The 57,671-nt window shown below is 34.0% G+C and carries 55 protein-coding genes and 1 tRNA gene (1 of these 56 running past the window's edge); 34 read left to right on the forward strand and 22 right to left on the reverse strand.

The features are described from left to right. Nucleotides 1-192: 192 nt before the first annotated feature. Together mnmG and ybeY are read right to left on the reverse strand one after the other, a co-directional pair. Entirely contained in the window at nucleotides 193-2,070 is a 1,878-nt protein-coding gene (gene mnmG / locus GOQ24_RS01495) for a tRNA uridine-5-carboxymethylaminomethyl(34) synthesis enzyme MnmG (protein WP_155090594.1), read from the reverse strand. A 16-nt stretch (nucleotides 2,071-2,086) separates the two neighbouring features. Further along, nucleotides 2,087-2,506, reverse strand: a complete 420-nt coding sequence (gene ybeY / locus GOQ24_RS01500) for an rRNA maturation RNase YbeY (RefSeq protein WP_155090595.1) — start codon at nucleotides 2,504-2,506, stop codon at nucleotides 2,087-2,089. A gap of 2,457 nt (nucleotides 2,507-4,963) precedes the next feature. Between ybeY and gltX the strand changes: the two genes are divergently transcribed. From gltX to GOQ24_RS01515, 3 genes are all read left to right on the forward strand, one after another. Next, on the forward strand, nucleotides 4,964-6,478 hold the full coding sequence (gene gltX / locus GOQ24_RS01505) for a glutamate--tRNA ligase (RefSeq protein ID WP_155090596.1): 1,515 nt from the start codon (nucleotides 4,964-4,966) through the stop codon (nucleotides 6,476-6,478). A gap of 124 nt (nucleotides 6,479-6,602) precedes the next feature. Beyond that, nucleotides 6,603-7,124, forward strand: a complete 522-nt coding sequence (locus GOQ24_RS01510) for a hypothetical protein (RefSeq protein ID WP_155090597.1) — start codon at nucleotides 6,603-6,605, stop codon at nucleotides 7,122-7,124. Between the two features lie 50 nt (nucleotides 7,125-7,174). Then, nucleotides 7,175-8,143, forward strand: a complete 969-nt coding sequence (locus GOQ24_RS01515) for an SPFH domain-containing protein (protein ID WP_155090598.1) — start codon at nucleotides 7,175-7,177, stop codon at nucleotides 8,141-8,143. Between the two features lie 72 nt (nucleotides 8,144-8,215). Here the strand turns inward: GOQ24_RS01515 and GOQ24_RS01520 are convergent, their stop codons facing one another. The 4 genes from GOQ24_RS01520 to GOQ24_RS01535 all read right to left on the reverse strand — a co-directional run bounded on the left by GOQ24_RS01520 (nucleotide 8,216) and on the right by GOQ24_RS01535 (nucleotide 10,979). After that, nucleotides 8,216-8,461 (reverse strand): DUF6327 family protein, encoded by a 246-nt coding sequence (locus GOQ24_RS01520; protein WP_155090599.1) that lies wholly within the window; start codon nucleotides 8,459-8,461, stop codon nucleotides 8,216-8,218. Nucleotides 8,462-8,476: 15 nt separating this feature from the next. Beyond that, complete coding sequence (locus tag GOQ24_RS01525; RefSeq protein WP_155090600.1) at nucleotides 8,477-8,827, reverse strand: hypothetical protein; 351 nt, start codon at nucleotides 8,825-8,827, stop codon at nucleotides 8,477-8,479. 14 nt (nucleotides 8,828-8,841) lie between these two features. After that, on the reverse strand, nucleotides 8,842-9,183 hold the full coding sequence (locus GOQ24_RS01530; RefSeq protein ID WP_155090601.1) for a YtxH domain-containing protein: 342 nt from the start codon (nucleotides 9,181-9,183) through the stop codon (nucleotides 8,842-8,844). A 113-nt stretch (nucleotides 9,184-9,296) separates the two neighbouring features. Then, entirely contained in the window at nucleotides 9,297-10,979 is a 1,683-nt protein-coding gene (locus GOQ24_RS01535) for a glutamine--tRNA ligase/YqeY domain fusion protein (protein ID WP_155090602.1), read from the reverse strand. Between the two features lie 132 nt (nucleotides 10,980-11,111). On the opposite strand from GOQ24_RS01535, the gene folB reads away from it, so the two are divergent. Together folB and GOQ24_RS01545 are read left to right on the forward strand one after the other, a co-directional pair. Next, the gene (folB, locus tag GOQ24_RS01540; RefSeq protein WP_155090603.1) at nucleotides 11,112-11,468 is read left to right on the forward strand and encodes a dihydroneopterin aldolase; all 357 of its coding nucleotides are present in this window, start codon (nucleotides 11,112-11,114) and stop codon (nucleotides 11,466-11,468) included. 87 nt (nucleotides 11,469-11,555) lie between these two features. Further along, nucleotides 11,556-11,626 (forward strand) — tRNA-Cys (locus GOQ24_RS01545). Nucleotides 11,627-11,719: 93 nt separating this feature from the next. Here GOQ24_RS01545 and GOQ24_RS01550 read toward each other — a convergent pair. The 5 genes from GOQ24_RS01550 to GOQ24_RS01570 all read right to left on the reverse strand — a co-directional run bounded on the left by GOQ24_RS01550 (nucleotide 11,720) and on the right by GOQ24_RS01570 (nucleotide 17,190). Next, nucleotides 11,720-12,409, reverse strand: a complete 690-nt coding sequence (locus GOQ24_RS01550; RefSeq protein WP_155090604.1) for a LysE family translocator — start codon at nucleotides 12,407-12,409, stop codon at nucleotides 11,720-11,722. An 86-nt stretch (nucleotides 12,410-12,495) separates the two neighbouring features. Next, nucleotides 12,496-13,167, reverse strand: coding sequence for a head GIN domain-containing protein (locus GOQ24_RS01555; RefSeq protein ID WP_155090605.1), 672 nt, complete (start codon nucleotides 13,165-13,167; stop codon nucleotides 12,496-12,498). Between the two features lie 3 nt (nucleotides 13,168-13,170). Then, the gene (gene rnr / locus GOQ24_RS01560; protein WP_155090606.1) at nucleotides 13,171-15,348 is read right to left on the reverse strand and encodes a ribonuclease R; all 2,178 of its coding nucleotides are present in this window, start codon (nucleotides 15,346-15,348) and stop codon (nucleotides 13,171-13,173) included. A 368-nt stretch (nucleotides 15,349-15,716) separates the two neighbouring features. After that, nucleotides 15,717-16,310, reverse strand: coding sequence for a toxin-antitoxin system YwqK family antitoxin (locus GOQ24_RS01565; RefSeq protein WP_155090607.1), 594 nt, complete (start codon nucleotides 16,308-16,310; stop codon nucleotides 15,717-15,719). Then, complete coding sequence (locus GOQ24_RS01570) at nucleotides 16,303-17,190, reverse strand: toxin-antitoxin system YwqK family antitoxin (RefSeq protein ID WP_230381468.1); 888 nt, start codon at nucleotides 17,188-17,190, stop codon at nucleotides 16,303-16,305. The genes GOQ24_RS01565 and GOQ24_RS01570 overlap by 8 nt, the downstream gene beginning before the upstream one ends. Before the next feature lie 305 nt (nucleotides 17,191-17,495). On the opposite strand from GOQ24_RS01570, the gene GOQ24_RS01575 reads away from it, so the two are divergent. Beyond that, nucleotides 17,496-19,109, forward strand: a complete 1,614-nt coding sequence (locus GOQ24_RS01575) for an AMP-binding protein (protein WP_155090608.1) — start codon at nucleotides 17,496-17,498, stop codon at nucleotides 19,107-19,109. A gap of 49 nt (nucleotides 19,110-19,158) precedes the next feature. Next, the gene (gene rpiB, locus GOQ24_RS01580; RefSeq protein ID WP_155090609.1) at nucleotides 19,159-19,590 is read left to right on the forward strand and encodes a ribose 5-phosphate isomerase B; all 432 of its coding nucleotides are present in this window, start codon (nucleotides 19,159-19,161) and stop codon (nucleotides 19,588-19,590) included. 64 nt (nucleotides 19,591-19,654) lie between these two features. Here the strand turns inward: rpiB and GOQ24_RS01585 are convergent, their stop codons facing one another. Beyond that, entirely contained in the window at nucleotides 19,655-20,800 is a 1,146-nt protein-coding gene (locus GOQ24_RS01585) for an Atu1372/SO_1960 family protein (RefSeq protein WP_160338988.1), read from the reverse strand. A gap of 66 nt (nucleotides 20,801-20,866) precedes the next feature. Between GOQ24_RS01585 and GOQ24_RS01590 the strand changes: the two genes are divergently transcribed. The 4 genes from GOQ24_RS01590 (at nucleotide 20,867) to GOQ24_RS01605 (ending at nucleotide 24,020) form a co-directional block, all read left to right on the forward strand. Beyond that, a complete protein-coding gene (locus GOQ24_RS01590; RefSeq protein ID WP_155090611.1) occupies nucleotides 20,867-21,667 on the forward strand; it encodes an AraC family transcriptional regulator in 801 nt (266 codons plus the stop codon). A 73-nt stretch (nucleotides 21,668-21,740) separates the two neighbouring features. Next, entirely contained in the window at nucleotides 21,741-22,370 is a 630-nt protein-coding gene (locus GOQ24_RS01595; RefSeq protein ID WP_155090612.1) for a hypothetical protein, read from the forward strand. A gap of 347 nt (nucleotides 22,371-22,717) precedes the next feature. Continuing rightward, a complete protein-coding gene (locus GOQ24_RS01600; protein ID WP_155090613.1) occupies nucleotides 22,718-23,455 on the forward strand; it encodes a hypothetical protein in 738 nt (245 codons plus the stop codon). Nucleotides 23,456-23,687: 232 nt separating this feature from the next. Further along, nucleotides 23,688-24,020 (forward strand): hypothetical protein, encoded by a 333-nt coding sequence (locus GOQ24_RS01605; RefSeq protein ID WP_155090614.1) that lies wholly within the window; start codon nucleotides 23,688-23,690, stop codon nucleotides 24,018-24,020. A gap of 359 nt (nucleotides 24,021-24,379) precedes the next feature. Here the strand turns inward: GOQ24_RS01605 and GOQ24_RS01610 are convergent, their stop codons facing one another. The 3 genes from GOQ24_RS01610 to GOQ24_RS01620 all read right to left on the reverse strand — a co-directional run bounded on the left by GOQ24_RS01610 (nucleotide 24,380) and on the right by GOQ24_RS01620 (nucleotide 26,409). Continuing rightward, nucleotides 24,380-24,973, reverse strand: a complete 594-nt coding sequence (locus tag GOQ24_RS01610; protein WP_155090615.1) for a hypothetical protein — start codon at nucleotides 24,971-24,973, stop codon at nucleotides 24,380-24,382. 94 nt (nucleotides 24,974-25,067) lie between these two features. Next, complete coding sequence (locus tag GOQ24_RS01615; protein WP_155090616.1) at nucleotides 25,068-25,868, reverse strand: DUF4846 domain-containing protein; 801 nt, start codon at nucleotides 25,866-25,868, stop codon at nucleotides 25,068-25,070. Between the two features lie 277 nt (nucleotides 25,869-26,145). Then, complete coding sequence (locus tag GOQ24_RS01620) at nucleotides 26,146-26,409, reverse strand: DUF1294 domain-containing protein (RefSeq protein ID WP_155090617.1); 264 nt, start codon at nucleotides 26,407-26,409, stop codon at nucleotides 26,146-26,148. 56 nt (nucleotides 26,410-26,465) lie between these two features. On the opposite strand from GOQ24_RS01620, the gene GOQ24_RS01625 reads away from it, so the two are divergent. After that, nucleotides 26,466-28,589: a Tex family protein gene (locus GOQ24_RS01625; protein ID WP_155090618.1), complete on the forward strand. Its 2,124-nt coding sequence runs from the start codon at nucleotides 26,466-26,468 to the stop codon at nucleotides 28,587-28,589. 249 nt (nucleotides 28,590-28,838) lie between these two features. On the opposite strand, the gene GOQ24_RS01630 is transcribed toward GOQ24_RS01625, so the two are convergent. After that, complete coding sequence (locus GOQ24_RS01630) at nucleotides 28,839-29,051, reverse strand: twin-arginine translocase TatA/TatE family subunit (RefSeq protein ID WP_155090619.1); 213 nt, start codon at nucleotides 29,049-29,051, stop codon at nucleotides 28,839-28,841. Nucleotides 29,052-29,243: 192 nt separating this feature from the next. On the opposite strand from GOQ24_RS01630, the gene GOQ24_RS01635 reads away from it, so the two are divergent. From GOQ24_RS01635 to GOQ24_RS01675, 9 genes are all read left to right on the forward strand, one after another. Next, entirely contained in the window at nucleotides 29,244-30,125 is an 882-nt protein-coding gene (locus tag GOQ24_RS01635; RefSeq protein ID WP_155090620.1) for a murein hydrolase activator EnvC family protein, read from the forward strand. A 6-nt stretch (nucleotides 30,126-30,131) separates the two neighbouring features. Next, complete coding sequence (locus GOQ24_RS01640; RefSeq protein WP_155090621.1) at nucleotides 30,132-31,622, forward strand: GH3 auxin-responsive promoter family protein; 1,491 nt, start codon at nucleotides 30,132-30,134, stop codon at nucleotides 31,620-31,622. Nucleotides 31,623-31,644: 22 nt separating this feature from the next. After that, a complete protein-coding gene (locus GOQ24_RS01645) occupies nucleotides 31,645-33,324 on the forward strand; it encodes a DUF6909 family protein (RefSeq protein WP_155090622.1) in 1,680 nt (559 codons plus the stop codon). A gap of 11 nt (nucleotides 33,325-33,335) precedes the next feature. Beyond that, a complete protein-coding gene (locus GOQ24_RS01650; RefSeq protein ID WP_155090623.1) occupies nucleotides 33,336-34,322 on the forward strand; it encodes a hypothetical protein in 987 nt (328 codons plus the stop codon). Between the two features lie 7 nt (nucleotides 34,323-34,329). Continuing rightward, nucleotides 34,330-34,878, forward strand: a complete 549-nt coding sequence (gene rfbC, locus GOQ24_RS01655) for a dTDP-4-dehydrorhamnose 3,5-epimerase (RefSeq protein ID WP_155090624.1) — start codon at nucleotides 34,330-34,332, stop codon at nucleotides 34,876-34,878. Then, nucleotides 34,875-35,651, forward strand: a complete 777-nt coding sequence (gene rfbD, locus GOQ24_RS01660) for a dTDP-4-dehydrorhamnose reductase (protein ID WP_155090625.1) — start codon at nucleotides 34,875-34,877, stop codon at nucleotides 35,649-35,651. The genes rfbC and rfbD overlap by 4 nt, the downstream gene beginning before the upstream one ends. Before the next feature lie 43 nt (nucleotides 35,652-35,694). Continuing rightward, the gene (locus tag GOQ24_RS01665) at nucleotides 35,695-36,717 is read left to right on the forward strand and encodes a hypothetical protein (protein WP_155090626.1); all 1,023 of its coding nucleotides are present in this window, start codon (nucleotides 35,695-35,697) and stop codon (nucleotides 36,715-36,717) included. 2 nt (nucleotides 36,718-36,719) lie between these two features. Continuing rightward, a complete protein-coding gene (locus GOQ24_RS01670; protein WP_155090627.1) occupies nucleotides 36,720-37,775 on the forward strand; it encodes a hypothetical protein in 1,056 nt (351 codons plus the stop codon). A gap of 229 nt (nucleotides 37,776-38,004) precedes the next feature. Then, nucleotides 38,005-39,057, forward strand: a complete 1,053-nt coding sequence (locus tag GOQ24_RS01675) for an O-antigen ligase family protein (RefSeq protein ID WP_230381469.1) — start codon at nucleotides 38,005-38,007, stop codon at nucleotides 39,055-39,057. Here the strand turns inward: GOQ24_RS01675 and GOQ24_RS01680 are convergent. After that, a complete protein-coding gene (locus GOQ24_RS01680) occupies nucleotides 39,043-40,131 on the reverse strand; it encodes a glycosyltransferase (RefSeq protein WP_155090629.1) in 1,089 nt (362 codons plus the stop codon). The two genes, GOQ24_RS01675 and GOQ24_RS01680, sit on opposite strands and share 15 nt — an antisense overlap. A 110-nt stretch (nucleotides 40,132-40,241) precedes the next feature. Between GOQ24_RS01680 and GOQ24_RS01685 the strand changes: the two genes are divergently transcribed. The 3 genes from GOQ24_RS01685 (at nucleotide 40,242) to purD (ending at nucleotide 43,939) form a co-directional block, all read left to right on the forward strand. Then, nucleotides 40,242-41,225: a UDP-glucuronic acid decarboxylase family protein gene (locus tag GOQ24_RS01685; RefSeq protein ID WP_155090630.1), complete on the forward strand. Its 984-nt coding sequence runs from the start codon at nucleotides 40,242-40,244 to the stop codon at nucleotides 41,223-41,225. Beyond that, nucleotides 41,225-42,571: an exopolysaccharide biosynthesis polyprenyl glycosylphosphotransferase gene (locus GOQ24_RS01690; RefSeq protein ID WP_160338989.1), complete on the forward strand. Its 1,347-nt coding sequence runs from the start codon at nucleotides 41,225-41,227 to the stop codon at nucleotides 42,569-42,571. The genes GOQ24_RS01685 and GOQ24_RS01690 overlap by 1 nt, the downstream gene beginning before the upstream one ends. Before the next feature lie 96 nt (nucleotides 42,572-42,667). Further along, a complete protein-coding gene (purD, locus tag GOQ24_RS01695; protein WP_155090631.1) occupies nucleotides 42,668-43,939 on the forward strand; it encodes a phosphoribosylamine--glycine ligase in 1,272 nt (423 codons plus the stop codon). 7 nt (nucleotides 43,940-43,946) lie between these two features. Here purD and GOQ24_RS01700 read toward each other — a convergent pair whose 3' ends face one another. Beyond that, nucleotides 43,947-44,177 carry a DUF6341 family protein gene (locus GOQ24_RS01700; RefSeq protein WP_155090632.1) on the reverse strand — a complete coding sequence of 77 codons (231 nt, stop codon included), beginning with the start codon at nucleotides 44,175-44,177 and terminating at the stop codon, nucleotides 43,947-43,949. A 112-nt stretch (nucleotides 44,178-44,289) separates the two neighbouring features. Between GOQ24_RS01700 and GOQ24_RS01705 the strand changes: the two genes are divergently transcribed. Further along, nucleotides 44,290-45,228: a DUF6427 family protein gene (locus GOQ24_RS01705; RefSeq protein ID WP_155090633.1), complete on the forward strand. Its 939-nt coding sequence runs from the start codon at nucleotides 44,290-44,292 to the stop codon at nucleotides 45,226-45,228. Here the strand turns inward: GOQ24_RS01705 and upp are convergent. After that, entirely contained in the window at nucleotides 45,223-45,876 is a 654-nt protein-coding gene (gene upp, locus GOQ24_RS01710; RefSeq protein WP_155090634.1) for a uracil phosphoribosyltransferase, read from the reverse strand. The genes GOQ24_RS01705 and upp overlap by 6 nt on opposite strands. 59 nt (nucleotides 45,877-45,935) lie before the next feature. On the opposite strand from upp, the gene GOQ24_RS01715 reads away from it, so the two are divergent. From GOQ24_RS01715 to GOQ24_RS01755, 9 genes are all read left to right on the forward strand, one after another. Then, on the forward strand, nucleotides 45,936-46,541 hold the full coding sequence (locus GOQ24_RS01715) for a DUF4254 domain-containing protein (RefSeq protein WP_155090635.1): 606 nt from the start codon (nucleotides 45,936-45,938) through the stop codon (nucleotides 46,539-46,541). A gap of 85 nt (nucleotides 46,542-46,626) precedes the next feature. Then, nucleotides 46,627-47,673, forward strand: a complete 1,047-nt coding sequence (locus tag GOQ24_RS01720; protein ID WP_160338990.1) for a glycosyltransferase family 9 protein — start codon at nucleotides 46,627-46,629, stop codon at nucleotides 47,671-47,673. A gap of 20 nt (nucleotides 47,674-47,693) precedes the next feature. After that, nucleotides 47,694-48,212, forward strand: coding sequence for an adenine phosphoribosyltransferase (locus GOQ24_RS01725; RefSeq protein ID WP_155090636.1), 519 nt, complete (start codon nucleotides 47,694-47,696; stop codon nucleotides 48,210-48,212). Between the two features lie 1,162 nt (nucleotides 48,213-49,374). Beyond that, nucleotides 49,375-50,223, forward strand: coding sequence for a YicC/YloC family endoribonuclease (locus tag GOQ24_RS01730; RefSeq protein WP_155090846.1), 849 nt, complete (start codon nucleotides 49,375-49,377; stop codon nucleotides 50,221-50,223). Nucleotides 50,224-50,251: 28 nt separating this feature from the next. After that, on the forward strand, nucleotides 50,252-50,821 hold the full coding sequence (gene gmk / locus GOQ24_RS01735; protein WP_155090637.1) for a guanylate kinase: 570 nt from the start codon (nucleotides 50,252-50,254) through the stop codon (nucleotides 50,819-50,821). A 12-nt stretch (nucleotides 50,822-50,833) separates the two neighbouring features. Further along, on the forward strand, nucleotides 50,834-51,421 hold the full coding sequence (gene nadD / locus GOQ24_RS01740) for a nicotinate (nicotinamide) nucleotide adenylyltransferase (protein ID WP_155090638.1): 588 nt from the start codon (nucleotides 50,834-50,836) through the stop codon (nucleotides 51,419-51,421). An 87-nt stretch (nucleotides 51,422-51,508) separates the two neighbouring features. Further along, nucleotides 51,509-52,669: an iron-containing alcohol dehydrogenase gene (locus GOQ24_RS01745; RefSeq protein WP_155090639.1), complete on the forward strand. Its 1,161-nt coding sequence runs from the start codon at nucleotides 51,509-51,511 to the stop codon at nucleotides 52,667-52,669. Between the two features lie 307 nt (nucleotides 52,670-52,976). Then, nucleotides 52,977-53,972, forward strand: coding sequence for an NAD(P)H-dependent glycerol-3-phosphate dehydrogenase (locus GOQ24_RS01750; protein ID WP_155090640.1), 996 nt, complete (start codon nucleotides 52,977-52,979; stop codon nucleotides 53,970-53,972). A gap of 201 nt (nucleotides 53,973-54,173) precedes the next feature. Next, nucleotides 54,174-55,160: a TerC/Alx family metal homeostasis membrane protein gene (locus tag GOQ24_RS01755; RefSeq protein ID WP_155090641.1), complete on the forward strand. Its 987-nt coding sequence runs from the start codon at nucleotides 54,174-54,176 to the stop codon at nucleotides 55,158-55,160. A 53-nt stretch (nucleotides 55,161-55,213) separates the two neighbouring features. Here GOQ24_RS01755 and GOQ24_RS01760 read toward each other — a convergent pair whose 3' ends face one another. The 3 genes from GOQ24_RS01760 to GOQ24_RS01770 form a co-directional block, all read right to left on the reverse strand. After that, nucleotides 55,214-56,911, reverse strand: a complete 1,698-nt coding sequence (locus GOQ24_RS01760) for a glycoside hydrolase family 32 protein (protein ID WP_155090642.1) — start codon at nucleotides 56,909-56,911, stop codon at nucleotides 55,214-55,216. 213 nt (nucleotides 56,912-57,124) lie between these two features. After that, nucleotides 57,125-57,550, reverse strand: a complete 426-nt coding sequence (locus GOQ24_RS01765; protein ID WP_155090643.1) for a c-type cytochrome — start codon at nucleotides 57,548-57,550, stop codon at nucleotides 57,125-57,127. Nucleotides 57,551-57,651: 101 nt separating this feature from the next. Next, nucleotides 57,652-57,671 carry the 3' portion of a hypothetical protein gene (locus tag GOQ24_RS01770; RefSeq protein WP_155090644.1) on the reverse strand. The gene runs 385 nt beyond the window's last position, so only the last 20 of its 405 coding nucleotides appear in the window; the start codon falls outside the window, past its right edge; its stop codon occupies nucleotides 57,652-57,654.

Raw genomic sequence — 57,671 nt, forward strand, 5'->3', positions numbered from 1 at the left:
AGCCTAACCAATAAACATATTAATAATTTAATAGTAAAAAACATCTCCTACTCTTTTAGAATTATCAATTAAAATAAACACCTAAACCACCTTAAAAATCCATAATGTTTCACGTGGAACAAAAGAAAAAGGATATAAAAAGGGATTGTTCCACGTGAAACAATCCCTTTTTATATTATAGCTATACTTTAACTATCTTCCCATATGTATCAGTAAAATAGAGATATCCGTAGGAGTAACTCCGCTAATACGAGAAGCTTGAGATATCGTGATAGGTCTAATATTCTTTAGCTTCTCACGTGATTCAAATGATAGTGACACTATCTTATCATAATCAAAATTCTCAGGTATACGCACATCCTCCAACCTATTCAACTTATCAGCATTATTCTTTTCTTTCTCAATATACCCAGAGTATTTTACTTGGATCTCGGCCTGCTCAATAATCTCTTGATCTAAATTATGATCTTCTACATAAGCCTTTACTTTCTCAAATTTAAGAATGTCTTCCAGTTCAATTTGTGGACGAGAAAAGACCTTAAACATCTTATCAGGTTGAGTCATTAGAGATGAACCTTTGTCCTCCAAGATAGGGTTAGCTTCCTCTGTTTTTACACTTGTTTCCTTAAAGAATTGAACGAAGTTTTCAGCTTCTGTCTGCTTATGTTCCATTCTTCTCATACGTTCTTCGGTAGCTAAACCTAGTTCAAAAGACTTCGGTGTTAATCTAAAGTCTGCATTATCTTGACGTAATAAGGTACGGTATTCCGCACGAGATGTAAACATTCTATAAGGCTCTTCTGTCCCCTTCGTAATTAGGTCATCTATTAATACTCCTATATATGCTTCATCCCTTCTAAGGATTAACTCTCCTTCTTCTTTCACTTTCAAAGCCGCATTCATACCAGCCATTAATCCTTGTGCAGCTGCTTCTTCGTAACCAGTAGTTCCATTGATCTGTCCAGCAAAATACAATCCATCTACAAGTTTAGTTTCAAGCGAATGCTTTAACTGTGTAGGTGGAAAATAATCATATTCGATAGCATATCCAGGTCTAAATATCTTAGCATTCTCAAACCCAGCTACCGAACGAAGAGCCTTAAACTGAACCTCCTCCGGTAGTGAAGTAGAGAATCCATTTACATAGATTTCACAAGTATTCCACCCCTCAGGTTCTACAAATATTTGATGTCTATCTTTATCAGCAAAACGATTAATCTTATCTTCAATAGAAGGACAATAACGTGGTCCAATACTCTTAATTCGACCAGTAAACATAGGAGAACGATCAAAACCTTCTCTTAATAAATCGTGTACTTCAGGAGAAGTATACGTCATGTAACAGTCTCTTTGTTGAACTAATGGCTGCGTCACATCTAAGTACGAGAACTTAGAAGGGTTAATATCTCCCCCTTGCACTTCCATCTTACTATAATCTAATGATCGACCATCCACTCTTGGAGGTGTACCTGTCTTCATTCTTCCAGAAGTAAAACCAGCTTTCACAAGATCTTCTGTTATACCGTAAGCAGCACCCTCACCGGCTCTACCACCACCGAACTGTTTTTCTCCGATGTGGATAAGCCCATTTAAGAATGTACCATTCGTTAAAATAACTGTCTTAGCTTTTATCTCTAACCCAAGATTAGTTACTACACCTTCGATCTTATGATTCTTAATAATCAAAGATTTCACCATATCTTGATAAAAATCAAGGTTAGGTGTACCCTCTAACATAAGTCTCCAAGTCTCAGAAAAACGCATACGGTCAGACTGAACACGTGGAGACCACATAGCTGGTCCTTTAGACTTATTAAGCATCTTAAACTGGATCGCAGTCTTATCTGATACAATACCGGAATACCCTCCTAAAGCATCAATCTCTCTTACGATTTGCCCTTTTGCGATACCACCCATTGCAGGATTACATGACATCTGAGCGATGTTCTGCAAACTCATTGTAATCAATAAAGTTTTAGAACCCATATTTGCAGCGGCAGCAGCAGCCTCCGAACCAGCGTGCCCTCCACCTACTACTATTACATCATATTTATCTTGAAAAATACTCATTCATTAAATTTTAAAATTATTGTTCCACGTGGAACAAAGTCATCTTTTCATCTTCTTTACGACGCATTAAATCACTTTCTTCTTTAGTCTTATCCTTATATCCACAGTAATGTAATACACCATGAGCCATAACTCTTAGTAGTTCAGTATCAAAATCAACACCAAACTCTAATGCATTCTCTCTAACTCTATCAATGGACAAAAAAATATCACCTGAAATAATACTACCTTCCGTATAGTCAAAACTAATAATATCAGTCAAAGTGTCGTGATCAAGATACTTTACATTAATTTCATGTAAAAAATCATCAGTACAAAAAATATAGCTAATATCACCTAAGTAAAAATCTTCTGACTCTACAATATGTTCAATCCAATTTTCATACTTTTCTTCGTTATCTAACTGAAAATCAGTTTCATAATTAAAAATAACCATACTTATTTTCTATAAAAAATTTGAGTGCCAAAGGTACAATGAAAAATAAAAAACTTAGAAAATAAAAGCATAAATATTTCTTTACAAACAAATTAGCCCAGGATCAAAGAATAAAATAAGTAGATAAGTAAAATTAAGAAAAAATGCAAATGCCGGAACCAGGTAAATACAGGCTATAAAAATAGGAGTAGTAGAAACAAACTTATATCTCAAACTCTCCTTACTAACAATAGTTTACGATAGTATTCTTATACTATGGTACTACCAAACATCAACTTAAGAGATCAATAGAAAATAAAACTTAGAACTATCGATTAATATTGCTCATACCAAAAATCAAATATACAAAATATATACAACCAATACAGAAGAATAGCTACAAGTGTAGAAATAGAAAACACCTAAAACTTTGTGCAGTATTAATCTCATAAAAAACTACTTGCTCTCTACTCCCGAATATCGTAAATATACCACGAAGAAAACCCAAAGAATCAAATCAAAAAAAAATTTATCCAAAATCTAACCCTTCATAAATCTCATAAAAAAAAACTACTTGTCCTCTACTCCAGAATATCACAAATATACCACGAAGAAAACCCACAGAACAAAAACAAAATAAAATTCTATCCAAAATCTAAGGCTTCATAAATCTCATAAAAAAAACTGTTTGTCCTCTACTCCAGAATATCACAAATATACCACGAAGAAAACCCACAGAACAAAAACAAAATAAAATTCTATCCAAAATCTAAGGCTTCATAAATCTCATAAAAAAAACTGCTTGTCCTCTAATCCAGAATATCTCAAATATACCTTGGAGAAAACCCACAGAACAAAAACAAAATAAAATTCTATCCCAAATCTAAGGCTCTATAAATCTCATAAAAAAAACTGCTTGTCCTCTAATCCAGAATATCTCAAATATAAGCAGAAGAAAACCTACAGAACAAAATCAAAATAAAATTCTATCCCAAATCTAAGGCTCTATAAATCTCATAAAAAAAAATAACTGTCTCTTAGTACAGAATAGCACAATTATACCCTGGAGAAAACCCATAGAACAAAATCAAAATAAGATCATATCAAAAATCTAAGGCTCTATAAATCTCATAAAAAAAAATAACTGTCTCATAGTACAAAATACTACAACTATGGGACGAAAGGAAAAAAGAATGTCACTAAAAGCAACATTAAAATAAATACACTACTACCTTCAAAAAAAATTGAACAAAATAAAATTCTGATACTCCAAAATAAAATTGTCACTGACTATCAAAAAAAGTACATGTGTACAAACTACATAATGGGTGAAAAAAGCACAATTAAATAAAAAGACAATAAGCACTGGCAAAACTCGAGAAAAGAAAATCAATAAAAACAGAAAACAAAAAATATTTAAAAATCTCGAACCGCAAAAGAACAAATAATTTTTCCCATCACTTTACTCAAAATAGAAAAGCACACAAATCGTCGGAAAAATGTTCCACGTGAAAAAAACAATTTCAACCTTTATTAACAACATAAATTATTAATAAAAGAAAAAAGAAAATTTATAAAAAAAGATATGTATGTATATAGCTTGTTAATATGTAGCATAACTTTTTTCTATAGATTTCGTATTATCAATTATTAATACTTATCAACATATTATTAATTTTTAAATTGCTTAAAATTAAAGGATTATTTTGTTTATCAACATAGCTTATTATCGTTATCAACAACCTTTTTAGGATAAGTTTAGGTGTTAATTTCTGTTGATAAGTGCTTAGTTCATTATTGATATCTACCTAATAGTTTTTATAAAGTTAATTTGGAATTGACCTTCGATGTAGTGTATTGTAAAATTTTATTAAAATCCAAAAAATAGTTATTTCAAACTTTCCATATTTATCAACATTTTTTGTTGATTTATATATCATTGATTATCTGCTTTTTAAGCGATTTAATTATTTCTTATGTTGATAACACATAAGTAGCTAATTATTAATAGATTATAGTATTTAGTAAGATGTTGTCTTTTACCTGTTTTAGTTCTCTTATGTGCTAAATAGAGTTTAAATATTTCTGTAGTAAAGCAGATTTTACGCTTAATATAGACATGTTTTAATCCAGAAAATATTGTTTTAGAGAAGTAAAACTCCTTCTATTTTAAGTTGATATTTTCTCGAAAAGCAAGTTGTAAATCTTTTTGAAAGACATATTATTTCTTTTTACGTTATTATAAAAATGTCCGATTAATACTATTTTATATACACTTTAAATGCCATCTTCATCGTGTCATTTTATTTCTATTTTATGTATAAGTACATACTAAATTGTAGTTGTATGTCTATGTATTTACCCTTAAGGTTATTTCTTTTTTCTATGTGACGTATATCTTTCAAATGATTACTTTTTGAGTAGTTATATACTTATTAATTGACAGTTATGTTATCTTTGTAAAAAATTTTAAACAAAATGGCTAAGCAAGTTCGCGTGCGTTTTGCACCAAGTCCAACAGGGCCTTTACACATTGGTGGTGTAAGAACCGCGTTATTCAATTATTTATTCGCTAAGAAGCACAACGGAGTATTCTATATTAGAATAGAAGATACTGACCAAAATCGTTTTGTACCAGGAGCTGAGGCTTATATATTAGAAGCTTTAGAATGGTTGGGGATTTCACCAGATGAGACTATCGGTAAGAATGAAAAGTTCGGACCATATAGACAGAGTGAACGCAAGGAATTGTACAAACAATATGCTGATCAACTGATCGAAAGTGGATGGGCATACTACGCTTTTGATACTGCTGAAGAATTAGATCAATTGAGAAAAGACGCTGAAGCTGAAGGAAAGACATTTATATATAATCATACGAATAGAGAGCAGCTGAGTACTTCTCTTAAATTAAGTAAAGAGGAAGTAGATGCTAAGATAGCTAATGGTGAGGCTTATGTTATCCGCTTTAAGACTCCTGTAGGAGAGACTTTACATCTAAAAGATATTATCAGAGGTGATATCAAGTTCGAAACGAGCTTATTAGATGATAAAGTGTTGTATAAAAGTGACGGAATGCCGACATATCACTTAGCTAATATCGTGGATGATCATCTTATGGAGACATCACACGTGATTAGAGGTGAAGAGTGGTTACCTTCTCTTCCACTACACGAGTTGTTATACAAAGCATTCGGATGGGAAGCTCCTGAGTTCGCTCACCTTCCTCTAATCCTTAAGCCAGTAGGTAACGGTAAGTTATCTAAGCGCGATGGAGATAAATTAGGATTCCCTGTGTTCCCATTAGATTGGCAAGATCCTACATCTGGAGAGAAATCTTCTGGATATAGAGAGAGAGGATTCTACCCTGAGACTGTGGTGAACTTCCTTGCTTTACTTGGATGGAATGACGGTACAGATCAAGAGATTTTCTCATTAGAAGAGCTAGTAGAGAAGTTCGATTTAACACGTGTGCACAAGGCAGGTGCTAAGTTTGACCCAGAGAAGAATAAATGGTTTAACCAGCACTATCTGAAACTACAAAGCGATGCTGACTTAGCTAAGGCATACCAAGTAATCTTAAAAGAGAATGGTATCGAGGCGACAGATGCTTATGTAGAGAAAGTAGTGGGATTAATCAAAGAGAGAGCAACATTCGTAGCTGATTTCTATGAGTTGAGTGATTTCTTCTTTGTAAAGCCAACAGAATATGATGCTAAGGCATTAAAGAATTGGAAAGAAGATACCTCTGGTATTATGACACAAGTGTCTGATGTAATAAAAGGTATTGAGACATTCGAAGCGAAGAATATAGAGTCTATCGTGAAGGATTGGATCAATGAGCAAGGTATCGGAATGGGCAAAGTGATGCAACCACTTCGCCTTAGTTTAGTAGGTGCTGTAAAGGGACCAGACTTATTTGACATCATCGAGATGATAGGAAAAGACGAAACTGTCGATAGAATAAAGTTAGCTATTCAAAGAAATAACTAACTTACTAATAAAGTTTAGCAAAGGGGCTCATGTTTCATGAGCCCCTTTTTTTGTATAGTTAACCTATAGAATAGTTTTTTTGTTAAAAAAAATGTAATTTTATAGCATACTAATGCATTCAAAAATGAAAAAGTTACTGTTTTTATTTTCTTTAATGCTTTGTAGTTTATGTTTTTCATGTAGCAATGATGACAATAAATTAGGAGACAAAGCTGAAGAAGCGTGGAACCATTTTGTACAAAAACACCTTGTTGGTGAATGGGTGCCTAATAAAATTGAAATTAAACCAATAATAGGTGAGGTTTTATTATCTACCCCTTATCCTCACAAGGATGGATGTGATCGCGATATCCTGTCTATGTCTGAAAATTTTGAAGGAGCATTTAGCGTATACAGTGAATCCTGTAGTATTGTGAACTACCCATTTAAGTGGAAACACCAAATAGGCACATTGAGTTTTGAGTTTGATAACCGCATCTTAACCGCTTTTTTATTAAAAAAATCCAATGAGTATTTAGTATTAGATTTTAAAGCTATAGATGCGTTACCTATCTTGACTAAATATTATCCAGATATTGCTACTTTACCAGCTGAAGAACTTGCATTGCTTGTGGTAAAGGTCACTTTTTTGAAAAAAGCGAATTAGGTTAATTCTTTTGAGTTACTTTGTAAATAATTAAATATAAATAAATTGTTATGAATCCAACTATTATTGTAGGGGTAATTATAGTAGTAATTATCTTTTTGGGAATTTTTACTGTTAAGCAGCAAAGTGCTGTTGTTGTACAACGTTTTGGTAAGTTTAATAGTATTCGTCAATCTGGTTTGAATTTTAAAATTCCGGTTGTGGATAAAATTGCAGGAGTGGTTAACCTTCGTATTCAGCAATTAGACGTATTGATTGAAACAAAAACAAAGGACAATGTATTTGTTAAGTTGAAAGTTTCAGTACAGTTTAAAGTGATCCAAGATCGCGTATATGACGCATTTTATAAATTAGAGTATCCTCATGATCAGATTACATCCTATGTTTTTGACGTAGTACGTGCTGAAGTACCGAAACTTATCTTAGATGACGTATTCGAGCGCAAGGATAATATCGCTGTAGCTGTTAAAGCAGAATTGAATGAAGCTATGACCACTTATGGTTATGATATCATTAATACTCTAATCACAGATATTGATCCGGATATCCAAGTTAAAAATGCGATGAACCGTATTAACGCTGCTGATAGAGAAAAAGTAGCTGCGGAGTATGAAGCAGAAGCAAGTAGAATACGCATTGTAGCGAAAGCTAAAGCAGAAGCAGAATCTAAGCGTTTACAAGGACAAGGTATTGCAGATCAGCGTAGAGAAATTGCTCAAGGATTAGTAGAGAGTGTTGACGTATTGAATAAAGTGGGTATTAATTCACAAGAAGCATCAGCTTTAATTGTTGTAACTCAGCATTATGATACACTGCAATCAGTGGGTGGTGAAACAAACTCTAACTTAATCTTATTGCCAAATTCACCTTCTGTTGCAACAGATATGTTAACGAATATGGTTGCTTCATTTGCAGCGAGTAGTAAAGTTAAAGATATGATGGAAACTCCCAATATTGCATTAGCTAAAAAAGGAGGTTATAAGCAACAAAATAACGATAATGAAGATGACCTTAACTAGGTTAGAGAACGTTCTTTAAAACGTATAATAGAATCAAAAAAGGCTAATTACATTGTAATTAGCCTTTTTTGATTATTGTCTTCTCTTTTTAAAGAGATATTTTAAAACAGTTGTAATTACAAAAGCTTGTAAACTCCCAGAAGATTTTACAAAGTTTGCAATAGAACCGACTGTATTTTTTACTAATCTATCAGGTGATAATTCTTCTTTAATATCGTCTACAGATTGAAAAATCTTTTGGTAGTGTATTTCGCGTTTGACTTCCAAAATCTTTAAATCCGAATTAATTTCCTCTAAGGATGTATATTGCTTTCTCATGAGTTCGATTCGAATTTAATCATTAAATAATATTTCTGATAGTTTTTTTATCAAAGGTCTCTCTACTAAAGATTTTCTAAATGAATAAGCAATAATAGAAACTAAGATATAGAAACTACCAACAATTAAAAACCCTGTTGAAGTACTATTAAAAGCTTCACCGATAGCATAGGCTGCGAACAAGGATATAAACAATAAGGCCAATGTTGAAAATAAGCTTACTAATATCAATGTCATAAAGATACTACCAGCTTTGACACTTACTTTAAAGCCCCATAAGCGATAATAGTCTAATGTTGACTTGATAAATTCTTCCGAATTTTCTTTAATATTAGTCATTTCTGATTTAACCTCGTCGAAAGCCATATTACAAAATCTAATTATTTTTTAACGTTATCAGCAGCATCATTTGCTTGTTTCTTCAATGCAGCTAATTTATCTTCTAAAGTTGCAATTACTTCATCTCTTTTCTTTCCTGAAGTATTTACAAAGTGCTCAAAACCCTCTTCAAAATCGTGTTTTTTCTTTTCAACAGCACTGCGAACTTGTTTTTTAAGTTCGTCAATTTTGTCTTCAAGATCTTCCTTAGATTCATCAAAAGTTTTCTTGATTTTCTTTCTTGTTTTTTTTCCTTCATCAGGAGCAAAAAGTATTCCTAAGCCTGCTCCTACTGCTACTCCAGCTAATACTGCAAGTACTGTACCTCCTAAACGATTTGACATAACATTGATTTTTTGATTATTATCTAATAAAGTTAGAAAAAAATCACCTCTTTAACTGTTAAAAACAAGTTAAAGAGGTAATTAAATTATATTTTACACAAAAGATTAGGAGTTTATTTTTGCTCTACTTTAGCCCAAGTATCTCTTAATCCAACTGTTTTATTAAATACTAATTGATTCGGTTTACTGTCTTTATCCACACAGAAATACCCCATTCTTTGGAATTGGAATTTATCACCTTCTTTAGCTGTACTTAAACTTGGCTCTAAATAGCCTTTTACAATCTCTAAAGAGTTAGGGTTTACAAATTCTAAGAAGTCTACTTCTTTATTACCATCGGGATTTTCATCTACGAATAAACGATCGTAAATACGAACTTCTGCTTCTACTGCATGAGCTGCAGAAACCCAGTGAATCGTCCCTTTTACTTTGCGTTTACTTGCTTCTGATCCACTACCACTTCTACTATCTGCATCATAAGTTGCATGTATTTCAGTGATATTTCCGTGCTCATCTTTAACGACACTTTCACCTTTGATAATATAAGCATTCTTAAGGCGAACTTCTTTTCCAAGCGTTAATCTAAAGAATTTGCTATTAGCTTCTTCTTTGAAATCTTCTCTTTCAATATAAAGCTCTTTAGAGAACGGAACTTTGCGATAAGTCATTACCTCTTCTTCTGGGTTGTTCTCTGCGTCTAACCATTCTTCTTGTCCTTCAGGGTAATTTGTAATCACCAATTTTACAGGATCCAAAACAGCCATGACACGTGGAGCAATTTTATTTAAGTCTTCGCGAATACAAAATTCTAAAAGTGATACATCTATTAAATTATCGCGCTTAGCAATACCAATAGTATCAGCATAGTTTCTTATAGAAGCTGCTGTATATCCTCTTCTTCTCAATCCTGAAATAGTAGACATACGCGGATCATCCCATGCTGTTACATGTCCTTCACTTACCAAGCGAGCAAGTTTTCGTTTACTTACTACCGTATGCGATAAGTTTCGTCTTGCAAACTCGCGTTGTTTTGGTCTAATATTGTCTTCAGTAACCACTTGATCTAAGAACCAATCATATAGTTCTCTATGAGGTAAAAATTCTAAAGTACAGAAAGAATGAGAAATACTTTCAATATAATCACTTTCACCGTGTGCCCAGTCGTACATTGGATAAATGCACCAAGCATCTTTAGTTCTGTGGTGTGCTTTTTTTATAATTCTGTACATGATCGGATCACGCATCAACATATTCTTGTGAGACATGTCTATTTTTGCTCTTAGAATATGTGCTCCTTCTTCAAATTCTCCATTTTTCATTCTCTCGAATAAATCAAGGTTTTCTTCTATAGAACGATTTCTATATGGACTATCTACACCAACTGTAGATGGAGTACCTTTCTGTTGAGCCATAACTTCTGAAGTTTGGCTATCTACGTATGCTTTGCCATCTTTAATCATTTGGATAGCCCAGTCGTATAGCTGTTGGAAATAGTCAGATGCATAAACTTCATTTGCCCATTTATACCCAAGCCATTCTACGTCCTGTTTGATTGCGTCAACAAACTCCTGTTCTTCTTTAGACGGGTTAGTATCGTCAAAACGCAAGTTAACTGGCGCATTGTACTTTAACCCTAATCCAAAATTTAAACAAATAGAACTCGCGTGACCAATGTGTAGGTACCCATTTGGTTCAGGCGGAAAACGGAAATGAAGTTTTTCTGTTGGCAAACCATTTTTTAAATCCTCTTCAATGATTTGCTCAATAAAGTTTAATGATTTCTCTTTTGTTGACATGGATTTTATTTATATAATACTCACAAAGGTATCAAAAAACAAATCAACTTCGATGGATTTATTATCTTTCCTTGCTATAGACCGTAAAAAAATGTCGTAATTTTAGCCTTTATTTATTTTAATTATTGACTAATGGGAATTATTCGTTTAAACAATATTCGCGTATATGCTTTTCATGGTTGTATGGAAGAAGAAGCTAAGATAGGATCTGACTATCGTGTAGATGTTACTGCTAAGGGAGTATTTAGAGATGCTGCTACTTCTGATAACCTGGTTGACGCTATAGACTACGTGCATTTGAACAAAATAGTGAAAGAGGAAATGGCAATTCGCTCTAACCTTTTAGAACACGTATGTGAGAGAATCATCAAAAGGGTTTTAAAAGAAATTGAAATGGTTACGGATATCACTGTTGCAGTTTCGAAAATTAATCCTCCTATTGGCGGAGATGTCGAATCTGTAACGGTTGAAATGCAGGAAGTTAGATAAAACCTAAAAAAAATATACAACTTTTAGAGTAAAAGGCTTTTGAACTTTCAAATTATTTGCTAAGTTTGCAATCCAATTCGGAACAATGGCTTCGTGTCCGAGTGGCTAGGAAGCGGTCTGCAAAACCGTCTACAGCGGTTCGAATCCGCTCGAAGCCTCAAAAGGATAGTTGTTTAACTATCCTTTTTTTGTATCCAATAATGATATATCTGTGAATAAAAAAAGCCTTAGAGATTCTCTAAGGCTTTTACTTATTTTGTATTTTCTGTAGCGGTTGTTTGGAAGTATTGCTTTACACAGTCTATTGTCGATTTTGGTAAAATTCCTTTCATCATTATTCCAAAACCAAACACCATGATGATGATACTGCTGATTTTTTTTACTTTCAAGATATTTTGATACGTTAACTTCTTGCGTAATTGCTTTGCTAAGAATATTTTAAATAAATCTGTGATAAAATAAGCCAGAATAGTAAAGCCAAAGAAAGTGAACATCTTTTTTGGATCCATGTCCATTTGAGGTCCAATTGTAATGATTATTCCCAACCAGAATCCCAACACACCTACATTGATAAAGTTTAATAGAAAACCTTTCGCAAAGAGGTTAAGATATTCTCTCCTTAGGTTAGGTGGAGCTATTTGCAGTGTTTGTACTTCTACTTTTTTGAGTTTGATAAAGGAGATTATTCCATAGGTAATCATGATAATTCCTCCAAAGATAAAAAGTGCAGGGTCGTCTTTTATGGCATTGATCAGTTTAAAACTACTAAAGAAGGCAATAGCAAAGAAGATAGCATCAGCTAAAATAACTCCCATATCAAGAGCTATCGCTGCTTTAAACCCTCTCGTTATACTTGTTTCAATAAGAATAAAAAAAACAGGACCTATCATAAAACTTAGGAAGAACCCCAAAGTCATACCTGTTAGCAAACCATCAAACATTTTATATAATTAAAAAATGCCAATCATAATAATTGGCATTTAATTATTTCGCAAGTTACAGCTTTTTGGAACAATACTAAAAAATGTTATTCAACTTTTTTAATTGTACCCCCAGCTATTGTTTTTTCATTTAATGTTTTTGGATTCCCATATACGGAAATCGATCCTCCTGCTCTTACTTTCGCATCAGCAACATCAGTGGCATTGATACTCGCTTTACCTCCAGCATTTACTGTGACTGATGTTTGTTTGGTTACAAGTTTGCTATTGATAATATCAGCTCCCGAGTTTGATAATGCATCTTGTACATTTGCTTTACCAGTTAATCTAATTATAGATCCAGCACCTGCTTTGACATTTACTTTATCGGTATCTATGTCTAATTTAATGGATGAGCCTGTTTTTCCTTGTACGTCTAATACATTGGCATTCAATGTACCTTTTCCAACAACGTTAGCACCTTCTCCTGCATTAATCTCATTTAGCTCTTTGTAATACAGAGTAACCTTTATCTCATCACCTTGATAACTGTTAGTGAAATTCATCTTTATTTTTAGATGTTCATTCTTGTTGATGACATTGACGTTATCTTGTTTTTTGCCCTCGATTTCTATCTTGGTACTTCCTGTAGTAGGAATTAAAGTTACTTCTATTTGGTCGAAAACACTTAGCTTTTTAAAAGAACCAATTTCTTTATCTATCTGTGCAAAAGAAATTTGAGCAACCAATAAAGTAATTAATACGGCTAATTTTTTCATAATCTAATTTAATTTTTTAATGAAATTGTAATCCAATTGTTTCTTTACTAAATCTGCATTTTTTACAGTAACAACAACCTCATCTCCAAGTTGCAGAAGATTCTTTGTTGCTTGTCCAACTAAGGCATATTGCTTTTCGTCGAAAACGTAATAGTCTTCTTTTATTTCTCTAATGCGAACCATTCCTTCACATTTGTTTTCTATGATTTCTACGTAGATTCCCCATTCAGTAACACCAGATATAACACCTACAAACTCTTTTCCTTGTTGGTCCTGCATATACTTTACCTGCATGTATTTGATACTATCTCTTTCGGCAGTTGCAGCCAGGTTCTCCATAGAAGAACAATGGTTACATTTTTTCTCAAATTCATCTACTTTAGCAGACTCACCATTATCTAAATAGTGTTGCAGTAGGCGGTGTGCCATTACGTCTGGATAACGTCGTATTGGCGAAGTAAAGTGAGAATAATAGTCAAATGCTAAACCGTAGTGACCGATGTTGTTGGTAGAATAACTTGCCTTACTCATGGTGCGTATAGCTAATGTATCTACTAAATTTTGTTCTTTTTTACCATTGACATCCTTTAGTAGTTTATTCAGTGATTTTGATACACTTGACTTTGTCTTAAAGTTGATTGTGTGTCCAAATCTCGCAATGACAGATTGAAGAGCAAATAGCTTTTCTTGATCTGGTTCATCGTGCACACGATATACGAATGTCTTCTTTTGTTTACCAATAAATTCTGATACTTTTCTATTGGCAAGTAACATGAATTCTTCAATCAAATGGTTTGCTTCTTTTGCCTCTTTAAAAAAGACTCCTACTGGTACATCATCTTCGTTCAAGTTAAATTTCACTTCCACTTTGTCAAAAGAGATTGCCCCATCACTCATGCGTTTTTTGCGCAATTGTTTAGCTAAATCATTCATTTTTAACACTGCTTCAGCTACTTCTTCACTGACTGTTTGCGTTTCTCCTGTAATAGAAATGCTCTCTGGAATTACTCTATCCTCAGTTTCAATGATGTATTGTGCTTCTTCGTAAGCCATACGTTGATCTGAATGCGTCACTGTACGACCAAACCACTTGTCGACAATCTCTGCCTTGTCATTTAACTGAAATAGGGCTGAGAAAGTATATTTATCTTCATTAGGTCTAAGTGAACAAGCAAAGTTAGACAACACTTCAGGTAGCATTGGAATTGTTCTATCTACTAAATAAATAGAAGTAGCTCTATTATAAGCTTCTTCGTCTAAGATAGTTCCTTCTTGTACGTAGTGTGATACGTCAGCAATGTGGATACCTATTTCGAAATTGCCATTTTCAAGTTTTTGGAAAGACAAAGCATCATCAAAATCTTTTGCGTCTTTTGGGTCAATAGTGAAAGTAAGAATATCGCGCATGTCTTTTCGTTTCGCTATTTCACTTTCAGCTATAGAGGTATCTAATTTGTTTGCAAATTCTTCTACTTCTTTTGGAAATTCTGTAGGTAAACCATATTCTGCCAAAATAGCGTGTATTTCAGTATTGTGTTCTCCTTGTTTACCTAATACTTTCATTACTTTCCCGAAAGGACTATCTGCTTTTTCTGGCCAATCTTCTATCTCAACTACAACTACATCACCATCTCGTGCTTCTCCTACTTTTTCTTTTGGAACGAAGATATCAGTATACATCTTAGCATCAGCTGTAGATACAAAAGCAAAGTTCTTTTGAATTTCAATAACACCCACAAACTGTATTTTGTGTCTTTCTAAAACCTCAACAACTTCTCCTTCTGGTTTTTTACCTTTTCGTTTGTTGTAAATATAAGCTTTGACAAAGTCGCCATCTAACGCTTTATTTAAATTATTTGTAGGAATGAATACGTCGTCTTCCATTCCCTCACATACCAAGTATGCTGTTTTACGCGAAGTCATATCGATATAACCTTCAACATAATTAGCTTTAGGGATAAAGCGATATTTACCAGTTTCTATTTCTTCTATCTTTCCTTTTGAGATTAAGTGTTTAAGTTCTTTTATTATCTCGTTTCTTCCTTGCGTATCGTTTACTTCTAATTGACCAGCAATTTGCTTGTAATTATAAGATTTAGTAGTGTTCTTAGACAAGAACTTTAATATTTTTGGAGCAAAGTCAAACGACTTATTCTTTTTATGTTTAATTTTTTTTGCCATTTTCTAATTCATTTGTTTACCTCTATTCAGGTTCATAATTATCCTTAAAAGTACGAATTACTTACTGGTTTATCCTACTTTTTGGATTAATTTAATTTGATTTTTATACATTAATTTATTAATTGCTGTCATTATGAGCAAAGTTTTGAAGCAATGTGAAATGTAATAATTTCCCAGAAAGGGAGATGGAAGAATTATTTTTTTCTATACTCATTGATAGTAATACAGTACTGTAGAGTGCCAGTACAATTTAATGTGACAAAGTTAATGCGCTCTATTGTACTTTCCAAAATTTACGGGTAAAGCTTGTATCAATTACGGAAGAAAATGAGAAATTAAATCATTATCACGGTCTACGTGATAGTTGTTTAAAAATGGATAGTGTAATCGTATTTTCCTTTTTTGTAATATTCTACGCTTTGAGGTTCATTATTTCTGAAGTAAGTCTTTTCTGCTATTCTGCCTTTCTTGTCGTAAACCTCCCATACTGATAGCATTCCACTATTAAATAAGAAGTATTCATTCTTTTCTCCCGTATTGTGGAAGTTAATTTGAGCCTGGATGACTCCCTCTCTATAATTCTTTTCAAACTCCTTTACCCCATTGGAATAATACGAGATAATGTTGCCATCTAAAAGACCATTCGAATAGCTGTAAGAGGCTTTTAATTTGCCGTTCTCGAAGTAGATTCTCAGCTCACCTTCTCTTTTTCCTTCCACATAATTCACTTCAGAGAATAGGATGCCATTTCGGTAGAATGACTTGTACTTGCCCGTTTTATAACCATCGACATACAAAGCCTCTTCCTCTATGATATTGTGATCGTTGTACCTTACAACTTTTCCTTGTAAAGGCTTTCCATTTAGTTCGAATAAAACGGGTTCTTCTTGTTCTTGGCTATATACGGATAATGAACTGAATGTAGCCAGAATAAAGATTCCTGTGATTAAGTTGCTATTCATCTTCTTTTGTATTGAAGTTTTCAATTGCTTTGACTACTAAGGGTAGATAGACACTTTTGTAAATGACGTCACTTTCATCAACCAACGTTCCATCGGCATTGCATATATTGGGTGAAATTATTTGATACCCATTTCTAAAGATTCTCTGTATGTAAACTTCTATGGCTACATACTCTTTGTGCTCCCCGTGTAGTATTCCATTTTTGTAGTTTACCTCTCTTTTTAGGTAACCATTTTTGTCAAAAACTTGTCGGAGTCCTTCTCTTTTATTGTGAAGGTAATACGCTGTTTCTTTGACAACTCCAGTTTTTGTATAGATTACTTCAGGCCCTTCTTTGAGGTGGTTTTTGTATATTCTCTTAATAAAAACCTTTCCGTTATCATGATAATAGTATAGCTCCCCATCTAAGTTGTCATTGATATAGGTAGCTTTTAGTTGCAAAATGCCCTTGTCGTATTTATTGTAAACACCATTTAGCATGTCGTTTTTATAGCTGTGTTCTCCTGTCAATTTACCACTTGCTGTATATTGTTTAAAGATTCCGTCTTTAAGGCCTTTGATATACTTGCCTTGTTGCTCGATTTGTCCATTAGGAAAGTAGGTAGTTAGTTCACCGTTTAATATATTGTCTTTATACGTACCTTTATATTTGAGTTTTCCATTGCTGTAATACACTGTGTTTTCGCCTTCCTTAAGTCCATTTACCAAGGTTGTTTCTTCAGCTAATTGATCATTGGAAAAATAGGCTTTAAGCTTTCCGTTTAGCGGCTTATTCCCGTCGGCATAGACATAAGTCCCATTGACTAATTGAGCTTGACTATGCATAGAGATTAGCAGAACAAGTAGAAAGAGTAAATATTGAATCTGTTGTTTTTTCATGTCAATTTTTAGTTAAGTAGAATGAACACCTTATAAAGGTAACTAATTTAATAAGTTGATTTTTAAAATAGTACAGCTTACTTTAATAGATAATCTACTATGTATTGACGTCAGCCACTGGATTTATTTATTGTCTTATATTCCATAGTGGTTTGAGAATAGTTATCAGGTTTAAGGTCATTTGTTGTTTCGTTTTACTTCGCATTTCAAGAGGGTTGTCTTTAAGGTATTTGCTTTAGTTCTATTGAAATAGATTATTGTATGTAAATTTTTGTATTTTAGAAAACCAACAAAAAACTTTAATTATGAAAACAATATCTTATGTGCATGGGGCATCCTCTATTCCCTTGCTGGGCGAAACTATTGGCCAAAATCTAAAGCGAACCGTTGATAAATATCCAGATAAAGAAGCTGTGGTAAGTGTTTACCAGAATTACAGGGCTACTTATCGCGAGTTTTATGAACAGACAACTCAGGTGGCCAAAAGTTTATTAGCAAAGGGAGTGATTAAGGGAGATCGCGTCGGTATTTGGGCACCCAATTGTTATGAATGGGTTTTGATGCAGTATGCGACTGCGCGTATTGGTGTCATATTGGTAAATATTAACCCTGCTTATCGCGCGCATGAACTTGAATTTGCAATCAATCAATCCGAAGTATCTTTTATTGTATCAGCTGAAAGTTTTAAGTCAAGTGATTATCGAAAGATGATTTCTCTTGTTTTTGAAGATTGTCCAAGCTTGAGGGAGGTGGTTTTTTTAGGGGAAGAATGGACAGAATTTTTGAAGCAAGCAGACCATATTTTTGAAGAAGATTTTGTTCTAATTGAAGAATCAGTTCAGTTTAGTGAGGCTGTGAATATTCAGTATACTTCAGGGACAACTGGATTTCCCAAGGGAGTTACGCTAACACATCACAATATTCTAAACAATGGCTATTTTATCGGTATTCGATTAAAGTACTCCGTAAAAGATAGGGTGTGTATTCCTGTTCCTTTTTACCATTGCTTTGGGATGGTTATTGGCAATTTGTGCTGTATTGCTCATGGAGCAACCATTGTCATACCCAATGACGGATTTGATGCTAATAAAACGCTGCAAACCGTTCAAGATGAAAAGTGTACTTCTCTATATGGTGTGCCTACTATGTTTATCGCAGAACTGCAACTTCCCAATTTTAAGGATTATGATTTAAGTACCCTGCGTACGGGTGTTATGGCGGGGTCTTTATGCCCTGAAAGTATTATGAAGCGCGTTAAAAGTGAAATGCACATGGAAGAAGTGAGTATCTGTTACGGAATGACCGAAACTTCTCCAGTATCTACGCAAACGCATATTGGTATTGATATAAAGAAGCAAACGACTACCGTAGGTACTGTGCAGGATCACTTAGAAATCAAAATTGTAGATCCAGAAACAGGTAATATTCTCCCTCGAGGAGAAGCAGGAGAACTTTGTACTCGTGGATATTCTGTTATGTTGAAATATTGGAATAATAGGACTATGACTTCAGAAGTATTGGATGACAATAGGTGGATGCACTCTGGGGATTTAGCGACAATGGATGAAGATGGGTATATCTCTATTACAGGGCGTATTAAAGACCTTATCATTCGCGGAGGGGAGAACATATCTCCGAAGTGGATTGAAGACTTCTTATACACTCATCCCGCTATTGCTGATGTACAAGTTATTGGTGTTCCAAGTGAAAAATATGGAGAGGAAATTATGGCTTGGGTTATACTCAAAGAAGGTCAAAGTGCAACTATGGATGAATTGAGAGCTTATTGTGATCAAAAGATTGCGCATTTTAGAATTCCAAAGTATTGGAAGTTTGTTACCGAATTTCCGATGACTATTTCTGGCAAAGTTAGAAAAGTAGAAATGAGACAAATAGCAATCGAAGAATTAGGTTTGTAGAAGATAAAAAGTTTTAACTTTGTAGTGTATAATATAACACAACAATAAAATGAAGATTTCTATAGGAAATGACCATGCAGGTCCAGCATATAAACAAGCAATTGTCAAGTATTTAGAAGAAAAAGGACATACAGTTACTAACTATGGGACTGATTCTTTTGATTCAGTAGATTATCCAGATTTTGCTCATAAGGTAGGTACTGATATTGATGAAGGCAAAGCTGATTTAGGTATCGTAATCTGCGGAAGTGGAAACGGTATAGCGATGACTGCTAATAAACATCAAGGTGTGCGTTGTGCTCTTTGTTGGACCAAAGAGATTGCTGAGTTAGCAAGACAGCATAACGATGCTAATGTGGTTAGTATTCCCGCTCGTTTTACGTCTATTGAACAAGCTATTGCAATTGTAGAAGCTTTCTTGAATACAGCTTTCGAAGGAGGAAGACATCAGAATAGAGTGAATAAAATTACTTGTGCCTAAACAAGTTTTAACAATATAGAAAAGTCCATAATGCTAATTATGGACTTTTTTTTTTTGTATACTATTACTCTATTTCGAAGATAGCTTGTATTTCTACCACAGAGTTGACCGGAACAGAAGTAGCACCCAGAGTACCTCTTGCATGTTTGCCCTTCTCTCCGAATATAGCTACAGATAAGTCTGATGCCACATTCATTAGATTAGCGTGCTGAGCGTAGTCAGGAGCCGTGTTGAATATACCTGTTAGCTGTACGGTTTTCTTTACTCTGTTGAGGTCACCATCTACAGCTAATTTAAGCACCGCGATTACATTTAGCATCGTCTGTTCAGTCGCTTGCTTTGCTTGTTCTTCTGTGACATCTACACCTACCTTACCAGGATATAATACTTTACCCTCTTTTAAGGCTACCTGATTGATGAATATTAGATTTCCACTGCGTGAGTAAGGCGTGTAGTTTCCCACAGGATTTGGCGCTACAGGTAGTATGATGTTTTTTTGTTTAAGCGTGGTTTCTACATCAGTGACTACTTGTTTAGGCGTCATTTCTTCTTTCTTTTGAAAAGTTCCTTTTAAGGCTTTGGCAACTTTAGCGAAGTTTTGACCTTGCGTATAAGCGATTAGCAGTTCGCTTTCGCTGGGACGTTGTACCGTTTTGTTTGAAGCAAGGCTACTGGCTCCCAAGACGCTATTGCCTTGAGGGATGCTATTATCCAGCTTCTCCGTAGCTCTGATGCCATTCGGTACGAGTATCATCCCATGTACTGCTAAGCTGTTCCAAAACGACTGTAATGCGAGCTCCTTCCCTGCTCCGCTACCAGCAGACATAAATACGGCTGTAGGTATTCCCTCCAGAGCATGAGCAGTCCACAGATCTACAGTCTTCGCGAGAAAGGCACTCATCGGAGTACTGATGTTACCAAAGTACACAGGAGATCCCCATACGATGCCATCATAAGTCGGTAGCTCCTCAGGAGTAGCTATCTGTAGATCATGTAACAGTGCATTTGCTGAAGGTTGTACTATTTTTATAGTCGCCTCTGTGTGAGGGTTGCTTTCTATTCCCTTAGCGATTTCTTGTGCCATTCTATACGTACCACCTGTATCAGAGTGGATAAGTACTAATATTTTGGTTAGGGTATCTTTTGCCATGATCTGTGTCGTTGTGAAGAATAGTGTACAAGTGATTAGTGCAGTATATAATGCTTTCATATTAATTATTTAAAGTATAATCACAAAGGTATACTTGCAGTTTATATTATATTTGTCAAAAAATATATGCAAAACGCCAATATCAAATGTGGATTGACCGAGAAACTCTTAGGAGTATATGATGATACTAATGAGGTACAGGCGTATGTATGGTATGAAGACAACTTCGTTCACGATGAGTATCAGCACGCTCATCAGCGATATCAGCTCACCTACGTAGAACAGGGCTATCAGTACCTTCATGTAGATAACTGTATCTATCTAGTCCCTCAGTATCACATAGCATGGATACCTTCAGGACAGCAGCACGCTACTACCTCTACAGCGAAGGATATCAACCTAAAAGTACTGTTGTATAAAGAGGTGCCAGCTGACTCATTCTATGATCAAGTGCACATCTTCCCTGCTCCTACTGTGCTGAGGGAGATGCTACAGTATGTGACGAAGTGGAATAGAGTAATCGAGACAGAATTAGAGAAAGAACAGTTCTTACAGGCTATTCTTATGAGTTTAAAATCGTTCTGTGAAGAGAATCAATCGCTCCAATTACCTATTCCTACCGATCATAGGTTAATACCTGTATGCACGTATATCAATGAGCATCTTACCTCAACGCTTGACTTAGATGAACTAGCCAGTATCTCTACCATGTCTGTGCGCAATCTACAGCGCCTGTTCAAACTGGAGACAGGTATCACTCTACAGAAATACCTTCAGATCATCCGCATCTTGAAGAGTATAGAGCTAATAGATACAAGAGAATTTACCTTGAGTGAAATCGCTTTTAAAGTAGGTTATAAGAGCTTAGTGGCTTTTAGAAACTCCTATTTTGACATAGTGAAAGTATATCCTAAAATTAAAAAATAAGGGTATACACCCCTGACAAAAGGTTGTCACTACCCTACTCTACCTTTGCTCCATAATCTTAACAATATACAGAATGATACGAGTAAGTAATGCACCAGTGTGTGCGATGGAGTTCACCAGTTTTAGAAAGAAAACCACAGTAAATGATGACGAATTATTAGTTGCAGTAGCCCGATTTGAGCGTCAATTGGCGCAGGTAGAAGGTATTGTCTATCATACCTTGGTTCGCAACTATGATAACGAGTATGCTAATGTGCTGTTCGCTACTTCTATGGAGGTGATTAAGACCTTAGAAACAGTGATAGGAAACACCAAAGAAACCCAAGACTTCTTCAGTATGGTAGACATGAGTACTGTGCAGGTAGAGTATCACCAGATAAACAAGTTTAATTTCACAGTGCCTTCCTACTTTGGTTGTATAGAGAATGGTAAGTTTTCTCTTAAAGATACTACTCAAGCCTCTACTCTATTATCTGTCTCGGATGCTGTAGAACAAGCTTATCTCAAAGCTTTTGACAACACTAAAGGACACTTTATCTCCACTCGTGGCGATAACCAATATGCCGAAATCGTATTAGGTCAAACCTTTGGCAATACGAAGGAGATTTGCTACGGTTATTTTGGGAATGAAGCTTGCCTTTCTCTTCTTGGTTTAATCGACGAGAGCAGTATGAATCTTGGTTTTTGGTATGTGGTTGGATAAGTGAAATTAAACTACTTAATTATTTGATTATTGACTGACATAGAGCTATTTAACTGTCGCTGACTAAATGAGGTTGTCACTGTCAATATCTGTATAAGAAAGGCCAATTTAAGAGAAAAAGCTAAGAATCTGTTTAAGTACAAATTGTCTTAGAATAAAATCAGTATTTCATTTTTGTATCCCTACGATTGAGGTGGTCGGCTTGTGGTCGGTATTTGATAGGCATCTGGTCGGCTTAAAACATCGCAAAATAGCCTATCACTACCCTATCATCTACTAATCATCTACCGATAAGATGGAATAGTCTTTGTGCAACTTTATAGTACCAACCTATAAAACAAAAAATTATGGCAAAGATGTCACCAAAGGGAAAAATTACAGGAGTAAGTGGTCCTGTGTATTTTAGGTCTTTAAACAATGTGCAGATTGTACAAAGTAGGCCTAATCGCTCAAAACAAGACAAGGGCAAGAATCCTTCCGCTAAGCTGTTTAAGCACACGGCACAGAGCCTGAAACACATACGTAAGCATGTCGAATACTTCTTGGGGATGAGGTATGAGTCTACTGCTCATCTGCGATTGATGGGGCTTGTGATGACGGCCTTGCGCAAGAATACTGTACTACTGATAGCAGAGACTACACTATACAATACTTCTATTGCTGAGGTAGTCGGATTTGAATGGAATACAGCTAAGCTATTTACAGATACCTTCTTGGTAGATATAGCTGTAGAGGAGTTGGAAAATAAGGAGATAACTGTATCGGTGTCTCCTTTTATCCCGATAGAACAGGTGGACTTCCCTCCTATGTGTACACATGCAAGTTTGCGTATCGAAGGATTTTTCATGGCTGAGAATGACGAGATACTTAGTAAGCAAACAGGCACATTATCTATTGATTTCAAAAAGAGTGATGAGGTGGTCAGTCCTCAAACGCTATCTGTACTGATTCCCAATCGGGATTGTCTAAAGATGATGGTAGCTGAGATACAGTTCTTCTACCCGATTAACAACAATCCTGATCAATTGACACTGTACAACTCTAAGGCTTTTAATCCGAGTGTAGTGGTATATGTGGGGAAATGAGGGTATCTTTAGCTACGCAAAAAGCTAAAGTATAGAGATGAGAATGTATCTATGTATTAATAATCAAATGGGTAACATAGTAGGAATAATAACCTGCTATGAGTGTACTAAATGTGACGTAGAGATGCATAGTTATTTGATGTATATAGTTGCAGATGTGGAAATATCTCGGTAAATGCTAAAATAGCAAGGGTAAGGATAATTGTAAGATTTTTGAAGAGTAAAAATGGTTATGGAAAGAGAATTTAGGTTAGATGTTGTTTTGGAAGAAGAATCGTTGGATTTTACTACCATTGTAAACCAAATAACAAATGCTTTTGATATAGAGTTAACTGTAAAGAATCACAAAGGTAGATTGTTGGGAAAAGGGGTATGGGACGAAAGATACAGTTTTCAATTGGAAGATAAGTACGATGACTTATTTGGAGATCACGATCTCTTTTTTGAAATGGGGATAAAGTTTAGTGCTACTGTGGATGACTGTATCACTATACAACAAAAAGTACTGAGGAGATTGGATGAGTATAATATAGCTTGGAATAGGGTAATGTTGATAAAGTATTGAGTTAGTTTTCGTTTATTGAAAAAATGTTTTATTTTAGAGTAAACAAAAAAATATAAGTATGAAAAGGTCTTCATTGGAGGATTTGGAGGTAGTTGTTTAGTTACAATTATAGTAGATTCAATTAATAACGTAGATTAGTTCTTGGGAAGTTTCTACAAAAAGATGTTTTAATTATGAAGAATCGCAAGTATTTAGCTATCGGGTTTGGAGTATGTATCTTGATATACTTGATAGATCACTCAGATCGATTTTTAGAAGGTGTAAGAGACGCATTGTCTTTATAAATAAATATACCCTACAAGCTATGTTATATTGCTTGTGGGGTACTTATAGCAAATCTGTAATATCGTTTTGGTGTATTACTTATAATAAGTTAAGAACTCCTCTATAAGGTATGGAGGGTTGGCTTGTTTTGTCCAACTTAAGGGTAGATCATAGTACTCTAATTCGTGGATAATAACAGGTATGTCTTTGCCTAATTTCTCTTTTAATAGATTGGATTGATGTAGCTCTTGTACTATAGAAATAATCACTTCCATAAAAGCTTTCTGAACTTGTTCGTCTTTCGCACAAATAGCTCTATAGGCGGTATCATCGCCTTCTTCTTCTAAATCCTCTGCTTCCTCCTGCTCATCGTCAGTATAATACCATCCAGAGTCTTTGATAAACTGCTGTAAAACGTTGTCTTCACCACCTAATGTCTCTATCTCGTCTTGCAACCAAAAGGCAAAGTTCCACTTCGCTTCCATCGTATCACTGGCATTGTTTTGCTCAGCGATTACTTGAGATGCTGTGTTGTAACTGATATAGATAACAGGGCATCTCGGGTCATCATTATCATTGTCCTTCCAAAAAGATAGTGCGTATATATCTTCCATTTTCTCATTAGCTATTGCTGCTATTGCTCTTTCTACTTTTTTAAATAAATATGTATATAGTTTTGCTCTATCCATTACACTGTTTTTGGAGTTTATTAAACAGCACTAAAAGTAGTAATTAAAGCAGTATAACGAAGGGTTTATTTAGTCATAGAATATTTAGTTTTCTCTACCACGTCTTCCAATCATTAGAAGTAAACTTCCACTCAGGAGTTTGGATGATGTCGTTATTGAGGTCATACCAAGGGCTGTTGTCTGTAGCATTAGGGTTCTTTAGAATCTGTAGCTCCTGAGCAGGCATATAGCTCTGTGCTAAGAGGACTACCTTGTCCCCTGCTTCATTCTGAGCCATATCTACTACGATAATGGCATGGCCTATAGGATTGCCTGACTGGACTAAGATATCTCCTATCTGTACATCCTCTTTAGAGATAGATTGGAGTTGTTGTTTTAGTGAAGCCGTGTTGGCATAGTTAAAAATGTGTTCAAGGTATTCCCAATATTTTTTAGGGGAATAGTCACCCTTAATATACTCTATGTAATATCTGGGTTTACCATCAGAAACGAAGTTAAAGGCTATTTCGTCATATCGCTTTTGGCTGTAGAGATAATCAGCTCTTAGACGCATAGTCGCATCAGCACATTGGTGTAAGTCTTTCTTCCCTATGGGTAAGTCAATGACAGAGGAATAGACATAAGTGGCATATTTCTCTTTGCCGTTATAGTATTTTACAGTTTCTCCAAAGGGTTTTAGTGGTAAGTGTTGTAAGTGGTATCCAAAGTCAGAGGTGGTGTAAGTAAGACGTGTATATCCCTTAGGTGTGTTGTACCTCTCTCCTATGCTCATACCTGTAGCGTTGATGTAGTTGATCTTTTCTTGTGCTGTTGTAAATTCAACAGATGCGTTAGCCTTGTTGTTTTGACAAGAGATGCACAATATACAAGAGATAAAAGCAAGGAGGTGTTTCATACAGACTTTTAGATTATAACGATATTAAGTAAGTAGATAGTATCCTATGAAACCTAAAAAAGGTTGATTGTGTAAAATCAAGTATGAGCAAAAGGTCAATTGATTAAAAGGTTAAAGTCTATTGGAATGTCATACTAATATGTTTCGATGTATATTTATAGTTCGGTTATTTAATCGTGTTTTTAAAACACTTTAAAGTATTAAATCAATGGAAAGTAAAGAGAGAATATAATTATTAAGACTTATGACTGTGGTTATAGGTCTTTTTTTATTGATATTATCGTTTAAAGAGAATAAAGAATACTGCTACTTGTATGGCTAAGATGGCATAGAATTTAACTTTAAAAGCGTCTTTAGAGATTTTGTGTCTAAGTTTCTTCATCGCAATCCATGCTCCCAATGTTCCTCCAAAAAAACAGAGTGTCAGAAGATTTTTTTCTGCAACTCTTCGCCTGTTCTTTAAGGCCTGTTCTTTGTCATAAGCGAACATTGAAAAGGCTAAGTAATTTATGATAAACAGGTATAAGAATAAAAACTTCATAGGGTTTAATTATTGATACAAAGGTAGTATTTTAGCTATTCTTAAAATAATTAATTATGACGTTGATTGAGTTTATTCAACAAGCTGTAAATGCAAGTGCGAGGAGTATTGAGAACACGTTATCTCTTTTTGGAGAAGGATGTACAATACCTTTTATAGCCAGATATAGAAAAGATAGAACGGGAAACCTCGATGAGGTAGTGATAGAGAAGATTGCTCGCTATAGTGAGTTATATGAAGGGATAGTCAAGAGAAAGGAATCTATATTAGGTGCAATAGAGGAGCAGGGTAAACTGACAGATGAATTAAAGAGTAAGATTACAAATAGCTTTGATTTGACGGAGATTGAAGATCTCTATTTACCTTATAAAAAGACTCGTAAGACCAAAGCTGATACAGCAAGAGAAAATGGTTTAGAGCCATTGGCTAAAGTGATTATGGCTCAGAATGCTCATGATGTAGAGTCTATTGCTGCGAAGTATCTTAATGATAAGGTAGGAAGTGAAGAAGAGGCTATACAAGGAGCCTCTGATATCATCGCAGAGTGGGTGAATGAGAATATGTATATACGAAAATTACTGAGAAGAAAGTTTCAACGCAATGGAGTTATTTCGACAAAGGTTGTGAAGGCTAAGAAAGACGATGAAGCGGCTCAAAAGTTTGATCAATACTTTGATTGGACAGAACCTGTTTATAAAATACCAGCCCATCGCTTACTGGCTATTTTAAGAGCCGAGAAAGAGGGTTTCATTAAGTTTAGTATAGCTATAGATAAAGAGGAAGCGCTGCGTTTTATTGGTGACAATGTAGTTAAAAGCGAGAACGAATGTGGTAGAATAGTAGAAAAGGCTGTAGCAGATAGCTATAAGCGTCTATTAGAACCGGCATTGTCTAATGAAGCATTGGCAGAGGCAAAAGAGAAGGCAGACTTGAATTCAATACAAGTATTTGCTGATAATCTTACTCAATTGTTACTGGGATCTCCTTTGGGAGAGAAGCGCATTTTAGCTATTGATCCTGGTTATAAGACAGGGTGTAAGGTGGTGTGTTTAGATGAACAGGGAGATTTGTTGTACAATGAGACAATATATCCACATGCACCACAGAAAGATACGACTATGGCAATGAAGAAGATTCGCTCTATGGTGAATGCTTACAATATAGAAGCTATTGCGATAGGCAATGGTACAGCCTCAAGAGAGACGGAGTTCTTTATCAAGAAAATTGCTTTTGATAAACCCGTTCAAGTGTTTGTAGTTAGTGAAGCAGGAGCATCAGTTTATTCGGCATCAAAGATTGCCAGAGAGGAGTTTCCTTCGTACGATGTAACAGTTAGGGGAGCAGTCTCCATAGGAAGACGTCTATCAGACCCTTTAGCTGAATTGGTAAAGATAGACCCTAAGTCAATTGGCGTGGGACAGTATCAACATGATGTAGATCAAACCCTATTGAAGAAAGAACTGGATAGTGTGGTAATAAAGTGCGTGAATACAGTAGGGGTGAATTTGAATACTGCAAGTAAATCGCTATTGAGTTATGTATCTGGTATAGGTGAGAAGATGGCTGAGAATATTGTACAATACCGAACAGAGAATGGCCCTTTTGAGAGTAGAACAGCGTTAAAGAAAGTACCTCGTTTAGGTGAAAAGGCATTTCAACAAGCGGCAGCATTTGTTAGAATTAAGAATGCCAAGAATCCATTAGACGATTCTGCTGTACACCCAGAGGCTTATGGTGTAGTAGAGAAAATTGCAAAAGATATGAAAGTATCTATAGGGGATATGATCTCTAATAAAGAGCTAATCGCTAAAGTAGATGCTAACAAATATACTACTGGTGAGGTAGGCGTATTAGCCCTTCAAGATATTTTAAAAGAGTTAGAGAAACCTGGATTAGATCCTCGTAAAGCGGCGAAAGTATTTGAGTTTGATCCCAATGTAAAGCATATGAGTGATTTGAAGATAGGGATGGTGTTGCCAGGAATAGTGAATAATATTACCAATTTTGGATGTTTTGTTGACATTGGTCTAAAGGAAAGTGGTTTGGTTCACATTTCTCAACTTAAAGAAGGATTTGTATCTGATGTGAATGAAGTTGTCAAGCTACATCAGCATGTGGAAGTGAAAGTAACAGATGTGGATGAGGCTAAGAAAAGAATACAATTAAGTATGATTTTATAAAAAAAGCTTTGCAAACATAATTTTGGCACGATACTTGTTTTTATTACTTACAACTGAATTTCAATAGGTTTTGTTTAGATAAACAAACAAATTAAGTTAAGTAGTGTTTTTATTATGTTTTATAAGTGAAGAGCCTTTCTTTTTAGTGTTTAGAAAGGCTCTTTTTTTTATATAAAGTAGTCGTAAACAAAAAAAGCACTATCAACCGGAGTTTATAGTGCGTATAATATTACAATTAAATAGTGTTAACTATTCAGTTTTGCTTTCGTCTTTAGTATCTTTTTTAGTTACTTGTTGAGCATTGTCTTCTTTAGTAGCATCTTTAAATTCTTTGATACCACTTCCTAATCCTCTCATTAATTCAGGTATTTTTTTACCTCCGAATAACAATAGGATTATCGCAACAATAATAATCACTTGCCACGGTCCAACCATTCCTAAAAAAAAGTGTAATGCGTTCATATTAATTTGTTTGAAACATTAAGTTCTCGCAAATATAGGAAGAAAATTATAAAACCACTGAATCTGAATAATTTTATTATATTTTTAAGAGTGTTTTCGATATTAAAAATTACTTTTAAGGGGAATTAAATAAGGAGATAGTAGATTCATAAGTACTATAATTGTTATATTTGTTTATTAAAAGCGCAACTTATGTCAACAAAAGACAAGAAATCAAAGAGATGGAAGAGTAAACTTTTAAATAAGTACCGTGTTGTTATCGTTAATGATAGAACTTTTGAAGATGTAAGGTCTTTTAAATTAAATCTTTTGAATGTCGTTGGTGCAATGACGGCATGGATTTTTCTATTGATTTTATCTACCGTTATTTTAGTTGTATTAACTCCAGTTAAGGAGTATATTCCCGGATATTCTTCTGCCGATTTGAAGCAAAGAGCGATTGAGCTAACCTTAAAAGTTGATTCATTGGAGGTCGAATCTGTAAAGAATAAAGCCTATTTGTTAGCCGTCAAGAAGATCTTACTCGGCGAGGTGGAGTCAACACACAGCAACTTGGATTCTCTTAAAAAATCAGAAGTACCTGTTGATCAAATCGTGCACAAGGAACCAAGTGAAAAGGATTTAAAGCTTAGAGAAATGGTGCGATTAGAAGATAAGTATAACTTGTTTCCTGAGGCTACGCCTAAAGTAAATCAAATTCTTTTTTCGCCTATTGATGGAGAAATCGTCAAGAGGTTTGATCCAAGTATATCTCATTTTGGTTTGGATTTTATGGCTGCTAAAGGAACTCCAGTCAAGGCTATATCAAAGGGTATTGTACTTTTTGTCGATTGGACCTTGAGAGATGGATATACTGCGATAGTGCTACACGAGGATGGAATAATTTCCGTGTATAAGCATCTGAATACAATGGTAAAAGAGGAATATGACAAAGTTAGTTCGGGTGAAGTATTAGGCTTATTTGATGGTAATTTTGAAGATGAGTTAAATAAAAGTAATAAGAAGTATTTTCATTTTGAATTGTGGAAGGATACATATCCTTTAGATGCTTCGGTATTTATAGATATTGAATAATAGAATATGTCATTAAAATCTTTTGGTGCAAAAGTATTTGCATCTATTATACATAAAAAGAATCAGAAATGGATTAATAATCCAGTAGAAACACAACATAAAGTGCTCTTATCTTTGCTCAAAACAGCTGGGCAAACCAGTTTTGGAAAAGATCATCACTTCTCAGAAATAAAAACGCATAGCGATTTTGTAAATCGCGTACCTATTCGAGATTACGAAGGGCTGCGTCCCTATATCGACAGAGTAGTTGAGGGAGAAGCTAATGTACTGTGGAAAGGCAAGCCTCTTTATTTTGCCAAGACTTCAGGAACTACTTCAGGAGCTAAATATATACCATTGACAAAGGAGTCAATGCCTTATCATATCAGTGCTGCAAGAAACGCTATTTTGGCGTATGTGCACGAAACAGGTATTGCGGATTTTGTAGATAGAAAAATGATTTTCTTGCAAGGGAGTCCAATTTTAGAAGAAAAGAATGGAATAAAACTCGGCAGGTTATCTGGTATTGTAGCTCACTTTGTCCCTGCTTATTTGCAGAAGAATAGACTTCCAAGTTTAAAGACAAATTGCATTGAAGATTGGGAAACGAAAGTTGATGCTATAGTCGAAGAAACTGTACATCAGGATATGAGTATTATTTCGGGTATTCCAAGTTGGGTGCAAATGTACTTTGAGCGTTTGGTTGTCCGAGAAGGTAAGTCAGTAGGTGATATTTTCAAGAACTTTAATTTATTCATCTACGGAGGAGTAAATTACGAACCTTATCGCGCTAAATTTGAACAACTAATAGGAAGAAGGGTTCCGTCAATAGAGTTGTTTCCTGCCTCAGAAGGCTTTTTTGCCTATCAGGATTCTCAGAAAGAGAAAGGACTATTGCTCTTGTTAGATGCAGGTATCTTCTATGAGTTTGTGAAAGCAGAGGATTTCTTTAATGAGAATGCCAAAAGATATACCATTGGCGAGGTAGAACTGGGCGTGAATTATGTTTTGATTATTTCTACAAATGCTGGTTTATGGGGATATAATATTGGAGATACAGTTCAGTTTGTCAACTTGAAACCTTACCGTATCGTTGTGTCTGGACGTATTAAGCATTTTATCTCTGCTTTTGGTGAACACGTCATCGGCAAGGAAGTAGAAACGGCTATAGAAGAAGCTATGAGAGGAACGACTATTCAAGTGAACGAGTTCACAGTGGCTCCGCAAATAACACCAAGTGAGGGGTTGCCTTATCACGAGTGGTTTATCGAATTTGGCAGTGAGCCAGAGCACTTGGAAAGTTTTGCTTTGAAAATCGAGCAATCCCTTCGAAAACAAAATAGTTATTATGATGATTTAATTGTCGGAAAGGTTTTGCAAACTTTGAAAATTAGAAAAGTGACTAAAGGAGGATTCCAAAACTACATGAAGAGTATTGGAAAACTGGGTGGGCAAAATAAATTGCCAAGATTGAGCAATGATAGAAACATTGCAAGTGAATTAGAAATTATAAATTAAATATTGACGTAATATGAAAGGTATGAAAGAGATTAAAAATATATCAAGAACGAGAGCACAGGTATCGTCAGCAGCAGTGGAACGCATGTATATTACTATGCGTCACCTGTTTAATAGAGGGTTTTATAAGCCCATGGGAGTGTCAGGAGATACCTTAAGAGAAGCCTTATTGGAGTTGCGTCCAGAAATATATGGTACAATTGCAGAAGAAAAAGTAGAGTTGAATGGGTTGTTATACGTGATTGAGCGTCTTCCTATCGGAATAGAAGAGTGTCGCTATATTAACTTGACTTCGGATGAAGGATATACTTTTTCGCATTTTACTGCTATCGTGCCACCAAAGAGAAGAAGAAATTGTTACCGCATAGATGAAGAACAAATGAATATCGAGATTACCAGAGGTAGATCTGATATCTATGATGTTTTGACTCACTTGACTTTTATTTTTATTGAATCGCATAAAATTAAAGATCGCGTTTTAATTGGTGAAGATGGTAAAGTGACCAGAGATTGGCGAAAAATAGAGACGGCAGCCAAGAAAGAAGAACCTTTAGAGTTAGAGGAGAAAGAGGTAATTATGTCGCACTTATCTAATGTTTTGGGACGTTCTTTCGCTGAGGTATTAGATGTCTATGAGAAATTTGCAATAGAAGAAAACCCAGATCGATTTTTAGATGTTATCTATTGGTTGGGTAAATTAGCGATAGAAGAGGATGTATTTAACGACAAGAGAACGATTACTTTTAGTCCATTGTTAAGAGAGCGTTTAGGACATCATATTTATGGAGAAATTTGGTCTGATCGCATCAAGGAGGTTTTGACTAAGAAAGGTTTGTTAGAGCGTCCTATTCATATCATCAGTGCAAATATGCATAGTGTGATGAACTCAATTTTTGCTCCATCTGTTGTTAAACAAGAGTTAGAAGTTACTTCTGAATTGGGAATCTATGAGGAGTTGAGTAAACCTGAGAACAAGCATCTAAGAGATCTTGTAAATGAAAGGGCAGAGAGAGAAGGAATGGTGTTTCTTAAAGATGAGTCAGGTACAAATATTGATGTTCAAATTTTTGATACTGCTAAGATTAACTTTGCCAATACTAATTTTAAAGGACAGCAAATTGAGGGGGAATACCCTGTAATTATCGTTATGGATTACGCTTTTGGAGAGCAGGCTTATGAGACGATTGACGAGCTTTTGAAACCGTATAAAAAGACAACGATGATTGATGTAGAATCAGTGTCTATTATGGGGAAAGCTGGTATTTTAGTTGGAGGTAAAGGGGATATTATGATCCCATTTGCTCATATTAACGAGGGTACTGGAGATAATTATCCATTTGACAATGAGTTGACAGTCGAGATGTTTAAGAATGATGATATCCCAGTTTTTGGTGGTACTATGGTAACTGTATTGGGAACGTCGCTTCAGAACAAGGATCTATTAAAATTTTTCCACGATTCTACATGGGGAGTAATTGGATTAGAAATGGAAGGAGCACATTACCAAAAAGCAATTCAAAGTGCTTCTAAGATTAGAAAGAGTATTAATCCAGATGTAAAAGTTAGATATGCTTACTACGCTTCTGATAATCCATTGGAAACAGGAAGTACACTTGCCTCTGGTGGTTTAGGAACTACAGGTGTGAAACCGACGTATTTAATTACGATTAAGATATTAGAGCAAATATTTAGTATTAAGTAGAGAATTTAATTATGGGAGATTCGAATAATCACAAGTCGCAGGACTTAGATGAAATAGACTTAAAGTATTTAAAAGAATCTGCAGTATCATTATTTGATACTGTAGGTTTTGGTATATTTAGACTAATAAGATTAGTGTTGAGCTATTGGTATCTTTTTACTCTGGCAATAATCATAGGTGTTGGTTTAGGGTATTACAAAGAGAGTAATATTCCTGAAAAGGCTCTTGAAGAGCAAGTTTCGAATGTACAAAAAGATATTCAAAAGTATAGTATTCTTATTTCTCCTAAAGTTGAAAGTGTTGATTACTTGAAGTATTTGGTTTCGAGTAATTTCAAGAATACTTTTAGCTCTCAAGAATTGTTATCATCTAGATTAATTGGAGTAGATGACATATATAATTGGTTGAGTAAAGATTCCAGTTATGTAAAAACATTAGCTTTGATCGGAACTAATTTGAATAGTCATGAAGACCTAATTCAAAATTATGCTACATCAAAGAATTATCATTATCAAGATTTGAGAATAGAAGTAAATTCAGATTTTGAGATTAATAGATTTGTAGAAGAACTTCAGAATTATTTTGATAGTTTACCGTTGTTTAAGAAAAAGTTAGAGCTTGCTAAGCAAGGACTACTTTTAAAACAAATAGAGTACTGTAAAGACTTGGAAAGAATTAATCATGCTCTTGATATTGTTAAGAACGGGAATAAACTATCTTTAGATAGTGAATCGAGAATATTGAGTTTAGTTAAGTTTAAGCACGAGTTACTTGAGTTGATACAGGATAATGAATTTGAATTGTTGGAGAGTGATCATGTTGTTTATTTGCTTGGAGTAGTAAAAGATGAACGAGAACTCGATAAACACTATGTAGGAAATGTTGTAAAAGAAGCGTCAAAGAATAAGATGATCATGTATTCATTGTTTTTGATTCTGTTAGTTTTTATCGGATTAGGTGTTTATAAATTATATACTCACTACAGTAATCGAAAATGATGGCATAATGAAGATTAAAGCAACAAATATAGAAGGCTGTTTTGAATTGTACCCTACTGTTTTTAATGATGAGAGAGGATATTTTTTTGAGAGCTACAATAAGGTGACCTTTGAGAATTTATCGGGACTTAAGGTTGATTTTGTACAAGACAATCAATCTTTTTCAAAAAGAGGAGTTCTAAGAGGATTGCATTTTCAGAGAGGAATATACCAACAGGCGAAGCTTGTACGTGTAATTAAAGGTGAAATAGAAGACGTTGTAGTAGATATTCGCAAAGATTCTCCAACATTTGGTCAGTACTTTAAAACAGTACTTTCTGCTGAAAATAATAAGCAAATTTTTGTACCAAAAGGATGTGCACATGGTTTCTTAGTATTGAGTGAGGAGGCTTTTTTTAATTATAAATGCGATAATTATTATAATAAAGAGTCAGAGGGGGGAATTTTATATAATGACGTAGATCTTAATATTCCATGGAGTATTAGTGATAGTGAATTGATTATTTCAGATAAAGATCAAGTGTTACCAAGATTTAAAGATATTAGTGCATTATGAAAAAAGTACTTGTAACAGGCTCAAAAGGACAGATGGGGCAAGCATTAAAATCAATCTCAGGAAATTATCCTAAGGTTGATTTTGTTTTTATGGATAGAGATAGCTTAGACATTACGTGTCAATCTGTTGTAGATGAAGTATTCGATAAGATTCTTCCAGATTATTGTTTTAATTTTGCTGCTTATACAGCCGTCGATAAAGCAGAAGAAGATGTAGAATCGGCCTTTAAGATTAATGGAGAAGGAGTATTTAATTTGGCAAAAGCCTGTGTAAAACACAATACTATATTGATTCACCTTTCCACTGATTTTATTTTTGATGGTACAAAATCTAGTCCCTATTTTAAAGATGATATTCCCAATCCGATAAATGTATATGGTGTTTCTAAGTTGAAAGGAGAGGAGTATGTAAAAGAGATTCTTCAAAGTTATTATATAGTTCGTACTTCGTGGTTATATTCTGACTTTGGACATAACTTTAAACAGACAATGTTAAGGTTGTCGAATGCGAACGACGAGATAAATGTGGTAGATGATCAGATAGGAGCTCCTACTAATGCGTTAGAGTTATGCTGTTTTTTAATGAATTTAATGCAAGAAAAACGAGAGTATGGAGTTTATCATTATAGAGGAGAGAAAGTGTGCTCTTGGTATGAATTTGCAGTATCTATTTTTAGAGAAAATAATATAAATATAAAAGTTAACCCAATAACTACAGAGGAGTATCCTACTAAAGCAAGGAGACCTAAGTATAGTGTGTTGGATCTTGGTTAGTTCTTAGTTATTTTAAAAGATAGAGTTAATATATTATAGAATAATGACAGTTTATTTTTACATTCCTAATAAAGCTATAAATGAGGCGACAATTTATTATACAAAGATTGTTGAGCAAGCCTTTTTGGAAAACAATGTTTCAGTTATTAGGAAAGAAAGCTTAGATTTCTCTTTAAAAAAAGAAGATTTAATTTTTACAATACGTATAATAGATTTTATTAAAGCGCGTGTAAAGTTAAGAACAAAGCGAATTGCTATTTGGTTCCAGGGGATTTTAGGAGAAGAGTATTTGTTGCTTAATAACAATTCTTTGAAAGCCAAAGTTGTAAAAAAAATAGTAGATATCTGTGAAAAGTATACCTTGAAGAATTCGTTTTTCTCTTTTTTTGTATCTGACGCAATGAGAAGGTATTTTGAAAAGAAACACAATTTACTTTTAGATGAGGATTATGCTTTAGTACCTTGTTATAACAAAAAGCTGAATAAAGCTTACTTTGACACTGGTAAAGAAAATTACACTTTCGTTTACGCAGGAACACTTTTTTCATGGCAGTGTTTTGAAACCACAGTGAAACTTTTTAAGGAGATAGAGAAGCTAAATGAGAAAGCAAAGTTTATTGTTCTTACTAAAGAGAAAAATGAAGCAAAGGATATTTTGAATAAATATGATGTGAGAAATTATGAAATTTCCTTTGTAAGTTTAGATCAATTGGATTTAGAATTAAGTAAGTATAAATATGGGTTTTTGTTGAGAGAAGACGATGTAATTAACAATGTTGCAACTCCAACTAAGATGAACTCCTATCTATCTGTTGGTTTAATACCAATCTATACCAATGTTGTTTATGATTTTGAGGAGAAGCTTGATTTAGGCTCTTACTCTATTAAAATTGATATTAATGCTGATTTGAGTTTAAGTGCAGAGCAAATCTTTTTAAAAGATCAAGTTACTGTTGACTACAGTGAATATTATGGTATTTGTGAAAAGAACTTTACTCACTATTACGATGATAGTTATAATGTAGATTTAATTAAAAATACACTAGTAAGAAAAGCTTTAGTATGACTATGAAAGGTTCATTAAATAGAAAAGTTTTTTTGCTTATTTCTTTCATTTCTATTTTAATAGGAATGTTAGGATATTACTTTTTGCCTGAAAAGTTTTTTTATGATTCAATTAATATTGTAAATGATCCACTGAATGAAATTGGTTGGTTTGGAGGTAGTTATCCATTTACTATAAGTATATATCACTACAGTGGATTAGCTTTTTTACCCAATTTTTTAATTGGTTTTATTCAATTGAGTATTGTTTTTATAATACTAAATAAGTTAGGTATACCTAAGGATTTTGGTAAAGTAAGTTATAAGAATTTATTCTTGTACTTTTCTTTTCTATTTGCAGGGGTATTTCTGGGACAGCCTACAAAAGAGTTTATTGCTTTTATCATTATGTTGGTTCTTTTAAAGTTAATATTAGATAATAGATATACTCTTTTTAGTAAAAGCATGATGTGTGTTTTTATATTATTCTTGTTTGGTATCTTGTTTAGGCCATACTATCTTTTGATTCCCTTCATAGTGTTTGGGATGTATATTGTAGTTTATCTGCCTATTCGGAACAAATTATTTTGGGTGATTGTTGCTGGAATATTTGTAGTTTTTAGCATATCTATTGCTGTGTATTTTTTGAAAGGCGATTTTTTAACAGAGTTATATAGGGAGCAAATAAATGACCCTAGAGTTGGTGAAGATTTTGCAAGTTCAATGATTAGTTCACCTGTGAGGCCTACCACTTGGTACAATGAGTTTGTGAGTATTATATATGGTTTTTTTGCTGTTAATATTCCAGTAGATGCAATAAGATTACTTCTAAAGCCTCAAGTTTTAGTTTTCATTTGTTGGCAAATTGTTTTTGTAATTATTTTTTACAAGAAGTTTCGACTTCATATTTTAAACCGATTCACCCACCAAAAGGAGATTCTAGTTTATTTATTTGTGTTAGCAATGTTTATTATACAAGGATGTTTTGAGCCTGATTACGGATCTGTGTTAAGACATAGAATTGGATTTTTCCCTTTTATTTATTTTATAATTATAGATGGAGTTAACAAAAAAGAATAGAATAGATTATATATTTAATTTATTAATTTTAGGAATAGGATGTACTTTTTTTATGCGTAAGATTAGTACAATTCTAATTATACTATTTGTAGTATTTTGTGTAGTGTTTAAGCGAAAACTTGTTATTAATAAGACAAGTTTTCTTATAAGTTTAGTTATTGCTTCTTTGTTTTTAGTAGAGTTGCTTTTTATTTGGAACAGTTCCGATGTAAGTGTCGCCTTGAAAAGTTTGGAGAAGTATTTAAGTCTACTTTTGTTTCCTATTTTTATTATTGGTAATTACAGAGATATTAGATTTAAGTTTATTTTATTAAATTATGCAAGGATTACGCTTGGATTGACTATTTTCTTTTTTATTAGATTTATAATTTTATATCCTGAGAATGTAGACTTATACTTACAAGGAGTTCACCTTTGGGAAGCAGGTTACGTTTTTGTTGATAGTTTTGGTAATCACGCACCGAATGTTAACTTACATTTAGCCTTTGTGACTTCTATCATCTTTTATTATTTTTTGCAGGATTATTATAGAAGTAGTGTGCTTAAAAGAGTTACTAACTTAGTTTGTATCATAGCTTTGATAGTATTAATCTTTGTTATTAATACAAGAGTAGCGTTGTTTTTAGTTTTTATAGATTGTTTTTTAATTGTTTTTTACTTTTTGAAGAAATCAACAAGTTTTAAGTTTGGTTTAAAACAAAGAATATTATTGATATCATTTGTTGTTCTTTCTCTAACAGGAAGTATATACACCATTGCAAAAGTACCTTATTACAAGGATAAGTTTTCTACATTTACTTTTGGTTATATGGATAAAGTAGGGAAGTTGGATGAAATTCAAAATCCTGAATCAAAAGTTTATAATTCACTAGCTTTAAGACTAAGTGTTTGGAAGTCAGTATGGGCAATTTATCAAGAAAGTAATCCCTTGATTGGTATTGGTGTTTCGGATTTTGATCAGGCATTGTATCATCATTATGAAGAAACGGAGCAGTCTTTTCTAAGAAAACATGAATTAGGCCCACATAATCAATATATAGAAAGTTTAGCTAAATTTGGTATTTTAGGTTTACTTTCTACACTTTGTTTTCTCATTTTACCTTTTACGTTAGGTTATAGAATGAAGTTTGTATTAATGATGCTCTTCTCTTTTAATATGTTGTTTGCAAATTTATTTGATGGCTATTTGTACTTATTTATGGGCATTGTTTATAGTGGATGGATGATTAGCTTATTTGGAGCTTATTACCTACAATTTAAAAGTAAGTTAGAGTCTATTTAAGGATTCTGTATAAATTGTCGAGAGGATTGTAAAATTAGTTTCTTTGTTATATTTATTAGTACAATCAATGTATGCATTGGTTCCTAATTTAGCTCTTAGACTCGAATTTTCTAATTCATGTACAAGTGGTACTAGATCTTCAACCTTTTCAAATAGGTATCCATTGATACTATCTTGTACAATATCTTTATTGCCAATTACATTTGTTGCTACGATTGGTTTGTGGAAAGCCATTGCTTCTAAAACAGCAATTGGTAAACCTTCCCAAAGAGAAGTTTGTATGTATACGTCTAAGCTATTCAATGAATCATATAGATCTGTTTGATTGTGAATCCAACCAGTAACAATAATATTGCTAGCCGTTAGTAGTTCTTTTTGATCTCCATCCCCTATCCATATGAATCTATATTTTGGAAAAGTTTCAGCTATTTGATTAAATAGTTGAGGGTTTTTTTGTGGCATGATTCTACCAATTGTTCCAATTGTAATAGTATTAGTATTATTTATTTTGGGTATATAGTACTTTGAAAGTTTGTCAAGGTTAATTCCATTTCTTACTAGCATTGATTTACCTATTTTACGGGCAATATTGTACTCTGTATCCCCACATGCAATTGTAGTTCCTCCAAATAATAGTTGTGTGAATTTCTCTATATTATAGAATATCTTTCTTTTTAGAGGTGAGATGTCAAGTCTTAGAAAAGAATATCCGTGCGGTGTGTAATAAATTGCTTTTCTCTTTACCATAAACGTTGTAGCCCAACGGCCGATGACCCCTGCTTTAGAAGAGTGAAGATGCACTACGTCAGGTTTGATGCTTTTTAAGAGATTGCGCAGTTTTAAAGTAGCTTTTATATCCTTTATAGGTTTTAATTCACGTTGCATTTCAACACAAATCATTGTAATGTTTTTTGGAAAATCATTTTTGATTTGCTCTTCACTGACTTCTTTTCTATTATTACTATAAATAATAATAGTTTCAATATCGTCTACTTTTGAAAAGAAATGAGCTAAGTCTTTGAAATAAGAATAAACACCACCACCGAAAGATTCTACTATATGAACTACTCGCATACTTTTTTATTGACAAAAATAGTATAAATATTGTTACTTAAGTATTGTTATTCTTGAAGGTTAAAAAAACTGAAAAGTTCATTAACTTAGCAATTTAAAACGAATGTTAAATGAAGCGAATACTAATCACTGGTGCTGCTGGTTTTTTGGGATCACATTTGTGTGATCGATTTATTGCTGAGGGATATCATGTAATAGGTATGGATAATCTCATCACAGGCGATTTGAAGAATATTGAACATCTCTTTAAACTAGACCGATTTGAGTTTTACCACCATGACGTAACTAAGTTTGTTCATGTACCTGGTGAATTAGACTATATACTTCATTTCGCATCACCAGCAAGTCCGATAGACTATTTAAAGATACCTATTCAAACATTGAAAGTAGGGTCTTTAGGAACGCATAATCTATTAGGTTTAGCACGTGTTAAAGGTGCGCGAATCTTAATCGCTTCTACTTCTGAGATATATGGTGATCCCCTTGTACATCCACAAACGGAGGAGTATTATGGGAATGTGAATACTATTGGACCGCGTGGGGTGTATGACGAAGCTAAGCGATTCCAAGAATCCATTACCATGGCTTATCATACTTTCCATAATGTTGAAACAAGAATTGTTCGTATCTTTAATACATATGGTCCTCGTATGAGGTTAAATGATGGAAGAGTTATACCAGCTTTTATCGGTCAAGCATTGAGAGGAGAAGATTTAACAGTTTTTGGAGACGGAAGTCAAACAAGATCTTTTTGTTATGTTGATGATCAAGTAGAAGGAATTTATAGATTGTTATTGTCTGATTATCATTTACCTATTAATATTGGTAATCCCGATGAAATTAGCATTCTTGATTTTGCAAGAGAAATAATAAAACTTACTAAAAGTGATCAAGAGATAATATTTAAGGACTTGCCTATAAATGACCCTTTACAACGTTGCCCAGATATTACTAAAGCGCAGACAATATTGGGATGGCAACCAAAAGTTGGTAGGAGTGAAGGTATGATGAAAACTTTTGAATATTTTCAAAAGTTCTCAGATACAGAATTGTTAAAAGAAGAACATAAAGATTTTTCTAAATTTATTTACTAGTGGCTAAAAATTCTGGAAGATATTCTTATTTAATTAGGCCATTAACTATATCATTAGATTTGATATTGATTAATGTGCTCGCTACGCTAACATTTGATATACCAAATGCTTGGCTTTTTCACGTATTCTTGTCAGTTGGTTGGATAATTAGTGCTTGGATTAGTAATTTCTACGATGTATATAGACATACAAGAGTTGTTAGAATATTAGAAAAGGTAGTAAAACAATTCGCACTTCAGTTTGTTGTTGTTACTTCTTTTAATGGTTTTTTTGAGCGTTTTGCCGAACCAATGACTCTAATTACATATGGTGTATTGATTGTTATTACTGTAACTTTTTCAAAGTTCCTGATCTTCTTCTCATTGAAGTATTTTAGAAAAGTTTTAGGTGGTAACTCGAGAAATATCATTTTGATTGGAGAAGGAAAAGAAATAAGCCGTTTGGCAAAAGTATTCCATAAGCGAAAAGATTTAGGTTTTAGAATATTAGGGGTTTATTCTGACTACCTTTCAGATTCAAAATTAGACGAGATTAAAACGTTTATTTTAGCTCATGAGGTTGATGAGATTTACGTTCAATTTTCAATTGTACAAGACGAGGATTACCATGAACTACTTGAGTTTGCTGATAGCAATTTAATAAAGTTACAGTATGTTCCAACTCAAAAACAGGTTCTAACCCATAGTTTAAAGGTTATTTATTATGACATTGTACCTGTTTTGCCACGTCGTGTAATTCCTTTGGATAAACCTTATAACAAGTTGTTTAAACGCCTTTTCGATTTAGTTTTCTCATTAGGTGTTATAGTATTTATTCTTTCTTGGTTAGTTCCGATAATAGCTGTTTTAATAAAAAGAGAATCTAAAGGCCCCGTTTTCTTTAAACAGAAGAGGACAGGAATTAATGATGAAGAATTTTATTGTTATAAGTTTCGTTCAATGGCTGTCAACGATGATAGTGATAAGAAGCAAGCTACCAAGAATGACAGTAGAATAACTAAGATTGGTGCATTCCTAAGAAAATCAAGTTTAGATGAGTTTCCACAATTCCTAAATGTGTTCTTAGGCGACATGTCTATTGTAGGACCACGCCCCCATATGGTAGTTCACACTAAAGTTTACGCCAAACGAGTAAATAAGTTTATGTTGCGTCATTTGGTTAAACCTGGTATCACAGGAATGGCACAGACACATGGATATAGGGGAGAAATTGAGACTGATAGAGATATTATTAACCGCTTCAAGTACGATTTGTTTTACTTGGAGAATTGGTCGATATTCTTAGATCTTAAAATAATTTACCTAACAGTCTATAATGTTTTTAAAGGTGAAGAGAAAGCATATTAAAGGTATTATTATAATACCTTTTTTTATTTATAAGCTCTTTTTATAGTAAGTAAAATAGGTTAATTTTGACCATGTAAATAACAAACAACACAATTAATGAAAATTTTATTATTAGGTTCAGGCGGACGTGAGCACGCACTTGCTTGGAAAATCTTACAGAGTACTCGTTGTGATCAGTTGTATATTGCACCTGGAAATGCTGGTACTTCGCAAATAGCTACAAATTTAGATCTAAGTCCTTTAGATTTTGAGAGTGTAAAACAGAAAGTATTAGAGTTAGGTATTGATATGGTTATTGTCGGACCAGAAGACCCTCTTGTAAAGGGGATTGTGGATTTCTTTAAAAACGATGATGCGATTAAGCATATTGCTGTTATAGGACCATCTCAAAAGGGTGCAGCTTTAGAAGGGAGCAAAGACTTCGCTAAAGAGTTTTTGTTGAAACACAATATTCCAACTGCCGCATACCAGACTTTTACAAAGGATAAAATTAACGAAGGCAAAGCATTTTTGGAAACTTTACAAGCTCCTTATGTTTTAAAGGCTGATGGTTTAGCGGCTGGAAAAGGAGTTGTTATCCTAAACGATATCGCTGAAGCTAAGGTAGAGTTAGAGAATATGTTAGTAGACGCTAAGTTTGGTGATGCAAGCTCTAAAGTAGTTATTGAAGAGTTTTTGTCGGGTATAGAGTTAAGCTGTTTTGTCTTAACTGATGGGAAGTCGTATAAGATTTTGCCTACAGCAAAAGATTATAAGCGTATTGGAGAAGGAGATAAAGGCTTGAATACAGGAGGAATGGGGGCTATTTCGCCAGTTCCTTTTGCGACTGATGAGTTCATGGCTAAAGTTGAAGAACGCGTTGTGAAACCTACAATTAAGGGTATTATCGAAGATAAACTAGACTTCAAGGGGTTTGTGTTTATTGGACTGATTAAAGTAGGAGAGGATCCTTACGTGATTGAGTACAACGTACGTATGGGAGATCCCGAAACAGAAGTGGTAATGCCAAGAATAGAATCTGATATTGTTGATTTATTTGAAGGAGTTGCGAATGGAACTTTAGCCGAGAAAACATTGGTAATTGATCAGCGAAGTGCTACAACCGTTATGTTGGTTTCAGGTGGCTATCCAGAAGCTTATGAAAAAGGATTGGAAATTACAGGTTTAGATCTTGTTTCTGACTCTATCGTATTTCACGCTGGAACTGTTTTAAAAGACGATAAAGTGGTTACAAATGGAGGACGTGTTTTGGCTGTAACTTCTTATGGAAATACTTTCGAAGAAGCATTAAAAAAATCTTATCAAAATATAGATAAACTAAATTTTGATAAGATCTATTATCGTAAAGACATTGGATTTGATCTTTAAGATTATATTATTTTAAAAATGAGTGGGCTGTTGTATCTTGTTCATCTTCATTGTTAGCTTTGAATAATTTTAGTTGTTTTAACCAATAAGCAAAGAAATAACAAGTAATAAGGATGAATACCCAAGTAATAATATTAGCAGTCCACCAGTTTTTAAGTTCTAATTTTGCAAAGAAATCCATTGGCAAGAAAAGAAGCTTTTCGAAAAGGAATCCAATTCCGTTAAAAAATGAAGTCATGGTACTTTATTTTTAAATTAAATTAATTATTTATAATCCGTTTTTATATAAGTTAGTAAAACTAAAAGAGTTCAATTAACCTATAATAGGTACAAAAATATAAAATATATAAATGTTAGCAAGTATTTTTAGTAAAACAAAGCCGATTAATTATATCATACTGACTATATTAGTTGTTGTATGCTATTCTTTATTTATCGGATTTAGTGATGATACTACCGGATTTACACTGTTTGAGGTAGGTAAGAAAACTGTTGTTTTAGGATTGTTATTACTCATGTTCTTCTTATCTCAGTTTATTGTAACAAAGAATAGACTCGTTAACGATAATGCCTATGTTCCGTTATTGTTTGTGTCTTTTTTATTGTTCTTTCCAACTGTATTTGAACACACAAGAGTAGTTATCTCTAACTATTTTATCATGCTGGCATTAAGGCGTATTTTTTCCTTGCATTCAACACAACAATCTAAGGAAAAGATATTTGACGCATCATTGTGGATTCTGGTCGCTTCTCTATTTCACTTTTGGAGTATCTTGTTTTTAGTGCTTTTGTTCTTTGCAATTATCTTTTTTGTGACGAAAGATTATAGAAATTGGGTGATACCTATTTTAGCTTTTTTCACTGTATTCATCGGTTTGTCTATTTATCTTTTAGTAACAGATAATACTTATGTCGATTGGTTGGAAACGAAGTTACAGATAAGCTTTAACTTTATGTATTTTGAGAATACATATCAGAATATTGCCCTTGCAACCTTTGCTTCAATATCTATTTTGTTTTTTGTGGCCGAATTATTTGATCTTAGAAATAAAGCATATAATATGCAGAGCACCTATAAGAAAATGCTACTAAGCTTTCTTATAGGAGTTGCAATTTATGTTATCTCTCCAGACAAGAATAATGGAGTTTTGATTTTCTCATTCTTTCCATTGGCTGTATTAGGAGCTAAATACATCGAGTCAGTTACACAACGCTGGAGAAAAGAAGCAGTTGTCTCTACTGTATTCTTGCTGGGAATCTTTTTTTATATAATGCAATTGGTCTTATAACTTATGGCCATAAGCTAAATCACCTGCATCACCTAACCCTGGCACAATATAATTGTGGTCATCTAACTTTTGATCAAGTGTTGCTACCCATAGATGTATGTGATCTGGCAAGTGTTTCTCCAAGAACTCAATTCCCTCAGGAGCTGCGATTACCACTGCTATATGCATTTCTTTTGGCGTCTCCTCAGCCATCAATTTATTAATCACAGCAACTAAAGATTGTCCTGTAGCAAGCATTGGATCTATTAAGATCATGATTTTGTCTTGAAATGAAGGTGCAGCTTGATATTCAACCAATATCTCACTTGCTTCACCGTGTTTTCCATGACGGCGGTATGCTGATACGAAGCCGTTTTCAGCATTGTCAAAGAAATTCATAAAACCTGTATGTAAGGCTAACCCAGCACGTAGGATTGAACATAAAACAACTGGGTCTTTAATACATGTTGTTTCTTTTATTCCAAGGGGCGTCTGAACAGAAATATCTTTGTATTCTAATGTTTTACTTAACTCATAAGACATGATTTCGCCGATTCTTTCGATGTTTTTTCGAAATCTCATGCTGTCTTTTTGAATATTTACATCACGTAATTGAGCCAAGAAGTGATTTAAAATACTGTTTTCTGCAGAAATATAATGAATTTTCATAGGAGTATAATTAGTACCATAAAAGTATAAAAACTATATTTGTAAATAAAATTATTATTATGTTTTCAGAATTAGCATTTCCAATATTCGAAGAGAGTATTCGTGATTATCATAAATACGACAATGTAGACCAGCCAATTAGCAACCCTTATCCCAAAGATGATATTAAACATTTATTGTATCTAAAAAATTGGATTGATACCGTTCAATGGCATTTTGAAGATATTATTAGAGATCCACAGATTGATCCTATTGCAGCTTTAGCTTTAAAACGTCGTATTGATGCTTCAAATCAAGAGAGAACTGATATGGTTGAATACATTGATAGCTATTTCTTACAGAAGTACAAAGATGTGCAAGTAAAAGACAATGCTAAGATTAATTCTGAAAGTCCTGCTTGGGCAATAGATAGGTTTTCTATTTTAGCCTTAAAGATTTATCACATGAGAGAAGAGGCGACGAGACCTGAAGCAACTCAAGATCACAGAGATAAATGTCAAGCTAAATTAGATGTTTTATTAGAACAGAAGAAAGATTTATCTACGGCAATTGATGATTTATTGCAAGATATTTCTACTGGAGATAAATACATGAAAGTGTATAAACAAATGAAAATGTATAATGATGAGGAGCTTAATCCTGTGTTATATCAAAACAAAAAGTAAATTGTATTATTGAATCTATCATATACAAAAAGCGTGAAATACTACATTCACGCTTTTCTTGTTTGTTAACTAAAACTTGATTCTCGTGGCAAATTTAAAACATATTGTGGTTTTTCGACTTTCTGCAATGGGAGATGTCGCAATGATTGTCCCTGTACTTAAAGCGCTAATAAGCCAACATAAAGATGTAAGAGTAACTGTTGTTTCCAGACCCTTTTTTAAGCCTTTCTTTAAGGGCATAGATAGAGTAGACTTCTTTTCTATTGATGTTAAGAAAAGACATAAAGGTTTCTTGGGCTTGATTCGCTTGTTCAAAGATTTAAAAAAAATGAAAGTGGACTATTTTGCTGACTTTCACAACGTGTTGAGATCTCGTATAGTCAGTTCGCTTTTTAAATTAAGTGGCACCCGTGTTGCTACTTTAGATAAGGGAAGGCAAGCAAAAAAAGAACTAACCAGAAGCGAGAATAAGGTATTTAAGCAGCTTCCGACCATGTTCGAAAATCACTGTATTACTCTTGAAAAATTAGGTTTTAAAGTGGATTTAGCTCATCCGGAGTTTCCTGAAGTACCTGCATTAGCTCCTGAGCTTTTACAATATACAGAAGAAAAGAATGCACCCTGGATTGGGATTGCCCCTTTTGCGCAATATGATTCGAAAGTTTACCCTTTAGATCTTATGCAAAAGGTTGTCGATACTTTAGCGGAACGTGAAAAAGCAGTTATATTTCTATTTGGAGGAGGCGAAAAGGAAATTGCCTTATTGAACCAATTAAAGAGAGATAATTATAACGTTATCGTTATGGCAGGTAAAGTGAAGTTAGATGTTGAAATGAATTTAATTCAACATTTAGATGTAATGCTTTCTATGGACTCAGGTAATGCTCACATTGCAGCAATGTTAGGTAAAAAAGTAGTAACTTTATGGGGAGGCACACACCCTTATACTGGATTTGCTCCTTTTAACCAACCCATGGAGTATTGTATTACGGCTGATAGAGAAAAGTACCCTTTACTTCCTACATCTGTTTTTGGCAATAAAATTGTAGAAGGGTATGAAGATGCAATGCGTACGATTACTCCAGAGAGTGTTTGCAATAAGATTATTGAGATTTTACAAAAAGAGAATTAATAGATTTAATTGAATATAAAATGGCTTTTAATATTAAAGATTATATTAGAGATGTTCAAGACTTTCCGAAGGAGGGTGTTGGTTTTAAAGATATTACACCACTGTTGAACAATCACGATGCGATGATGTCAACTGTAAAGGAGTTAATTACACTTCTGGGAGATAAAAAAGTAGATAGAGTAGTTGGAATGGAAAGTAGAGGCTTTTTCTTCGGTACTCTCTTAGCTGCCGAATTAGGTGTTGGTTTTGTACCTGTTCGCAAGCCTGGTAAACTGCCTTTTGACAAGATCTCTCAAGAGTATGCGTTAGAGTATGGTACAGATATGTTAGAAATGCATGCAGATGCTATTAAACCAGGAGAGTTAGTTCTAATTCACGATGATGTTTTAGCAACTGGAGGGACTGCAGAAGCAGTTTGTAAACTTGTTGAACGCCTTGGTGGTAAAATTGTACAATTGAACTTCCTGATGGAGTTGTCTTTCCTTCATGGACGAGAGAAATTAAAAGGTTATGATGTACAAAGTATCGTAAGCTACTAAATTCACGATATATTTATGATTTAACCCTATACAGGATTCTATAAGTAGAATCTTGTATAGGGTTTTTTGCTTTAATACACATTGATCGATAGTGTTTTTAAGCTGAAGTAGATTACGCTCTTGTTCAATGTTGAACGGGAATAGAGAACAACAATAGCTTTCCCCAATCTTTTACCACCCTGATAGGCGAACGCAATAGAAATGAAAAGCATTTAGTTCAACAGCTTTTTATAAATGTAGAGTGGTACAATAAGCGAATAGTAGGTTGACTAAGAAAACTATTATTTAGGCGGTTTTATCAATAAAAACAGTGAATCGGCTTGAACGAGGAGGGGCGGTTGTGTCCGGAATTATCTAATCAACTATGAGGTTAAGTGATTTAAAAACAACTGATACCAAGTAGCTAATAAGACCCTATAAGACTTTAAAGCATAGGATAGTTTCGTTAAGAGATAATCTCCAGTACTACTGTTGTTATCTTGATATTTGCCCTTTCGAAAAAAAAATATGTGACCAAATGTGAAACATGTTGTCTAAAGTACGAATACGAAAGGGAGAAATTGCTATGAAAACCTTTTCGAATTTCACATAAAGTGTTTTTTAAGGTGTATTAAGTTGGTAAAGAATTTGGTAAGTTGAGTTTGATTTAGGGGTAAAGCAAATAATCAACTTACATAATGTTACCATGAGTGTCAAAGTTGTTTAGTGACACATTAAGTTATGATTGTTTTGGTTTGCATTAAACAATTACTTCGGTAGGTTTAATGTAAAAGATCAAAAAGGCTATCTATTTATAGATGGCCTTTTTTGATTTTGGGATTTTGCTGTAGATAATCGTTTATTCAAAGTAGAGTTTGGTGTAAGTCTCCTTTTGATTAATAATAATTATTCGAATACTCGTTTATTTACTAAAATTACACCATTTGTTTGTTTTTGATTTTCAGCAGCGCCGTTATCTCTTAAAAGAGGGTAACTCTTAGATGTAATTTCCACTAAAGTTGCACACTTTCATATTTACCTCAAATGGGTTAATGATTCTTGGGTGTTTTGCGTGAAACGTTGGGAAGAATATGGTAAATAGTAATTTACTACATTATTAAGTGGTTAAATTGAGTTTTTTAGTACCTTTGTGCCTATTATTTTTTAGTATATGATACATTCGATGACAGGGTTTGGTAAAGCTTGTATGCAGTTACCTCACAAGAAAATCACAGTTGAAGTTAAATCTTTGAATAGTAAGAATTTAGATTTAAATGTTCGCTTACCATTAACTTATAGAGAAAAGGAATTACCCCTGCGCAATGTAATTGCTCAAGAACTTGAAAGAGGTAAAGTTGACTTTTCATTGTACTGTGAGATTACAGCAGAAGAAACATCTAATAAAATTAATGGACCTATCGTTGTAGCATATATAAATCAAATGAAGGAGATCATTCCTCAGGCAGATGAGACTGAATTGATGAAGATGGCAGTTCGTATGCCAGACGCTTTGAAAGTTGAGCGTTTGGAATTAGATGAGAGCGAATGGTTAGAGATTGAAAAGGTAATAGCAGAAGCAATCAAGAATATCAACGAGTTTAGACGAAGTGAAGGAAGTACACTTGAGAAAGATTTTCGCCTGAGAGTAGCTAATATCCGCTTCTATATGGATGAAATAACTAAACTGGATGCTGAACGTATTTTGACTGTAAAAGAAAGACTTAGAAATAACCTTGATGAACTTCAAGTTACTGTTGATGAAAATCGATTTGAACAAGAGGTTATTTACTATTTAGAGAAACTTGATATCAATGAAGAGAAAGTAAGATTAGCACAACACTTAGATTACTTTATTGAAACATTGGAAGGCAAAGAAGCTAATGGACGTAAATTAGGTTTTATTGCTCAAGAGATGGGAAGAGAGATAAATACAATGGGATCTAAATCTAACCATGCTGATATGCAGAAGTATGTTGTGAAGATGAAAGACGAATTAGAAAAAATAAAAGAACAAGTTTTAAACGTTCTATAATCCAAATATATACAGCAGCAGTTTTATTATGAAGAAAGGTAAACTGATTGTTTTTTCGGCCCCTTCTGGATCTGGAAAAACAACAATTGTAAAGCATTTACTTGAACAAAAAGAATTGAATTTAGAGTTTTCTATTTCTTGTACCTCTCGAGCGCCGAGAGGTGAGGAAGTAAATGGAAAAGACTACTACTTTATCTCCTTAGAAGATTTTAAAAAGCATATAAAGGCGGAAGACTTTTTAGAATGGGAAGAAGTTTATAGAGATAATTTCTATGGAACTCTAAAATCTGAAGTGGAGCGTATTTGGGCAGAAGGGAAGAATGTGATTTTTGACATAGATGTTGCCGGAGGATTGAGAATTAAGAAGAAGTTTCCAGAAGAGACATTGGCAGTTTTTGTGAAGCCACCAAGTATTGATGAGCTTAAGATTCGCTTGAAAAAGCGCTCTACTGAAAGTGAAGATAAAATCAATATGCGCATTGCTAAAGCTTCAGTTGAGTTAGCTACAGCTCCGCAGTTTGACATGATTATTAAGAATTACGATTTAGATACAGCAAAAGAAGAAGCATCTAATTTAGTTAGAGAATTTATTAAATAAGAGGTAGTTAAAATGAAGGTTGGATTGTATTTTGGAACATTTAATCCTATTCACATAGGTCATTTAGTTATTGCCAATCACTTAGTGCAATTTACAGATATAGATGAAGTTTGGATGGTGGTTACTCCTCACAGCCCTTTGAAGAAGAAAAAAGGTCTTTTAGAGGATTTTCACAGAATACACATGGTGAATTTAGCAACTGCAGATTATGATCATATAAAGCCTTCCGATATTGAGTTTAATCTTCCGCAACCGAATTATACTGTGAATACTATGGCTCATCTGCATGAGCGATACCCTAAGTATGAATTCGCTTTGATAATGGGACAGGATAATCTGGATAGTTTTACGAAATGGAAAAACTATGAGGTGTTGTTAGCAGAGTATTCTATTTACGTTTACCCTCGTATTTTTTCTGGTAAACAAGATGATAATCCTCTCTTAGCGCATGCCAATGTACACTTGGTTGAGAATGCCCCTATTATGGAGATTTCAGCTACATTTATTAGAGATGCGATCAAAGAAGGGAAGAATATTAAACCCTTGTTAGATAAAGAAGTGTGGAAGTATATCGATCACAATCTGTTTTTTAAGAAGTAGAATAATTGTAATATATACATATAAAGAGGAGTGCTACGGCATTCCTTTTTTTAATTTTAGAAGTGAAATAAATAAACAAAAGATGTTATGTTGAATTTTGAATTATATAATCCCACAAGATTGCTATATGGAAAAGGTCAAATAGCTTCCATTGGTCAATTGATCTTACCCAACAGTAAAATTCTACTGGCTTATGGAGGAGGTAGTATCTTTAAAAATGGGGTATACAACCAGGTTACGGAAGCTCTGAAGGACTTCGAAGTAATCGAGTTTGGCGGAATAGAACCTAACCCACATTATGAAACTTTGGTGAAGGCCGTTGAATTAATCAAGAAGAATAAGATTGACTTTATCCTTGGTGTAGGTGGAGGTAGTGTTATTGATGGAGTGAAGTTTATCTCCGCTGCTGTTCATTATGAAGGGGATAGCAAGGAGATTATATTAAATAAAATGAATGTAAATTGGCAAACAGTACCCTACGGAGCAGTCTTGACTCTACCCGCAACGGGAAGTGAAATGAATAACGGAGCAGTCGTGACAATTGCAGAGTCAAACGACAAGTTATCGTTTTCTGGTGAGCCTCTATATCCATTGTTTTCTATCTGTGATCCTACTGTTGTAAGCTCACTACCGCAAAGGCAGATTGCCAACGGTTTGGCTGATTCTTTTGTACACGTATTAGAACAATATATTACTTACCCTCAGAATGCTCCCTTACAAGATCGCTTTGCAGAATCTATACTCTCAGTTATTCTTGAAGTCGCTCCCGCTATCTTATCGGACCCTGCGGATTACGATGCTGCGACTACTTATATGTGGGCATGTACTATGGCTCTAAATGGATTGATAGCTATGGGTGTCAAAGAAGATTGGGTAACCCATGCGATTGGCCATGAACTAACTGCTCTTTATGGTATTGATCACGGGCGTACATTAGCGATAATAGGACCTAATTTGTATCAGGTTATGTTTGATACCAAGAAAGAGAAATTAGCGCAATTAGGGAGACGTGTGTTTTCTATTTCTGAAGGTTCTGAGGAAGAAATTGCCAAGAAAGCTATAGAGGCGTTAGTAGCATTCTTTCATTCTTTAGAGATTAAGACGAAGCTTTCTGACTATACAGCCGATTACCTTCAAACAAGCGATATTATTGTCAATCGATTTCGCTCCAGAGGATGGTTAGCGATGGGAGAACAAAAAAATATAACACTGGATAAAATAAAAGAGATAGTAGAGTTAAGCTATTAAATTAATAACTAACTTTTTTAGCAATTTTGGTTAGGTATCTTTATAAGATACGATGTAAATATTCTCTTATCTATCATTTGTGAATTAATTAGGTATAAATATGTTAACCTTTATTTTGTTTTATATTAATCGTATCACTCCAATTAATCGTTTTTTTATGATTATGGTTTACAATTAATGATTAATATAGTCTTATTGGTATTTTTTCTGTGAAATATCTTAGTGCTGTTAAAAAGAATGGAGTTATTACTATCATTGTTTGCAATAAGTTTTTTATTTACTTTTGGCATAGATATAATCTAAAATTATGAGTGATTATCCAAAGTTTGCGGTAATTGGTGGTGGAAGTTGGGCAACCGCTATTGTAAAAATGCTAAGTGAGAATCTTCCGAAGATTGCTTGGTATATGAGAAATGATACGGCCTTAGAAGAAATCAAGGTTAATTTTCATAATCCAAATTACCTAAGTTCTGTAGAGTTTGACGTCGATCAGCTTTATTTAACTAATGATATTAACAAAGCAATCTCTTATGCTGATTATGTGATTTTTGCTATTCCGTCTGCTTTTTTGAGTAAGGAAATGGAGAAGTTGTATGTCAGCTTGGAGGGGAAAGTTATTATTTCGGCTATTAAAGGTATTATACCTGAAACAAGCCTTATCGTAGGAGAGCATTTTCACACTGTTTATGGGATTCCTTATGATAATATTGCCGTGATTACGGGACCTTGTCATGCGGAAGAAGTTGCCTTAGAGCGTCTTTCTTATTTAACTTTAGCTTGTCGCAATGAGGAGCATGCAAAGACGGTCGCTGATTGCTTGAGTAGTCACTATATTAAAGTAAAAGAGACTGATGATATTGTAGGGACTGAGTATGCAGCTGTATTAAAGAATATTTATGCCATTGCTTGTGGTATGGCTCATGGTCTTGGTTATGGTGATAACTTCCAAGCCTTGTTGATGAGTAATGCTATTCGCGAAATGAAGAAGTTCATTAAGAAGGTGCATCGAATGAAGAGAAATATCAATAACTCTGCCTATCTGGGAGATTTATTAGTGACAGGGTATTCCTTATTCTCCCGAAACCGAATGTTCGGTAATATGATAGGAAAAGGGTATACGGTAAAATCAGCGCAAATGGAGATGAGTATGATTGCGGAAGGGTATTATGCCGCTAAAAGTGCTTATGAGTTAAACCAAAAGTACGGTGCCAAAACGCCAATTATCAATGCTGTATACGATATTCTATACAATGGTAAGGATCCGAAGAAGACGTTTAGAAAGCTTACCGAAAAATTAGATTAATTTTTTCTGTTTATTTACGTTATTTGATAAATAGATTCAAAATAAGGCATAACCCTCTGTATTACAGGGGGTTATTTTTATTTTATTTGTTTTCGTATATTTGCTATTTAGAATGTATTGTGTTGTATTTCAGTTGATTACTTTAGTTTCTCTTGGGGGAAATTTTTATATTTAGTTTTGACCCTGTAAAAAAAAAATAGAATGGATCATTTAATTAATCACCCTGGTTTACTTGCAGGGTTTGGAATTGTTGTTTTAGTAATGCTGTTGTTGGACTTAGGTGTTTTCAACCGTCATAGCCATACTGTTTCTACGAAAGAGGCCTTGATATGGACTGTGGTTTGGATTGGTCTGGCGATGTGTTTTAGTGGGGTTATATACTATTACATGGATTTCGAGAACTTTGCGCGTTTCCAATCAGCTTATTGGATTGAGAAGGCGTTGTCAGTCGATAACCTCTTTGTTTTTATTCTTGTGTTTACCTTCTTTAAGGTACCCAAGGAACTACATCACCGCGTATTGTTTTGGGGAATAATTGGTGCATTAGTATTTAGAGCTATATTTATTTTTGCAGGGGTTGAGATCATTAACCATACCTATTTACCGGAAATGGAGCTATTTGGTAGAAATGTTGAGATCAATATTGTTTTGACAATTTTTGGTATCTTCTTATTGATTTCAGGTATAAAATCTTGGTTTGCTAAGGATGATCACAGTGATGAACAAGACCTTTCAAAAAACTTTGCAGTGCGTATGGTACACAAGTTTTTTAAAGTGAGTAATGAGTATGACGGAGAGAAATTTTTTACGGTTAAGAACGGGGTTAAAATGGTTACTCCTCTATTCGTAGCATTAATGGTGATTGAGTTTACAGATGTGATTTTTGCAGTAGACAGTATTCCAGCTATTTTTGCTATTGCTCCAGATGACCCTTTCATCTTATATACTTCTAATATTTTTGCTATTCTTGGTTTGAGATCGCTGTATTTCTTACTTGCTAATTTCATGGACAGATTCTCTAAACTGAAATATGGTTTAGCTATTATATTGTCTTTTATTGGTATAAAAATGATTATCTCTCCTTTCTATCACGTTGATTCTATGATTTCATTATCAGTGATTGGTGGAGTTTTAATATTATCAGTAGTAGCTTCTTTTTTATTTCCTCCAAAAAAAGACGCACTATAAGTTATAGTTTATAAAGTTCAAAAGGCTGTCGTTGAAAAACGACAGCCTTTTTGTTATAGGTCAAGTTGGTATATGTTGAACTTTGATATATCTACAGAGCCTTCCTCGACCGATAAGGTCAATTGGTTGTAGGGCTCTGTTGGGAATATTAGATTGGTCATCGTCACTTTTCCTTTGTTTATAAATAGTTCAGTGGAACACTTGTCTACGATTAATCTTGTCTTGTATTTTTTGATTTCGTATAAAGGGCCTTTTATTTTCTTTGAAGTAAATTTTGAGTCAAAGTCAATTTGTCCACTTCGATTTCTATTCATATAGATTTTATCTTTCTTAAAGTGATAGGTATAGGAAATTTCTTCGTTTTCACTATTCGATAAGGTTAAGGTAAAAGATTTCGTACTGACGTCAATGATGTCAAAATCGAGTACAATTTCGAAGGCGCCATTGTTGTTTTCTAACATGGATTTGATTGTTGTTGTCTTGTCGAGTAATCTTGACGGATAACTTTGTTTTTCTACTCTGTGTTGCTTTGTCTCTTTAATTGGAAAACTCGCGACAATAAATTGCTTTTGCACTTTTGTCAATTCTAAAATGCGCGGTAATGTCATCGCATTCTGAAAAGTTGTTGTAGGTGTTTTGTGTGCGTATTGAAGGTTGTTCATCCAGGCTATCCATAGCGTTTTTCCTTTTGGGTGGTTACTGTTAGTCGTTCCCGCATAACAATCGCGGCCAAAGTCGAGTATTTTGACTTCATTGTCTTCATCTGCTTTGAATACGCTACCATCGAAGTCCCCAACTTGATATAGCGTAAAGGCTTTAAATTTCGATTTTTGTGCATTTGTACTATGCATTAGAATCCATTTGGTTTGACTTCCATATTGTAGAGGGAATAAGTCTGGACTGTGCCAGTGATCACTTGGGATGGTATAGGGATATTTGAATACACTTGTTTCTTGCCATTCGAGTAAATTTGCTGAATTGTATATGGCGATTGAATGTCCCATAGTTATTAGCATTACCCAATTTTGAGTTTGCACGTGATAGAAAACTTTAGGAGAACTGAGCTCCTGGCCATTTTTACTTGTTACGATGGGATTGTTATCAAATTGTGTGAAGTTTCCATCAGTATCTAATTTATAGGCTAAGTAAAGCTTGTGGTTTTTATGGGGATACTTATAGAAAGCAAAAGTGGTCTGTTTTCCAAGATTGGAGGTATTAAGTTTGTCAATGACTATGTAGTCTACATTTTTGTTGTGTAGATGATGATATTCGCTGTTGTTGGTTGCCATTTGCCATTGCATTAGATTTTTGGATAGGACTGTCGTCCAATGTGCATGCTGTTGGTCTGTATGGTGTAAGTTGTTGAGAAAGTGAAGTTGATAATGCTGATTGCTATAGCTAAAGGCAAAGGGAAAATCCATCCAACCCCAGGGAGCAGTTAAGTGAAGTAAAGGCCTGTGTTTTTCGAATATTTGTAAGGGAAGATCCTCTTGTTGTGCAATATGGAGCTCGCTAAGTTTTATTTTATTTTCTGAACCAATTTTTAGTTTCAAGGTTTGCCCCTTGAATTGGCTTACTTGTATAGGGTGATAGTATTGTGCCTTGCCTGAGGTAATCTTTGCTGTAAAGCTTAAAGAAGTAGCTTTATTAGGACTGATAAACTCAACTTTGGATTCAGGTTCTCCATTGCAAAAAGGAAGTAAAATAAAATTTGAAGTGATGTCAATAAGCGACTTTTGATTGTACTTCATAAGTTATAGTGATTTAAGGTTTTACTTTTTGTATTCTATCTATTGTTGTGTAAAGTAAAATTACCTTTAAATTGAAAAACTCAATATTATTATAGTATTAAATATTCGTTTGAAATTCAATGATTTATATAGTGAAGAAATCAAATATTCACATTTTAGTTTGTATAGAATTAAGCGGGGGATACATACTTGTATCCCCCGTTTTAAATTCTATTATTTCTTTAGATCTTTTGATGGTTGTGGTGATCCTCTATGGCACATCGCACAACTAACAACATCTATTTTTTCTGGCTCTGCAGCATTTTGCCAATTGAAATTTTCCGCATTAATCTTGCGAGTCATTACAATCATATGACGTGTAAATTCTTTCTCTTTTTTGCTGTCATCAGCAAAGTCTAATTTGTCGCTACCTTCAATTTGAGCGTGACAATAACTACACTTTACACCTAAAGCTTCGTTATAGCCTTTCATCAAGCCTTTCAAACTATCATTAGAAATATCCGCTGGCAATACTTTTAAGTTTTTCCATTCAGATTGTTCTTTTGTTGATTCTGTAATCGTTGTTTTATTATTAAATGCTAATAATATTGTCGCTCCAACGATAACCAATCCTAATCCAAGTAAGTTTTTAATTTTCATAAGTGATTCTTTTTTGAGTAAAAGCAAGTTAATCAAAGAATCATTTGGATTGAATATAAATAATGTGCTTGTATGTGGTTGAAAATTAGTTTATTGCGATTTTATAAGAAAACCCCATTTT

Origin of the sequence: Myroides sp. LoEW2-1 (assembly GCF_009767705.1) — a bacterium.
In the GTDB taxonomy this organism is placed as follows: Bacteria; Bacteroidota; Bacteroidia; order Flavobacteriales; family Flavobacteriaceae; genus Flavobacterium; species Flavobacterium album_A.

Excerpts from the sequence above, each read along its gene's own strand:
- mnmG (WP_155090594.1), bottom strand. The coding sequence starts at position 2,070 with ATGAGTATTTTTCAAGATAAATATGATGTAATAGTAGTAGGTGGAGGG.
- rfbC (WP_155090624.1), top strand. The coding sequence starts at position 34,330 with ATGAAGATTAAAGCAACAAATATAGAAGGCTGTTTTGAATTGTACCCT.
- GOQ24_RS01515 (WP_155090598.1), top strand. The coding sequence starts at position 7,175 with ATGAATCCAACTATTATTGTAGGGGTAATTATAGTAGTAATTATCTTT.
- GOQ24_RS01565 (WP_155090607.1), bottom strand. The coding sequence starts at position 16,310 with ATGAATAGCAACTTAATCACAGGAATCTTTATTCTGGCTACATTCAGT.
- GOQ24_RS01760 (WP_155090642.1), bottom strand. The coding sequence starts at position 56,911 with ATGAAGTACAATCAAAAGTCGCTTATTGACATCACTTCAAATTTTATT.
- GOQ24_RS01630 (WP_155090619.1), bottom strand. The coding sequence starts at position 29,051 with ATGAACGCATTACACTTTTTTTTAGGAATGGTTGGACCGTGGCAAGTG.
- GOQ24_RS01640 (WP_155090621.1), top strand. The coding sequence starts at position 30,132 with ATGTCATTAAAATCTTTTGGTGCAAAAGTATTTGCATCTATTATACAT.
- GOQ24_RS01615 (WP_155090616.1), bottom strand. The coding sequence starts at position 25,868 with ATGAAACACCTCCTTGCTTTTATCTCTTGTATATTGTGCATCTCTTGT.
- GOQ24_RS01535 (WP_155090602.1), bottom strand. The coding sequence starts at position 10,979 with ATGTCAACAAAAGAGAAATCATTAAACTTTATTGAGCAAATCATTGAA.
- gltX (WP_155090596.1), top strand. The coding sequence starts at position 4,964 with ATGGCTAAGCAAGTTCGCGTGCGTTTTGCACCAAGTCCAACAGGGCCT.
- GOQ24_RS01645 (WP_155090622.1), top strand. The coding sequence starts at position 31,645 with ATGAAAGAGATTAAAAATATATCAAGAACGAGAGCACAGGTATCGTCA.
- GOQ24_RS01750 (WP_155090640.1), top strand. The coding sequence starts at position 52,977 with ATGAGTGATTATCCAAAGTTTGCGGTAATTGGTGGTGGAAGTTGGGCA.
- GOQ24_RS01510 (WP_155090597.1), top strand. The coding sequence starts at position 6,603 with ATGAAAAAGTTACTGTTTTTATTTTCTTTAATGCTTTGTAGTTTATGT.
- GOQ24_RS01635 (WP_155090620.1), top strand. The coding sequence starts at position 29,244 with ATGTCAACAAAAGACAAGAAATCAAAGAGATGGAAGAGTAAACTTTTA.
- GOQ24_RS01570 (WP_230381468.1), bottom strand. The coding sequence starts at position 17,190 with ATGAAAAAACAACAGATTCAATATTTACTCTTTCTACTTGTTCTGCTA.
- GOQ24_RS01600 (WP_155090613.1), top strand. The coding sequence starts at position 22,718 with ATGGCAAAGATGTCACCAAAGGGAAAAATTACAGGAGTAAGTGGTCCT.
- GOQ24_RS01555 (WP_155090605.1), bottom strand. The coding sequence starts at position 13,167 with ATGAAAAAATTAGCCGTATTAATTACTTTATTGGTTGCTCAAATTTCT.
- GOQ24_RS01705 (WP_155090633.1), top strand. The coding sequence starts at position 44,290 with ATGTTAGCAAGTATTTTTAGTAAAACAAAGCCGATTAATTATATCATA.
- GOQ24_RS01665 (WP_155090626.1), top strand. The coding sequence starts at position 35,695 with ATGACAGTTTATTTTTACATTCCTAATAAAGCTATAAATGAGGCGACA.
- GOQ24_RS01605 (WP_155090614.1), top strand. The coding sequence starts at position 23,688 with ATGGAAAGAGAATTTAGGTTAGATGTTGTTTTGGAAGAAGAATCGTTG.
- folB (WP_155090603.1), top strand. The coding sequence starts at position 11,112 with ATGGGAATTATTCGTTTAAACAATATTCGCGTATATGCTTTTCATGGT.
- GOQ24_RS01680 (WP_155090629.1), bottom strand. The coding sequence starts at position 40,131 with ATGCGAGTAGTTCATATAGTAGAATCTTTCGGTGGTGGTGTTTATTCT.
- GOQ24_RS01550 (WP_155090604.1), bottom strand. The coding sequence starts at position 12,409 with ATGTTTGATGGTTTGCTAACAGGTATGACTTTGGGGTTCTTCCTAAGT.
- rfbD (WP_155090625.1), top strand. The coding sequence starts at position 34,875 with ATGAAAAAAGTACTTGTAACAGGCTCAAAAGGACAGATGGGGCAAGCA.
- GOQ24_RS01575 (WP_155090608.1), top strand. The coding sequence starts at position 17,496 with ATGAAAACAATATCTTATGTGCATGGGGCATCCTCTATTCCCTTGCTG.
- GOQ24_RS01700 (WP_155090632.1), bottom strand. The coding sequence starts at position 44,177 with ATGACTTCATTTTTTAACGGAATTGGATTCCTTTTCGAAAAGCTTCTT.
- GOQ24_RS01670 (WP_155090627.1), top strand. The coding sequence starts at position 36,720 with ATGAAAGGTTCATTAAATAGAAAAGTTTTTTTGCTTATTTCTTTCATT.
- GOQ24_RS01730 (WP_155090846.1), top strand. The coding sequence starts at position 49,375 with ATGACAGGGTTTGGTAAAGCTTGTATGCAGTTACCTCACAAGAAAATC.
- GOQ24_RS01725 (WP_155090636.1), top strand. The coding sequence starts at position 47,694 with ATGGCTTTTAATATTAAAGATTATATTAGAGATGTTCAAGACTTTCCG.
- GOQ24_RS01525 (WP_155090600.1), bottom strand. The coding sequence starts at position 8,827 with ATGGCTTTCGACGAGGTTAAATCAGAAATGACTAATATTAAAGAAAAT.
- ybeY (WP_155090595.1), bottom strand. The coding sequence starts at position 2,506 with ATGGTTATTTTTAATTATGAAACTGATTTTCAGTTAGATAACGAAGAA.
- GOQ24_RS01620 (WP_155090617.1), bottom strand. The coding sequence starts at position 26,409 with ATGAAGTTTTTATTCTTATACCTGTTTATCATAAATTACTTAGCCTTT.
- GOQ24_RS01765 (WP_155090643.1), bottom strand. The coding sequence starts at position 57,550 with ATGAAAATTAAAAACTTACTTGGATTAGGATTGGTTATCGTTGGAGCG.
- upp (WP_155090634.1), bottom strand. The coding sequence starts at position 45,876 with ATGAAAATTCATTATATTTCTGCAGAAAACAGTATTTTAAATCACTTC.
- nadD (WP_155090638.1), top strand. The coding sequence starts at position 50,834 with ATGAAGGTTGGATTGTATTTTGGAACATTTAATCCTATTCACATAGGT.
- GOQ24_RS01650 (WP_155090623.1), top strand. The coding sequence starts at position 33,336 with ATGGGAGATTCGAATAATCACAAGTCGCAGGACTTAGATGAAATAGAC.
- GOQ24_RS01530 (WP_155090601.1), bottom strand. The coding sequence starts at position 9,183 with ATGTCAAATCGTTTAGGAGGTACAGTACTTGCAGTATTAGCTGGAGTA.
- GOQ24_RS01595 (WP_155090612.1), top strand. The coding sequence starts at position 21,741 with ATGATACGAGTAAGTAATGCACCAGTGTGTGCGATGGAGTTCACCAGT.
- GOQ24_RS01755 (WP_155090641.1), top strand. The coding sequence starts at position 54,174 with ATGGATCATTTAATTAATCACCCTGGTTTACTTGCAGGGTTTGGAATT.
- GOQ24_RS01685 (WP_155090630.1), top strand. The coding sequence starts at position 40,242 with ATGAAGCGAATACTAATCACTGGTGCTGCTGGTTTTTTGGGATCACAT.
- GOQ24_RS01625 (WP_155090618.1), top strand. The coding sequence starts at position 26,466 with ATGACGTTGATTGAGTTTATTCAACAAGCTGTAAATGCAAGTGCGAGG.
- GOQ24_RS01585 (WP_160338988.1), bottom strand. The coding sequence starts at position 20,800 with ATGAAAGCATTATATACTGCACTAATCACTTGTACACTATTCTTCACA.
- GOQ24_RS01520 (WP_155090599.1), bottom strand. The coding sequence starts at position 8,461 with ATGAGAAAGCAATATACATCCTTAGAGGAAATTAATTCGGATTTAAAG.
- GOQ24_RS01745 (WP_155090639.1), top strand. The coding sequence starts at position 51,509 with ATGTTGAATTTTGAATTATATAATCCCACAAGATTGCTATATGGAAAA.
- rnr (WP_155090606.1), bottom strand. The coding sequence starts at position 15,348 with ATGGCAAAAAAAATTAAACATAAAAAGAATAAGTCGTTTGACTTTGCT.
- rpiB (WP_155090609.1), top strand. The coding sequence starts at position 19,159 with ATGAAGATTTCTATAGGAAATGACCATGCAGGTCCAGCATATAAACAA.
- purD (WP_155090631.1), top strand. The coding sequence starts at position 42,668 with ATGAAAATTTTATTATTAGGTTCAGGCGGACGTGAGCACGCACTTGCT.
- GOQ24_RS01610 (WP_155090615.1), bottom strand. The coding sequence starts at position 24,973 with ATGGATAGAGCAAAACTATATACATATTTATTTAAAAAAGTAGAAAGA.
- gmk (WP_155090637.1), top strand. The coding sequence starts at position 50,252 with ATGAAGAAAGGTAAACTGATTGTTTTTTCGGCCCCTTCTGGATCTGGA.
- GOQ24_RS01715 (WP_155090635.1), top strand. The coding sequence starts at position 45,936 with ATGTTTTCAGAATTAGCATTTCCAATATTCGAAGAGAGTATTCGTGAT.
- GOQ24_RS01590 (WP_155090611.1), top strand. The coding sequence starts at position 20,867 with ATGCAAAACGCCAATATCAAATGTGGATTGACCGAGAAACTCTTAGGA.